A 56,397-nucleotide genomic window follows, 5' to 3' on the forward strand; every position below is an offset into this window, starting at 1 on the left:
ATTTTTTATTTGGTATGCAGCATCCTGCAATGCATAAAAGCTCGTTGTGACCGCTTCTGACGCTTCCTTAAAGCTTTCATCTAGGTTCACTATATCGTTTAGTGCATTCATTGAATTGCCAATAAAATCAAGGCCATGTGACTCTGCTGAAATTGCTTCATAGGCTACATTCGCTCGTTCAAAAATTTTATGGAAATTCAGTAAACGACGGCGTTCATCAAGTAAAGAATCTTCTTCCGCCACTTGCAAATTCGCTTGCTCAAGCTCCTGAATCTGAAACTGGTACAGGTCGATACGCTGTGCCGTACGCTGCTCATCAATATTTAAAGCAGCGACCTCACGCTTAAGCTCACGGTAGTCGTTGTATGCCTCTGTATACTGCTCTAATAGCGGTTGCAAGGCTTCTGCAGCGAAATGATCCAGTAAGTTGATATGTTGCTTCTCGTCCATAAGCTCTTGGTTTTCATGCTGTCCATGAATATCTATAAGGCTGCCACCAATTTCACGTAGTACAGATAAAGGGACAAGCTTGCCATTTACTCGACATACACTTTTCCCGTTGTCATTTAGGTCGCGACGTAGAATAATCGTGTCCTCTTCCGATTCAATCCCGGCTTCCTCAAGTTTCGCGTACACCGGATGTGAATCACTTGGCACCTGAAATAATCCACCTAGCTCGGCCTTTTTTGTGCCGTGACGAATAAACTCGGTTGACCCCCGTCCGCCAGCTAGAATATTTACTGCATCAATAATTATGGACTTCCCCGCGCCGGTTTCACCTGTTAACACGGTCAAACCTTCTGAAAAACTCACCGTTAAATCATCAATGATGGCAAAGTTTCGAATACTTAGTTCTCTTAACAAAAATATCCACCTCGAATTAAAGCATATCTAATAAGCGATTTTTAATACCTTCTCGATCTTCTTCGGTACGACAGATTATCATAATCGTATCATCACCACAAATTGTTCCTAAAATTTCAGACCAGTCTAAATGGTCGAGTAGTGAACCGATTGCATTTGCGTTACCAGGTAATGTTTTCATTACTAAGATATGAGATGCACCGTCAATACTTACAAACGCATCAGCTAGTGCTCGGTGTAGCTTTTGGATTGGATTAAAGCGTTGGTCAGCTGGTAAGCTATATTTATAGCGCCCATCTTGCATTGGTACCTTTACTAAATGTAATTCCTTAATATCACGTGAAACCGTTGCTTGCGTCACATTATAACCAGCATTTTTTAACTGCTCTACTAAATCATCTTGTGTTTCTATCTCGTTGTTTGTAATAATATCGCGAATACGAATATGGCGTTGGCCTTTGTTCATATCGTTCACCTCGTCGTTTTATGTATTGTATATTTACACTAACATTTGCATAAAAAAAAAACAAGAAAAACTGCAAAGAGAACTAAAAATCCGTATATAACCTATTGCCCTAAACTTTCAAACTATTCAAAAAGGGAGAATCTTACGTATAAGATTCTCCTTTTTTGTCACTATGAAGGGACATCATATCTTCCAATTCCAGGTCAATATGTGCCTTTGTAATCTATATTAATTCACTATGCGCTTGTTTAACGAGTGAGCCAAAATCAGTAAATGCCTCTACCTTTTCCCCGTCTTTCGGGTTATATAAATGGAATAAGAACTCGATATTGCCCTCTCCACCAGTAATTGGTGAATACGACGCATCTTTTACGATGAAGCCCACATTTGTTGCCATTTTCGCCGTTTCTTCTAATACAGCTAAGTGGACTTTCGGCTCACGTACAATGCCTTTTTTACCGACATTTTCACGGCCAGCTTCAAATTGAGGCTTTACAAGTGCCATCACATCTCCGCCAGGCATTAAGATTGTTTTTAATACTGGTAAAATAAGTGCTAATGAAATAAATGATACATCTATTGTTGCAAAATCCGGTAATCCTTCTACTAAATCTTCCGGTTTTGTGTAACGGAAATTTGTTTTTTCCATTACAGTTACACGCTCGTCTGAACGAATTTTCCATGCTAACTGATTGGAACCTACATCAAGCGCATAGCAATGACGGGCGCCGTTTTGCAAAGCACAATCTGTAAAGCCACCTGTTGATGAGCCAATGTCTAACATTAGTTTGCCATCAACAGACATATCAAAAATTTCTAGAGCCTTTTCAAGTTTTAAGCCACCACGACTTACATACTTCAGTTGTGATCCTTTCACTTGTAAAGGTAAGTCAATGGCAATTTTTTCGCCTGCTTTGTCAATACGAACTTCGTTTGAGAACACAAGTCCTGCCATTATGGTACGCTTTGCCTTCTCGCGTGTTTCGCATAAACCGCGTTCAACAAGTAGGATATCTACACGTTCTTTCGGTTGTTTCGTCATACTATATTAGAACCTACCTGTTTTTTGTCTTTAACGAACTTCTGAATACGTTTTACCGTTTCTTCTGTCGTTACATTAATTTCTTCTAGTAACTGGTCAACATTACCATGCTCAATAAACTCATCTGGAATACCGATGCGGTCAATGGCAACATTACGGTAGTGGTGATTTGCTGCAAATTCTAACACGGCGCTACCAAAACCACCTTGTAATACTGCCTCTTCAATTGTTAGGATTGGCATATTTGCTGACATCAGTTCGTGCAACATTGTCTCGTCTAACGGTTTAATAAAGCGTGCATTGATAACGCGAACACTTATACCTTGCTCCGCTAGCTGTTCTGCCGCTTCCATCGCCATCGGAATTGTCGTACCGAATGTTAAGATTGCTGAGTCCGTACCGTCGCGTAATACTTCCCATGAACCGATTGGAATAGCTCTCATTACTTCGTCCATTGCTACGCCTAACCCATTACCGCGTGGGTAACGTAGTGCGATTGGACCTCCATCATAATCGATTGCTGTTTTCACCATATGCTGGCCTTCATTTTCATCCTTTGGCATCATCAATACGATGTTTGGAATGTGACGAAGGAAGGCAATATCAAATACACCTTGATGCGTTTCACCGTCTGCTCCTACTAATCCTGCACGGTCAATGCCAATAAAGACATTTAAGTTTGGACGTGCGATATCATGAAGCACTTGATCGTATGCACGTTGTAGGAAAGTTGAGTAAATCGCAAGGAAAGGCTTCATTTGTTGAGTTGCAAGACCCGCCGCCATTGTTGCTGCGTGTTGCTCGGCAATTCCCACATCAAAGAATCGATTCGGGAAATTCTTTTGGATGCCTTCTAGCTTTGAACCTACTGGCATTGCTGGTGTAATCGTTACAATGCGCTCATCTTCTTCCATGCATTTACGAACAGAGTCTGCTACTAAGCTACTCCAGGCTGGGCCTTTGACTGCTGACTTTACAAATGCACCTGTCTCCATTTTATATGGACCTGTGCCATGCCATGTGCCGACTGTATCTTCCTCAGCTGGTTTGTAACCTTTCCCTTTTTTTGTTAAAACATGTACAAGCACCGGGCCTTTTACTTTTTTAGCATACTCGAGTGTTTTCTCAAGCGCTTCAAAGTCATGACCATCGATTGGACCTAAATATTTAAAGCCCATTTCCTCAAAAAATACGCCGGAAACGACTAAATATTTTAAGCTATCTTTAACACGTTCCGCCGTGGAAGCAAGCTTGCCGCCAACAACTGGTATTTTGTTCATTAATGATTCAAGCTCTTCTTTTGCCTTTGAATATTCTTTTGCTGTACGAAGACGCCCAAGAACATTGTGCAGTGCGCCTACATTCGGTGCGATGGACATTTCGTTATCGTTTAAAATAACGATCATATTTGTTTTTTCATGACCGATATGATTCAGTGCTTCAAGTGCCATTCCACCTGTTAATGCACCATCACCAATAATCGGTACGACGTAGTTTTTATCCTTTTTAATATCACGTGCTGCCGCCATCCCCATTGCAGCAGATAAAGACGTTGAACTATGCCCAGTCTCCCATTCATCATGTTCACTTTCAACAAGCTTTGGGAAGCCACATAAACCCTTAAACTGACGAAGCGTATCGAATTGATCAGCGCGTCCAGTTAAAATTTTGTGCACATAGGCTTGGTGTCCTACATCCCATAAAAATTTATCCTTTGGACTGTTAAAAGCTTTATGCAATGCGATCGTTAGCTCGACAACACCCAGGTTCGGCCCAATATGACCACCAGTAGCAGAGCATTTTTCTATTAAGAAAGCGCGAATATCTCCAGCTAGCGCCTCTAATTGCTTTTTATTCAAGTCTTTTAAAAAGGATGGACTAGAAATCTTCGTTAAATCCACCTCATCCACACACCTTTTCATCTAATTATTCACCGTATCGTGATTTACCTATTATAACAGTGTAAAACTGCAGAAAAAAGTTTTACACTTTACTAATGCTTGCGTTTTACAATATATGTTGCGAATTCATGTAATAAACTACTATTTGTTTGTACTTTTTCTAGTGCCGCAATTGCTTGTTCATAATGATCATCTAACTTTGCTTTCGCGCCTTCTAAAGAAAGCAGTGCTGGATATGTACTTTTATCACTTGCTATATCCTTACCTGCTGTTTTACCTAGTTGCTCTGACGTACCTTCAATATCTAAAATATCATCTTGGATTTGGAAGGCTAAGCCAATATGATGCGCATATTCAACAAGTGCTGCTCGCTCATCGGCTGCCACATCGGCTAAAACTGCGCCTGATTCAATACTGAAGCGTAGTAGTGCCCCTGTTTTATTAACATGGACATGCTCTAGCTCTGTTAGATTCAGTAAACGCTCCTCGCCGTCCATATCTAAAATTTGACCACCAACCATGCCCTCAGCACCTGCTGCTATACTTAGTAGATTCACTAACTCGATGCGTTTTTCAGCTGGGAGGTCCATTCGTGCAATTACGCCGAACGCTAATGTATTTAATGCATCCCCGGCAAGGGTTGCAAGTGCTTCACCGTAAACGACATGGTTTGTCGGCTTACCGCGGCGTAGCTCATCATCATCCATACATGGGAGATCATCGTGGATTAATGAATACGTATGAATCATTTCCACTGCAGCCCCTACTGTTAAACTAGGCGCTAGATCCTTCTTATACATTTCACATACTGCGGCAACGAATAATGGACGAATACGCTTACCACCAGCGTTAAGCGAATACAGCATCGACTCTTTTAAATGCGACGGGGCAACGATTTTTTCAACTAGTGCGGACATTTCCTGCTCAATTGCCGGAGTGTTTGACTCGATAAATTGCTTCAATGCTTCATTCATAAATTAACCTTCTCCATTTCCTGGATTGAACGGCTGTTTTTCACCGTTTTCTCCAACAATTGAAATTAACTGTTGCTCTGCACCTTGTAACGTCTCATGACAAAAGTGCGACAGTTCCATCCCTTTTTTATATAAATCAATCGCTTCCTCTAAAGGGACATCTCCTTGTTCTAGCTTGCGTACAACCTCTTCAAGCTCAGTCATTGCGACAGCAAACGTTTGTTTTGACATGTGTTATTCCCCCTTTTGATGTAGTTGCGTTGAGACTATTTTAGCCTGCGCAACACCGTCTTGAAATTGAATTGAAATCGCATCATTTACAGCAAGCTCAGCCGCAGTTTTGACAACTTTATCCCCTACATAGGTCACACTAAACCCTTTATTCATAAGGGCTAACGGATTAAGTGCTTCAAGCGTTCGAACAACTGAGCCAAATGCAGACTTTTTTTGCTCCATTACCGATTGCATAGAACGATGCAGCTGTTTTGTAGCGTGGTTTAGTTGCTGACTAGAAGCAGCTAGTAAATGCTGTGGTGAATGCATTTTCAACTTTGCTTCGCTCGCTTGCATTTCACTTTTCTTCTTTAAAAAATAGACACTCATTGATTTTTCAAGCGCCGTATCTACTTGTAAAAGCTTCTCTGTAAAAGGACGATAAAGACGCTCAGGTGTTGCAAGTGGATAGGAAGTTTGTAATTTCGTTAAGCGACTGCGTTCGAAATTTAGCCGTGACGTGATCATTTGATGAAGCTGTGACTGCTGTACGAGTACGCGCTGGTATAATTCCTGCTGATTCGGTACAGCCAGTTCTGCTGCGGCAGTTGGCGTCGGGGCACGGAGATCTGCCACAAAATCGGCAATCGTCGTATCGGTTTCATGACCGACCGCACTAATGACCGGAATTTGGCTTTCAAAAATAGCGCGCGCAACGATTTCTTCATTAAATGCCCATAAATCCTCAATCGACCCTCCACCGCGACCTACGATTAACACATCACAAAGCCCTTGCCGATTCGCAAGATAAATATTTTCTGCAATATTCGGTGCCGCACCTGCTCCCTGAACGAGCGTTGGGTAAATAAGTATTTCCGTTTTGGGGAAACGTCTATTAATTGTCGTATAAATATCCCGAATCGCTGCACCTGTTGTTGCCGTAAGTACACCAACTGTTTTCGGGAATGTTGGAATTGGCTGCTTAAAGTTCGGGTTAAAGAGCCCTTCTTTTTGCAGACGTTCTTTTAATTGATTAAAGGCAACGAATAGTCCACCAATGCCATCCGGTTCCATTGTTTGCGCATAAAGCTGGTATGCACCGCTCGACTCGTAAACATTAACATCGCCGCGTATAAATACCTTCATACCCTCTTCTGGCTTAAAGGCGAGTCGAGCCGCTTGACTACGAAACATCGTGGCATTAATGCGTGATGCGTCGTCCTTTAACGTGAAATAAATATGACCTGAGCTATGAATTTTGACATTCGAAAGCTCCCCCATTACGTAAACATCACGTAAATGTGGGTCTGCATCAAATTTGCGTTTAATGTATTTCGTTAACGCTTTAACCGTTAAATAAGAAGACGATGTCATGACCTTTTCGGCTCCTTTTCTCATAAAATGTGTATTTATGTATATCTACTTTTGTCGGTCTATTAATTTTTCGCAAAAGAAAAGCTGTTTCTCGTCAGAAAAACAGCTTCTGTCCTACTTATTTTACATGTTTCTAAATCATTTGTCGTGCAATAACTTTTTTTCAGCAGCCTGCACAGTGTTTGAAAGAAGCATTGTAATTGTCATCGGACCGACGCCACCTGGAACTGGGGTAATATGAGACGCAATTCCGTCCACATCCGCAAAGTCCACGTCGCCGCATAATTTATCATGTTCATCACGGTTAATCCCAACATCGATTACGACAGCACCATCTTTAATATGTTCTTTCGTAATGAAGTTTGGACGGCCTACCGCAGCGATTAAAATATCTGCTTGCTTTGTGTAGGCTGGTAGATTTGGTGTTTTAGAATGTGTATATGTAACTGTCGCATCTTTTTGAAGCAACAATTGACCCATTGGTTTACCTACAATATGGCTACGACCGACGATCACGGCATGTTTACCTGCAATCTCAATACCAGAATGCTCAAGTAATTTCATGACACCATAAGGAGTACATGGCAAGTACGTTTCTTGTCCTAACATCATTTTCCCAACACTTACTGGCGAGAAGCCGTCAACATCTTTCTCAGGAGAAATCGTTGCAATAACTGCATCTTCATTAATATGCTTTGGAAGAGGGAGTTGAACAAGAATTCCGTGAATGTCCACTCGATCGTTTAGTTCACGTATTTGTTCCAATAAAGCTTGTTCAGAAATATCTTCAGGTAATTTAATTAACTCTGAGAACATACCAATTGCCTCACAAGATTTTTGTTTGTTGGCTACGTATGTTTTTGAAGCTGGGTTGTCCCCCACTAAAATAACCGCTAAACCAGGTGTTAAACCTTTTTCTTTAAGCACCTCTACGCGTTCAGCTACAGACTTTCGTATTTCTTGACCGATTTCTTTACCATTTATGATTGCACTTGACATGTTGTTACTCCTTCCAATGATCACTACTACAAATTGTTATTGCTCAGTAAATTTCGAAAGTACTCCATTTACGAATTTGCTTGATTTTTCATCACCAAATAGTTTACAAAGCTCAATTGCTTCGTTCATTACAACTCTACTCGGTGCATCTTGCATGAATAATAATTCGTAAACTGCTAGGCGTAAAACAGTTCTTTCAATTTTTGGGAGACGACTTAGCGTCCAATTTTCAAGTTTATTTTCTAGCGTTGTGTCAATTTCTTCTTTATGTTCAGTTGTTCCACGAACTAATTGGTCTAAGAATGCATTCGTCTTTTCTTCTTCAAGAAGAACGTGACTAATTGCTTCTTCGACTGAAAGTTCCGTGCTGTCTAACTGAAACAATGCTTGCAACGCTTTTTTGCGTGCTTCAGTTCGTTTCATGTTTAAAGCTCTCCTTCTTAAGTAGCATTACGTCCTATAATAGCATATTTTTGTTGTCATAACACAGTTTGAATTAATTTTTCAAAATTAAGTCGACTCGCTTAGAATGCTAATTTCTATAGATTTATTCTATCCTTTATTAGTTAAATAATCAGAAAAAAACAAGAAATAAAACTAGAGCAAGGAGATTTCCCCTCGCTCTAGAATTTATTTGAACATCTGCGCAGCTTTTACCGCCTGATGCCATCCAAAAAATAATTCTTCACGACGCGTTTCTGCCATTTTGGGCTCGAATTTTTTATCTAAATTCCAATGTTTTTTTACTTCTTCTAGGTCTTCCCAAAACCCCACTGCAAGCCCAGCTAAATAGGCCGCACCGATAGCTGTTGTTTCATTTACTGCAGGACGCTCCACCGGTACATTTAATATATCCGACTGGAACTGCATTAAGAAATCATTCCTTACTGCACCCCCATCAACGCGCAAAGTTTTCAAAGTAATACTTGAATCAGATTGCATCGCGGCTAGCACGTCACGGGTTTGATAGGCAAGTGATTCTAGCGTTGCACGAATGAAGTGCTCTTTTGACGTTCCCCGTGTTAAGCCAAATACAGCACCTCGTACGTCACTATCCCAATATGGCGTTCCTAATCCAACGAAAGCTGGGACGACATATACGCCCTCCGTATCGTCCACTTTTTTTGCGTACAGTTCACTATCCGATGATTTACGTATCATCCGCATACCGTCACGTAGCCACTGAATTGCTGAGCCGGCAACGAATATGCTTCCCTCTAGCGCGTAAATTACTTTACCGTCATAACCCCACGCAATTGTCGTTAGTAAACCATGCTCTGAACGTACCGCTTCCTCGCCTGTATTCATAAGCATAAAGCAGCCTGTGCCGTACGTATTCTTTACCATTCCTTTGTCATAGCACCCTTGCCCAAATAGTGCTGCCTGCTGATCTCCAGCAATACCTGCGATTGGCACTGTGTGGCCGAAGAAATGTTTGCCCGAAAGCTTACCGTACACTTCGGATGATGGGCGGACTTCCGGTAGCATTGAGACCGGTACAGCTAAGATATCCAAAAGCTCCTCATCCCATTTCAAGTCAAAAATATTGTACATGAGCGTGCGAGACGCATTTGAATAGTCCGTTACATGTACTTCTCCCTCAGTAAGTTTCCATATAATCCACGTATCAATCGTGCCGAATAATAAGTCACCTGCCTCCGCTTTTTCACGTGCTCCGTCCACATTATCTAAAATCCATTTTACCTTTGTGCCCGAAAAATAAGCATCAATTAGTAGTCCTGTTTTATTGCGGAATAATTCCTCATGCCCAGCTTCTTTTAGCTCCTCACAAATCCCAGCTGTTTGTCTAGATTGCCAAACGATCGCATTATACACGGGTTCTCCTGTGTTCTTATCCCACACGACGGTTGTTTCTCTCTGATTCGTAATGCCGATACCTTGAATTTGCTCTGGGCTAATATTATTTTCAGATAAAACTGTTGCGATGACCGATAAAATAGAGCTCCATATTTCTTTAGGGTTATGCTCTACCCAGCCAGATTGCGGGAAATACTGCTTGAATTCACGCTGAGCGACATGGGCTATATTCCCTTTTTTATCAAATAATATCGCACGTGAGCTTGTCGTTCCTTGGTCTAACGCCATAATAAATTTTTCCATTCAATCCCCTCCTAGCTCAGGCTTTTTTCGCATTAGCCAATGCCTCTTGTAATTGTATTGTATGCAGTACTTTTTGCTCAACTGTCCATTCAAACAGCGTGCTCATTTCATCAATAACAGCTTCTTTATGCTCCTCTACAAAGGCAATGTTGAAAAATAACGCACCCGTTCGTCGAATAAAGAAGTCTACTGGCTTGGCAACTGCTTCATAAAAAATACTGTAATAAAGCAGTCCGTAAATAACTGGGGGAAGCGAGCCCTTTGCCTGCTTCATATAGGCATACACTTTGTTCACATTTGTTCCATAGTGACGAGCAAGCTGTTCAGTTTCTTCAACCGATAACCCAAGCTTTACGCCATTGCCAATTTGCGCCTGCACATAATGATCGAAAAACTTCGATCCACTAACATCCCCACCTGAAATCGATAAATGCTTTGTTATACAAGATGTAGACTTTTTCCCGAATTCATTTTGGAGCTGCTTGCATAGTAAGTCAACAATTTTTTCTGCCATTTTACGGTAACCAGTCAATTTCCCACCTGCAATTGTTATCAGGCCATTTTTCGATTGCCATATTTCATTTTTCCTCGAAATTTCAGACGGACTTTTGCCATCCACGTGAATAAGTGGACGCACTCCTGCCCAGCCAGATTCTATCTTCAGCCCTTTACTAGCAAGAGACGGGAACATAAAATAAATGGCATCAAGCAAATACACGCGCTCCTCTGCCGTAATGTGCATATCCTTTGGGTCCCCTTCATAAAATGTATCCGTCGTGCCTACATACGTTTTGCCGTCACGCGGGATCGCGAAAACCATACGTCCATCTTGTGTATTAAAGTAAATCGCCTGTTTTAACGGGAAAACCTCTTGGTCAAAAACAAGATGCACACCTTTTGATAAAATTAACTGTTTTTCAGTCAGCTCTCCAGCCAGTTTGCGCACTTCATCTACCCAGGGACCTGCTGCATTCACTACCTTTTTGGCCTTCACCTTATACGTTTCACCTGTCAGCTGATCTTCTAACGTTACAGTGAAGGTAAAATTATTGCTACGAATGCTAATTGCTTTTGTGTAATTAAGTGCTATCGCTCCTCGTTCAGCCGCCGCTTTTATCACCTCAATCGTTAATCGCGCGTCATCTGTTCGGTATTCGACGTACAAACCCCCACCGAGTAAATCTTCTTTTTTTACGAGTGGTTCACACTTCGCTGTGTCATCCGCTGACAGCATAAAACGACGCTCACTCTTTTTCACACCTGCTAGGATGTCATATATTATTAACCCTAGTGCCGTAAAAAACGGACCAAATGTACCTCCTTTATAAAACGGCAGTAGCATTCTTACTGGCGTTGTGACGTGCGGACCATTTTCATATACAATCGCTCGCTCACGTCCAAGCTCTACCACTTCTTTTATTTGTAGCTGTTTTAAATATCGTAGTCCGCCGTGCACAAGTTTAGTGGAACGACTAGATGTACCTTCTGCAAAATCCTGCATTTCTACGAGCCCAACTGTTAATCCGCGCGTTACCGCATCGAGTGCAATGCCGACTCCGGTAATACCACCGCCGATAATAAGTAAATCTAGTACACCCTCTTTTAGCGACTGAGTCATTGGCTCCCTGTCAAATGCTGAAAATGTTTTCACTTAAAGCACTTCCCTTCAATCAAAGTTGCCCACTTTCTTTCCCCAGAAAATATGCAAATAAGCATTAAATGAAAAAAAGCAGCACTACATGATGTAGTACTGCTCAAGCTGCCACTAAAAATTATTCGCCGTCCTTAGCGTTTTCAAATTGAATGCCTGTTATATGGACATTCACTTCACTCGTTTCAATAGCTGTCATATTTAAAATTGCTTGGCGGATCGTTGACTGAATATTTTTCGCCACTTTCGGAATCGCAAAACCGTATTTCACTGTGCAGAAAACATCAATTACGATATTTCCTTCTTCAGACATCGCAGATTTGATTCCTTTAGAGTGCACTTTTTTACCAAAGCGTTCTACAACACCTGATGCAAAATTACCACGAGTTGCTGCAACACCTTCTACTTCAGTTGTTGCGATACCTGCAATTACTTCAATCACTTCAGGTGCCACCTCGATTTGACCAAGCTCTTCTTTACCTGATGGTGTTGGTTGTACAAATGATAATGGTTGTTTTTCAGCCATTTTCGAACATCCTCTCTTTATGTAAACTTGCCTTAAATAGGCATTTCATTTTTCATTATGCTTCCATATAGTATACTACAATTTAAAAAAGTTTGTGCGTTGGGGAATAGCTTTTAGTGAAATAATTGTGTTTCTACACAGCAATTTATAAATCGCCAAAAAACCCCTTCCCATAGAATAAAGGAAGGGGTTACTAAATAGTAATTATGCTTTTACAGCTGTATTTAAAATGTCGTTCTCTTCCAGGAATTTCGTATTGAATTTCGCTGATTTAAAGACATCGTTGTTCATTAATGCTTGGTGGAATGGAATTGTTGTGTTAATACCAGGTCCAGCTACTTCAAACTCACTAAGCGCACGATTCATTTTTGCGATTGCTTCTTCACGTGTATCTGCATGCACGATCAGCTTCGCTACCATTGAATCGTAGTATGGTGGAATTGTGTAACCTGCATAAACCGCAGAGTCAATACGTACACCGTAACCACCAGGAACTACATACGTTTCTACCGTACCAGCTGAAGGCATGAAGTTTTTATAAGCGTTTTCAGCGTTAATACGGCACTCCATTGCCCAACCATTAATTTTAATATCTTCTTGAGCGAATGGTAATTTCTCACCAGACGCGATTTTTAATTGTTGTTGCACAAGGTCAACGCCTGTAATCATTTCTGTTACTGGGTGCTCTACTTGAATTCGTGTGTTCATTTCCATGAAGTAGAAACGATCTTCCTGGTAATCGTAAATGAACTCGATTGTACCAGCGCCTTCGTAGTTACAAGCTTGTGCTGCTTTCACTGCCGCCGCGCCCATTTCCGCACGACGCTCTGGGCTTAGTGCTGGAGATGGTGCTTCTTCAACAAGTTTTTGCATACGGCGTTGTACCGTACAGTCACGCTCACCTAAATGAACAACATTGCCATGACCATCAGCAAGAACTTGGATTTCACAGTGACGGAAGTACTCGATGAATTTTTCTAAATACACACCAGGGTTGCCAAATGCCGCAGCTGCCTCTTTTTGTGTAATATCGATGCCTTTTACAAGGTCTTCTTCAGTGCGCGCGACACGGATCCCTTTACCGCCACCACCAGCTGTTGCTTTAATGATAACTGGGTAACCGATTTTCGCTGCCCATTCTTTACCTGTTTCGATATTAGGAACAATGCCTGTACCTGGAACTAAAGGTACATTTGCTGCTTCCATTGTGTCACGAGCTACATCTTTAATCCCCATGATTTTGATCGCATCAGATGATGGACCGATAAATTTAATACCTGCATTTTCACAAGCCTCAGCAAATGCTGCGTTTTCAGCTAAGAAGCCGTAACCAGGGTGAATGCCGTCAACACCTGTTTTTTGTGCAACACCTAACACAGCCGGGAAACTCAAGTAAGAGTCTTTTGATAATTTAGGACCGATGCAATATGCTTCGTCCGCTAATTTCACGTGTAATCCTTCTGCGTCCGCTTCTGAATATACTGCTACAGTTTGGATACCTAGTTCTTTACAAGCACGAATAATACGTACTGCAATTTCACCACGGTTTGCAATTAATACTTTTTTCATTGTTGTAAGCACCCCTTACTCAGCTTTTACTAGGAATAATGGTTGACCATATTCTACTAGTTGGCCATCTTTCACAAGTACTTCAACGATTTCCCCTTTGATTTCAGCTTCAATCTCGTTGAATAATTTCATTGCTTCAACGATACATACGATCGATTCGTCGCCCACTTTATCGCCAACTTGAACGAATACTGGTGAATCTGGGTTTGGAGCTGCATAGAAAGTTCCTACCATTGGTGATGTGATTTTATGTAGTGATGCATCTTCAGCTACAGGTACTGCTGGTGCCACCTCTACTTTAACTGGTGCCGCAACTACTGGAGCTGTTGGAGCCGCTTGTTGTACTACAGGTGCAATAACTTCTTTTTTCGGTGCTACAACTTCAGTTGCTCCGCCGTTCTTTTTAAGTTTAACTTTAGCGCCGTCTGCTTCGTATACGAACTCGTCTATTGAAGAAGCATCTACTAATTTAATAATTTCACGAATTTCTTGGATTTTGAACATTATTATCTCTCCCTTATGCGTAATAATTCACTACAGATTCTATTTTATATTTTATTGGGGCATTTTGAAATAGATATTTTGAAAATCAAAAAAAATACACATAATTCAGAACATAATATCGATAAGTGAATGAAATTCGTGAAATACTGCTATACAACACAATTATTAACTATTTCCCTATTATGAAACACTTTCAAATTAATACATGGATTGAATATCCACCGATACTTGAATTTTTTCATCTAATTCCGATTTGACGAGATAAACAATTTCATTCGCCTGCTCTTTTGACATTTCATCTGACATAACCGTTACGGCTACCTTTTCTTCCTCGATACGGACCAATGCATCTGTATAGCCAACGGACTTGATGAGCATTTCTAACATAGCTTCCGAAGATTCTGTCTTAATGAGTGCGTCCATTTCATTAAATGCTTCACTTTTTTCTTCAGCTGTGTGTTGCTCTGACGCAATTTTTTGTGTTAGTTGTTCGCGTAATTGACTACGTTTGTTGCTTAACTCTAGGCGCATCTCTTGGAACAGATCGCTTTCAGAGTTAACCGTTGTTGTCTGTTCATCATCAACACCGAAAATTTGTGTTTCATTAAGTGTGTCATCTGTAAAGATCGTTAAAATGTTTGCTCCGCGATCCACTTCAAATACATAATACACAGAAATTACAGCTACTAAACTAAATAATGTTAGTAACCAAACTGTTTTTTTCTTCACCTTCATGATTTGTCCTCCTTTTTTTGCATCGGTACAATGACAATTCGGTGTTGCGGTAATTGCATTACACTACTCACACTGTCTTTCAGTAATTGTTTAATCGCTGGATTTGATGCGCCTTCCGCGACAATTAATACACCCGTAATCCCTGCTTCGCCTCCTGCAGAACGAAAATAGTTACTCAGCATAAACTGTTCCTCGCCCACTAACTCTCCGTAATGAAAATAGACCGTTACTTGTCCCACCTGATGAATTTCCTGTAACACCTGTGCCAATTGTTGCTCCGATGTTACGCTACCTGCTTGACTATCAGATGATGTTGATGTCCACATACTATAAGCTATGACCACAATCATTACAGCTAGAATTAAAAGAAGAGGACGACCTGCTCGCTTCTTTTCCACATATTCGCGTAATGCGCCCCCTTCCGAATTGATTTCAACATAGTGTATGAAGCACTTCTAAGCATTATGCGAAAGTATTTAGCACGAGCCCGTATAAGGTTAGAAACAACGCAAGCTTCACATACACAATGAACTCTTTTTCATCTGCTAACACTAGTAGACAGCTCCCAAGTAAAATTAGCATCATTATTAACTTCAATAGCTCTTGCCCACCCCCAGTTGAATAATAATCACACAAATCAAGACAATAAAGACTATTGCAAAGCCTAGTAAAAACCCAATCGCGCAAAGTACAAACAGCGTTTTCCCAACATCATCAAAAAGCCCGCTTATTCTTCCATTTGTAAATGGTTCTGTCAGTGCACCGAGTAGTTTAAATGTTAATGCATGAATTAACAGCGTACCTGCTGGATAAAAGGCCGCTGCCCAAACTGCAGACAAAAATGAAAGGCCAAAAATTGTCGTTGCCGTTGATTGGTATTTATTAAACAGTGAGAAGCCTTCTACAATAAGTCCACCAATCAGCGGAATATTTTGCTCAATTAATTTTTTTATAGGGGATTTAATGGCATCATTTAATTGAAAAAAAGCAATTCCTGAAAAGGACAAAATGGCAGTTAACGCAAGGACAGATGCGATTACCATACTCAATACAGACGCACGGAGTAGATCGCTGGCCTTCGAAAAAGAAATAGCTGGTAAAATACGCGTTGCACCATCTAAAAAAAGTGCAATAAGTAGCGCGGGTATCAATACTTTTGTACATATAAATAACAATAACTGCATCACCGATAGCACAATTGGATTCCATGCTAGTAAGGAAAAGACAGCTTGTACAGCAAGAAGCATCGTTGACAAAATGGGCATGAGCGCTGCAAAAAATCCTTGTAGCACTGTAATCAACTGCCCCATTACAACAAATGCCTCAACAATCCTTTCCGCAAATGTAGCAATGAAAATCAGGATAAACAGCTGTTCAAGCAACTTTTGCTCATCAGGTAAAAACGCTTGTAAGATGAGAAAGAGAAGCACATACAAAACTGCTAGAACAATGGCAAATAGCGCGGATGATAAAGGCGCTGCAAAAATGGTTGTTAGCTGCGTCATAGCATCACTGTAGCCTTTCAAACAATGACATTAACTGCCGGAATACCGGCGTAAGCTGTAGTAACCAAAACGACAACAACGTGATACGAACAGAAGTTTTCACGAGCTCAGCAATGGCATCGTAATCCTGCTCTTCAAATAGCATTGAAAAGTGTTGTCCAAGTAGAAGCAGGAGTGCGGTAAAAATTAATTCTGTCCCATATGGAAGATCGGTAATTAGCTGCTGTAGCCCTGTTAAAAATGGGATAAGCTGCTGTAACACAACAGCTTGAAATAAGATGAAAAAGAAAATTACCATTAGGAGCGGGTGAAGCTTGCCAACAGATTCTTTTAATAGCATTAGCAACAATAGAAAGATGACGGCAAAAAAAAGGAAAATCATTTAACTAGACGCGGTAAGCCATTGAAAAAACACTAGAATTTCCCCAAAAAACAAGCGTAAAAATCGAATCAGCTCTGCCGTCATATAGAGATACGCTATAAAAAAGAGAAAGAAGGAAAATTCTTTTTTTCCTGTTTGTTCAAAAAAAACATGTAGGAGTGCAATAACCAGTCCAACCCCCGCTACCCGTAGCACATCTTGCAGTTCCACAAGCAGTGCCCCCCTTTCCGTACGCTAATATATGCAGTAGTGGCTTTTTTCAGCACTTGAAACTTCATACGTTCACGTAAGAAAAGCGCATTCGCGCCCGTTTGCACGCGGGCAAGCTGCTTGCGAGCCCGAAGCGAAAGTAAACGCCCCACCACTTTCGCCGAGGGATCGAAGCGACCTCGAGCGTGCGGCGCTAATGCCTAGACATTATCAAAAAGTTATACTTTCTTATCGTGTTAGAAAGACACAACTCGCCCAAAATAGGGCGAGTTGATGTCCTTACTTATGTGGATGGGAAAGTTATACTTTCTTATCCACTAAAAAAGAGTAGGCAATTGCCTGCTCTTTGTATAAATCGAATACTCATTATTGGACAATTAACTCCCCTCACTCACTTTCCTATTTGCTATAATAACGATGAATGGAGTGATAAAACGATGAAGAAATTTTCAATAACGGTGATTTTACTCTTGGTACTAAGTGCATGTGGGCAGGAAACTGTAACTCACCAACATGAAGAGAAAGAAGCTGTACAAAGCCATGTTTCTGGCGATATTCAAGAAGTAACAACAGGCCCAGAAATTTTGCCTAGCTTTTTAGACGATAAGAATGAAACAATACGCCTGTCGTATCAAGTAGCAGCAAATTATTCAGATGTATTAGAATGGGTGCCTTGTTACTGTGGCTGTGGGGATTCTGTAGGACACCGCAATAATTTAAATTGCTTTATTCAGGAACGTCACGCGGACGGCACTATTACATGGGATGATCATGGAACACGTTGCAATGTATGCATAGAAATAGCCATACAAGCTGCTCAAATGTCAAAAGACGGCGTAGAGTTGAAAGACATTCGTGAAAAAATTGATTCAATGTACAAAGAGGGCTATGCAACGCCAACTAATACTGAAATGCCCGCATAAGAACAAAAGCGCTAAAGCGCCTGCTTAGCCCCGACAAGCGCTGGAGAGCCCGAAGTGAAGGCACTCTCTTCGCCTTCACCCGAGGGATCGAAGCGACCTCGAGGGGCTGGCGCTTTAGCCTAGACGTAGCATTTACTTTTTTGAAAGTTATCCACATGGCGAAAATATATAATTTCCTTAACAAAAATAAGGCATGTGAACGTTCGCTGCAACGTCGTTCACATGCTTTTTAAATCTTCTAATAGAAGAACATTACTATATAGCTCGTATACTCTTCTAAGATCAATTCGCCTCCTCCCTTACCTATAAACCATAGCTACCCTATATCTCGTTGTTAATAAACGAAAAAAACCGACAAACTTTGCCGGTTTCTTTTGGGACATGAAGTTATATCTTTGCTAGTAAAGTATCGACAATTTCTTGTACAGAAGCTTCTTTTGCCATAAAGCTGTTTTCACCCATCCATAATGATAAATATTCTGAACGATTTTGCTTTACACTTTCCTGGCGAATTTTTATCGTTAAGTAATGCTGGATGGGGTAAGGTGCGACGATGGCATCTTTCAAATCCTCAGTGAATTTATTTTTTAATCCACGTGCATATTTCCCAGAAAATGCTTTCGTTAAGGTCGTGTCCTTTTCATGTGACTGTAAAATCGCGTTTTTATGTAGTTCACTTGCTTTACATTCAGTCGCCGTAAGAAGCGCCGTCCCGATTTGAACCGTAGACGCACCATGTTGAAGCATCGTTTGCATATGCGCTGTCGTCATAATACCGCCAGCTGCAATAATAGGTAATGAAACTTTTGGTACTACTTGCCTTAATAGCTCTTCTATCGAGAAAAGCTCGATATCCTCTGTAAATGAACCGCGATGTCCACCCGCCTCACTACCTTGCAAAACAATGGCATCAAGCCCTGCAGTCTCAACGGCAATAGCCTCTTGCAAAGTGGTCGCCGTCCCAATTAAATATGTCCCATTTCCTTTTAATCGCTCAATAATATCCGCAGATGGCAAACCAAATGTAAACGAACAAATTGGTACTTGTTCATCAATTACTGCTTGAACTTGTCCATCAAAGACATTATTCGAAACAACGCGCTGTAAATTGCTAATACCAAGCTCCTCATAAATTGGCTGTAATGCCGTTCTCGCCTGCTGCAAAACAGAGATATCAATCTTTGGTTCATCTTGAATAAATAAATTGACACTAAACGGTTTATCGGTAAGTGCCTTTACTTGTTGGATAAAAGATTTTGTTTCCTCACCGTTTAAGTAGCCTGCACCAATTGAACCTAAAATACCTGCCTCACAACAAGCAGCCACAAAATTTGGTGACGTAATCCCTGCCATTGGTGCTTGAATGATTGGTTTTTTAATTGCAAATTGTTTTAACATCTCCATCACCCCTTACATAAATTGTAAGTTATTCCGCCGTATTTAGCCACTAAATGTTGTATTTTCAATATAAAACACTCATTTAAAATATGGCTCTACACCAAAATCTGTACTTGACAGCACATTGCACTCCAGGCGGACGCTTTCCGTTCCATGTGCTTATAAAGTTGTACACTTTCTTTTAAAGTAAAGCACATGTTTTGGTAAGACCCTAAAATATATTAGAGGAAATTCAACTAAATTAACGGTTTTGTAGTTGGCTTCCGCAAATTAGAAAGACACATCTAAATAAATTAGTGTGAGACGACATCCTTACTTACGTAGATAAAAAAGAGGGTGCGATATAACTCGCACCCTCTTTCACTTATTTATTGTGCACGTGATACGTACGAAGAGTCAGTTGTGTTGATGATTAATTTATCACCTTGGTTAATGAAGAATGGTACTTGTACAGACAGACCAGTTTCAAGGATTGCTGGTTTCGTACCACCTGAAGCTGTATCCCCTTTAATACCTGGTTCCGTTTCTGCAACTTCAAGCACTACAGTATTTGGTAATTCTACACCTAGCATTTCACCTTGGAAAGACTGGATGTGTATTTCCATGTTTTCTTGTAAGAATTTTAATTCGTATTCGATTTGAACTGCAGCAAGTTCAGTTTGCTCATAAGATTCTAAATCCATGAATACATGCTCGTCACCTTGTGCATATAGATATTGCATTTTACGGTTGTCGATTTGTGCTTTTTCTACTTTCTCACCAGCGCGGAAAGTTTTTTCTTGTACGTTACCATTACGTAGGTTACGTAATTTAGAACGTACGAATGCAGCGCCTTTACCTGGTTTTACGTGTTGGAAATCCATAACGCGGTATAATTGGCCATCAACAATAATTGTTAGACCAGTACGGAAATCGTTTACTGAGATCATGTGTTATTCCTCCAAAATTATAAGTTAAGTAGTTGTTTTGTCGAATGCGTTAATAGTTCATTCCCTGTTTCAGTGATTACAATATCGTCTTCGATTCGAACGCCACCTATACCAGGTAAGTATACACCTGGTTCAATCGTTACGACCATATTCGGCTCTAACACCGTGTCTGAGCGGAATGAAAGTCCTGGTCCTTCATGTACTTCTAAACCGATACCATGTCCTGTTGAGTGACCAAATGCCTCGCCGTAACCTTTTGATGTCAAATAATTACGCGCTACTGCATCCGCTTCAATCCCAGTCATGCCTGGACCGACTTTTTCTAAAGCAAGCAGTTGTGATTCAAGTACAACATTGTACATCTCAACTAATTTTTCAGAAGGTTGACCAATAGCAATTGTACGTGTGATGTCAGAAATGTATCCGTTATAGTATGCACCGAAATCAAGTGTTACAAAATCACCTTGTTCAATGACTTTATTTGTTGCTACGCCATGCGGCAACGCAGAACGAACGCCACTAGCCACAATAATATCAAAAGATGAGCTTGTAGCACCCTGTTTACGCATGAAAAATTCGAGTTCATTCGAAACTTCAAGCTCCGTTTTACCGGGCTCAATAAAGCTTAATATATGTGTGAATGCATTATCTGCAATTTCACATGCAACCTTAATAATATTAATCTCTTGTTCACTCTTAATCAAGCGAATTTTTTCAATTAAACCTGAAAGTGGAGCAAAATCAACATTTACTGCCGATTTATAAAGCTCATATAGCCCATAGCTCATCGCATCCTTTTCAAAGCCTAACGTTTTTACGCCCATTAAAGCGACTTGTTTTCCTACTTCTGCAGAGATTAGACCCGTGTGCGTCACGATGCGGAAATCTTGAATTTGCGCTGCAGCTTGCTCTGTATAGCGAAAGTCCGTAATGAATACAGCATCTTGTTGTGACACGATTGCCACACCAGCTGTACCAGTAAAGCCTGTCATGTAACGACGGTTATACTCATTTGTAATTAAAAGTGCATCAACATTATTGTCTAGTAAAGCTTGACGCAATTTTGCTAATTTAACCATTCATGTTACTCCCCTTTTTACTGTTGTAAAAACTTTCTAAGTGCTAGTTCATAGCCAAATGTTCCGAGTCCACAAATTTGACCTACACATTCTGCCGCAAGCCATGAATGATGTCTGAATGACTCGCGTTTATGTATATTTGAGATATGCACTTCAATAACCGGCACATTAACTGCTGCAATGGCGTCACGTAGTGCAATACTTGTATGAGTATACGCACCAGGATTAAACACAATGCCATCAACATGCGTATCTTCAGCTTCGTGCACCCAATCGATTAACTTACCCTCATGATTCGACTGACGAAAATCAACGCTAGCCCCGAATTCAGCTGCAATTGACGTACATTTACTTGCTACATCTGCTAACGTTTCAGAACCGTAAATTTCCGGCTCACGTTTACCTAAACGGTTTAAATTTGGACCATTTAATACAAAAAGCTTCATTGTCATTCCCCTTTATATGGCGTACTTTCCTTATTTTATCACAGTCAATTTATACGGCAACTTATTTAGACTGTCTAAATAGGCTTCCCCGCCGGCCGAATGAAGCCGTCTCAAAAATAAAGCGTAGCGTAATAATAACCATTACAATAAATGGAATTGACAGCTTTTTAAATGATGTTAGTTCTGCGGGATAATCAAAAATCACCCACTCTGCTACGATTGCAAGCGCCAGTCCAATTACAAATGATGTAAATATTGCAGGCACGCGCGTCACAAACTGCATAACAACATAAAACAGCATCGCTACAACAAAGAGCGCCACGATTAATAGCAGCCATTTCCCAAACGTCCCTACTCCTTCCATTTCCCATTTTTTCGCGTACCCAACCGGCTTCCACTTAATTAAATGGAATAAATGTAATAGCTTTAGAGTAATCGCAAAGAAAACTGCACTCACTAAAGATGTCATAAGACTTACTTGCATAAGAAACCCACTCCTTTTTACCTTTAGTTTCACCAATTTCTACGATTGCTATGCGTAAACGTAGAGCTTTTCGTAAAAATCTAGTACAATAATAAAGTTAATATTTAGATACTAATTATAGAGAGTGGTGTACATAAGTGAGTAATGGATCTCCTGTATACGGAGGACAAGCACTACTAGAAGGTGTTATGTTCGCTGGTAAAGATCATATGGTAACCGCGATTCGCCGTAATGACGATTCTATTGATTATTTCCATGTGGAAAAAAAGAAAAAACCAATTTTACAGAAATTAAAAAAGATTCCGTTCGTGCGTGGGGTTGTCGCATTAATTGAATCAGCGGGATTTGGTTCAAGACATCTGCAATTCGCCAGTGAGCGTTATGAAGTTACGCCTGGTGAAGAAGAAGATGCAGAGCCCGAGGAAACTTCGAAGCTTCAAATGATATTGGGAGTAGCCGTTGTTGGCGTACTATCATTCTTATTTGGAAAATTCGTATTTACGTTAGTCCCAGTATTCTTAGCAGAATTATTCTCTCCTTGGGTAACAGGTAAAATAGGACAAGTTTTCTTAGAAACGGGCTTTAAGCTCATCTTATTACTAAGCTATTTGCAAATTATCGCGATGACGCCACTGATTAAACGCGTGTTTCAGTATCACGGTGCTGAGCATAAGGTCATTAACTGTCACGAGGCCGGGATGGAACTTACTGTGGCAAACGTACAAAGCCAGTCACGCCTGCACTACCGCTGTGGCTCAAGCTTTATTTTATTTACAGTTATTGTCGGGATGTTTATTTACTTCTTCGTGCCTACCGATCCACTATGGTTACGTCTTGTAAACCGTATTTTATTAATACCAGTTGTACTTGGCGTATCGTTTGAAGTTCTACAAGCTACAAATGCTGTCCGCAACATTCCAGTACTACGTTTCCTTGGCTACCCTGGACTTTGGCTACAACTACTAACAACAAAAGAGCCAAAAGACGATATGGTTGAAGTAGCCATCGCTTCATTCAAAAAATTACATGAAGTCGAAAAAAATCCAGAAATCGCCGCTACAATGGCGCATGACTAAAAAGGAAGAGAGTGGCTCACGCGGGGTGGGTCACTCTCTTTTTGTTGGATTAATAGTAAAGATGGCTGATTCGGAGTATTGTTCGGAACTTTGACCGGTATACTCAAAAAATAGGCGCTTTATTCAGAACTTCACCTTTTTTGAATCCCACACCACTCTCTCGCTATCAAACTAACCAGACCACTAAATATAGAATCACAATTGCGTAACAGCCATCCGTGACAAAGCTAAATTTTCGCCAATTATTTTGACCATACTTTTCTTCAAGAACTAAACAGAACAAATTCCCACAAATAATTATTGCAACAGGCATAAAGAAATGTACATGTGGAATGAAAAATAACATACTAGCAACACTAATAATCATCACAATGACAACCAGCGACTGCATGTACGTTGAATGGCGAGGAAGCTTGCGACCTGGTTCCCCTATTACTCGCATATTTTTATTAATATAATGGTGTAAGCCGACCAGAACAAACAGCACAACCAACCAGAAAAGAGATGCATTGCTAACAAGAATCGTTTCTATAAACATTGGATTATACCGCTGTTTATCCGCCTGAGCTAGCTCGAAATAGCTATCGGTAGCTGGCTCATAATAATAATTTTGCACCTGTCCAATATACTGTTTTAATATGCGCTCTGTTCCATCCGAATACATAAACTTCACGGTATAATCAGGTACAGCTACCTGGTCAATTGGTTGTATAGGCTGTAGGACATCTAAAAACTTAGAGAAATGCGCAAGCCGCTCTTTATCCTTCTCTTCCTTTACTCCGCGCTGCCATTTTGTTGTTGGCACAAAATCATCTCTTGTAATGAGCGCTTTCGTCATAACATTTGCATCCGTTGTTGCAGTTTGCTGCGGAATCCATGTTTCCGTCATGACAAGGAAGAGAGTAATCGCAATCATCGCAATAATTAACGAAGGAATTTTACAATTAAACTTCGATGTTTTAACTAGCCGTTGCTCAATTTTTTCAAAATTACGTTGTCGCTCTATTTGTGATGGCTGAATTGCGCTTAACTCCTTCAATAGTTCTTCACGCATCGTCTTCCCCACCTTCCATCACTTGACGTAGTGCCTTTAAGCCCCGCGCAGTATTATTTTTCACCTGTGCTTCACTGCAACCAAGAGCTATAGCTACTTCTTTTACAGATAGTTCTTCTATATAACGTAGTACGACTGATTCTCTGTAGGATAATTTAATTTGTTGAAGGGCCCTGTACAATACAGCTACTTCCTCACCCCGTTCTACAATCTCATCTGGTAATGGCTGCTCATCTACACGTTTATCTTCCTTTAGTGAAATAAACGATAAAATCCGCTTTTTACGGAAATGATCATAAACGAGATTGCGCGCAGTTTTAATTAATAATGCACGTTCTTTTTTTACAAAATCCTGCTTGAAAAAACGATAAAAGGTTTCCTGCAATAAGTCATGTGTTAAATCGATATTGCCGGTTAAATAAAGTATGTATTTAAATACGGAATCGTAATGTTCATCATACGTCCGACGCCGCACAAAAGCACCTCCCTCAGTATTTAAAGACGAACGAGCAGCATAACGGAATCACCACAATATAAATAAATAATATTCAATCCCAAAAATTCCATAATTTATAATATCATTCATTTACAAGATCAGAAAACTCCGATACTATTTCCTTACAGAGAAAAGAGGTATCTTTTATGGAAATTGATATTATTACAGTTGCACTACTTATATTATTCGGCTTTTTAGGGGCTTTTCTGAACTCCATCGTTGGCGGTGGTGGACTAATTACACTGCCTGCCCTACTATTTGTCGGCTTGCCTCCAACTACTGCCATTGCAACAAATAAACTTGCAGCATCAATGGGAAATTTAACAAGCATGCTAACGTTTCTGCGCGCTGGGAAAATTGATATAAAACTGCTTGGACCTATTTTACCGCTCGTATTCGGTGGTTCAATGCTCGGTGCCTGGACAGTACATTTCATTTCACCTGATTTATTAAAGCCACTTGTGCTCGTTATGCTGGTCGTCGTGCTCATTTATACGCTATATAAAAAAGATTGGGGAAGCATTGAAAAGCGCAAAGAGATGACGAAAAAAAGTAGCATCCTTTTTTTCGGTGCACTCGTTGTCATCGGCTTCTACGACGGCTTTTTAGGACCGGGTACGGGGTCGTTTATTATTTTTCTCTTTCTTATGATGGGCTTTGACTTTCTGCAAGCTTCCGGTAATGCGAAGCTTCTGAATTTCATAAGTAATCTAGCTGCACTTATAATGTTTATCATACTTGGTGCAGTAAATTTTACATACGGTTTTATTATGGGCTTTGCGATGATTATTGGGGCATTTTGCGGGGCGAAATTTGCACTCGGGCGCGGTACAAAATATGTCCGTTTACTTTTTATCGTCGTGACAAGCTTGCTTATTGCAAAAAATGCATATGATTTTTTTGTAAAATAGAAAATGGTTCCTAGTAATTTTTTTAGTGGTTACGAAAATATTACGTTATAGAGGGCGTCATCTCTCCTTTTTGTGGCGATGTTTTTTCTAACGTAAAATGTTGAATTTGGCGAGATTGACATACAACTTATTTGAAATTAAGCGCCATTGACACTTATTTATTGTTAAGTCGTATGTTCAATTGGTCAATTTCCACTTTTCAATAAAAAAAACAGCTCATTAATAATTAAAAAGCATGTTACGAAGCGACTAACGCCTCGTAACATGCTCATTTTTTTATGTTATAGTCCACATTTTAGCTGTGCACCACAGTTTGTACATGTGTTGCAGCCGCCCATTTCTTCTACCGTTCCTTGACGGCATACCGGGCATGTGTTGCCGACTTCAGAACCAATTGTTACGTTTGTTTGTGCAAGTGGTGCAATCGTATCTACTAACACGACTGGACGTTGTTTTGCGTCGTCTCGGCCAAGATCTTCTTCAAATGTTAATTGCTCATCTGAATTCGCTTCTTCTGCTTTTAGCGTTAGTACTTGTGAATCACGTGATCCGTCTACGTAAACTGTACCACCTTTAGCGCCGCCTTTATATAGACGTTCGTACACTTGTTGTACTTGCTCAACGCCGTAGCCTTTTGGTGCGTTTACTGTTTTTGAAATCGATGAATCGATCCAATTTTGGATGATGCACTGTACGTCCGCATGCGCTTCAGCAGATAATTGCATTGATGATTTGAACCAGTGCGGTAAGTTTTGCTCATCTGTACCTGGGTTCGCGTCTAAATATTCTTTCACGATTTCAGCTTTTACCTCAATAAATTTACCTAAGCGACCTGAACGGTAATATGTGAATGAGAAGTACGGCTCCAGACCTGTTGCCACACCAACCATTGTACCAGTTGAACCTGTTGGCGCTACTGTTAGTAAGTGTGAGTTACGGATACCGTTTTCAAGAACACCTTCACGAATATGTGCAGGCATTTTCTTCATAAAGCCTGTATTAATAAATGCTTGACGTAAACGAGCGGTCTCAGCCTCTGTTTCACCTTGTAAGAATGGGAAGCTCCCGCGCTCTTTACCAAGCTCAATAGACTGCTCATAAGCTGCTGTGCCAATCGTTTCAAAAATTTCGTTCACGAGCTTGTTGCCCTCTTCAGAACCATATTCTTTTTCACAGTAGATTAGTAAATCAGCAAGTCCCATAACCCCTAAGCCAACACGACGCTCGCCTAGTGCTTGCGTTTTATTGTCTTCAAGGAAATATGGCGTTGCGTCAATTACGTTATCTTGCATGCGCACGCCGACTTTTACCGTCTCACGTAGCGCGTCGAAGTCTACTGTTTTCAACTCTTTATTTGCAAACTGCGCTAAATTCACCGCAGCCAAGTTACACACTGAATAAGGTGCAAGTGGTTGCTCTCCGCAAGGGTTCGTCGCAACTACTTGTTGCCCGTATGCCTTTGCATTTGTCATGTCGTTTGCGTTGTCGATGAAGAAAATGCCTGGCTCTGCTGCATACGTTGCACATACATTAACTAAGTTCCAAAGTTCTTTTGCCTTAATTGTACGGTATGTGCGGACCGCGTAACCTAGTTTTTCCCACTCACGAACATCGCCGACTTCATGCCATTTTTCGTTGTAGATTTTCATTTCTTCTGGACTATAGTTGGCAACGTCTGGGAAACGAAGCTCGAAGTCTTCATCGTTTTCAACAGCTTCCATAAACTCTTTTGTTAATGTTACAGAAATGTTCGCACCCGTTAAGAATTCTGAGTTATGCACTGAGTAGTTCCCACCGTCGCGTAGTTTTGTTTCAGCTTCACGAATAATTCCTTCGTCAAAACCGCCATAACCTGGAATATTTTTGTAATTTACAATACTTTGATACATTGCCTCTTCTTGCGCTGTTAAAGGTTTAAATTTCAACTTTTCTTTTGCAATACGCATGATTGACTCATCTGATGTATTTTCAATCAGATAACGCAAAATACGAGGGTTTTGCATTTTCGAAATAATAAATTCCACGATATCAGGATGCCAGTCCGCTAACATTATCATTTGAGCGCCCCTGCGCGATCCACCTTGTTCAACAAGGTGCGTCAGTTTGGCGATATCATCTAACCATGATACCGAGCCAGATGATTTACCATTTACACCACGTGCTAATGTGTTGCGCGGACGAAGCGTACTACCATTCGTACCGACCCCACCACCACGGCTCATAATTTCCATTACTTGCTTACGGTGATCACTAATTCCTTCGCGTGAGTCAGCTACAAATGGCATGACATAACAGTTAAAGAATGTTACATCGGTTTCTGAGCCTGCTCCATAAATCACACGTCCAGCAGGAATGAATTTCAAGCTTACAAGCTGCTCGTAAAATTTCTCGAACCACTCTTGTTGTTTTTCAGGCGTTTTTTCAACAGTTGCTAAGCCTGTTGCATTACGTTTTGCAATTTGCTCATAATAAATTTCAAGAGGTTTCTCGATAATATCAAGTGCGCGTTCGATGACACCCGTTTCTTGCTCGACGCCTTCTAACACATGACGATAATCTTCCTCGATTAAAATTTTCGCTTTTTTAGTTTGTTGGTTAATAGACTGAATATACCCTAAGCCGCGTGCAGGGAATTTTGGATCTTCCTTCACTGTCAGTACGACAAAGTCGCCTGGCTTTAATGTTTTCTTTTCCGTGTCCTTAAACGAGTAGCGATCGATCATGACAAGACGTGATACCCCTTTATGCGTAAGATGCATATCCGGTGTAATCGGATGTACTTGTTTGAATTGCTCGATGTCCTTGTTTAATTGGTCCACGAGGATGGTTGTTTGATTATTTAACACTACCATCTGCCAGCCTCCCTTTGAAAAATTAATTGATGCTTACTATATGGTTTGCCTAACAGTTCTTTTTATCATAACACAATATATAGTGTATCATACAGGAATTAGGGTACTAGATATAGATCCTTTTTATTCACTTAAAAAAGATTACATCAAAACTTTTTTCTGCGCAAGGGGTTGATTTTTTTTAAACAGTGATTAAAGCCCAATTATCAAGGCTTTGCAGATTTATAAATTTTTTGCGACAAATAAAACAGACGTTCGTAAATTATTTTTTGAAATTCCATTCGTCTGTCAAGTATTTTGTTTGCTCAAGTTGTTCTACATATTGATGCTGCTCCGCCGTTAATTCATAAGGAATGAGCTTAATTTGTAGTGCTTCTTCAAAGCCTGAATGGAAGGCTTTAACACATTGCTCCACAGAAAGCGGCTGTTCGACTAAACGATTCATCGCGACCGCTTTTTCAGGCAGTTTTGCACGCATTCTTTCTTTCGCTTCTGGTGAAGAGAAATTAAATACAGACAATAACTTATCTTCATCTAAATCAAGTAAAATTGCACCATGTTGTAATATCACGCCTTTTTGACGAGTTTGTGCACTTCCTGCTACTTTTTTGCCTTCAACTACAAGCTCATACCAACTCGGTGCATCAAAGCATACGGCACTTTTTGGCTTTTTTAAATCATCTCGCTGTTCTTTTGTTTCCGGTACACTAAAATAAGCATCAAGTCCTAAATTTTGAAAGCCAACTAATAATCCTTCACTTAGCACACGATACGCCTCTGTTACTGTTTGCGGCATATTAGGATAGTTTTCTGACACAATAATGGAATATGTAAGTTCCTGATCGTGTAGCACCGCACGACCACCTGTAGGGCGACGTACAAATCCTAAACCTTGCGCTCGTACTGCTTCTAAATTTATATCTTTTTCCGCTCGTTGAAAATAGCCAATTGATATTGTGGCTGGGTTCCATTCATAGAATCGAATGACTGGTGGAATCGCTCCTGTACTATGCCAATCGAGTAATGCTTCGTCTAGTGCCATATTATATGACGCACGACATGGACCTGAATTAATAAAATACCACGTTGAATCCATATTATCATCTCCTTAAAGTATACATTTTATCAAACTCACTCGACTATCTCCAGTTAATCTCTTATAATAGAGGGTAGAGAAAGAAAGGGGCAATATCGCAGTGACAATACTTTACACAATTGCAGTCATCCTAGCTGCTGTCATCGTTTACGTTTTAGTGAACTCATTCCGCTTGAAAAAAGCTGTAACAAACTTAACTCAAGAAGAATTTATTCAAGGGTATCGTAAGGCACAACTAATCGACTTACGTGAACAAAAAGAGTTCGAGGCAGGACATATTTTAGGTGCTCGTAACATTCCAACAACGCAGTTCGGTCAACGTTACAAAGAAGTTCGCCCTGACCTACCTGTTTACCTGTATTGTCAAAATACAGGCCGTAGTGCACGTGCTGCGCTTTTACTAAAGAAAAAAGGCTATAACCAAATTTATCAGCTACAAGGTGGATTTAAAACCTGGACTGGTAAAGTAAAATCAAAAGCATAACGCAATAGTTCCTCAACTCGTTCTACGAATTGAGGAACTTTTCTTTTGTCCAGCGCCTCATAACTGTCTATTTCTCCCAAAGAAAACGAGTTTCTTCCTATTATAATAAAAATTAACAAAAAAAACGAACAACTACCCTTTAACAGCACTTTACTAACATAATTTAACGGAAAATAAGCCGAAGTACAAGACCTCGGCTTATCTTTCATTATTACTATGCTTCTTGCTTTGTATAACGAAGAATCGGTGTACGAGCAGCTCGTGTTTCGTCTAAACGATTCACAACCGTTGTATGGGGTGCTTCTTGTACAATTGCAGGATTCTCAATCGTTTCTTTTGCGATTTGAATCATTGCGTCACAGAATGCATCTAGTGTTTCTTTTGATTCTGTTTCAGTCGGCTCGATCATAATACCTTCTTCCACGTTTAACGGGAAGTACACTGTTGGTGGATGGTAGCCAAAGTCTAACAAGCGTTTTGCAATATCAAGAGTACGCACGCCAAGTTTTTTCTGACGACGACCTGATAATACAAATTCATGCTTACAGTGACGGTTGTATGGAAGATCGAAATGCTCTTCTAAACGACGCATCATGTAGTTGGCATTTAATACTGCATATTCCGTTACCGCTTTAAGACCATCTGGACCCATTGAGCGGATGTACGTGTATGCACGAACATTAATACCAAAGTTGCCGTAATATGGCTTTACGCGTCCGATAGATTGCGGACGATTGTAATCGAAGTGGAACGTGCCATCTTCTAACTTAACAAGTACTGGTTTTGGTAGGTACGGAATTAAGTCTGCCTTTACGCCAACTGGACCAGAACCCGGACCACCACCGCCATGAGGACCTGTAAATGTTTTGTGTAAGTTTAAGTGTACGCAGTCAAAGCCCATATCACCAGGACGTGCTTTACTCATTACAGCGTTTAAGTTCGCGCCGTCATAGTAAACTTTACCACCTACATCGTGAATCATTGCAGCCATATCTAGAATGTTTTCCTCAAATAAACCAAGTGTGTTCGGGTTTGTTAGCATAAGCGCTGCTGTATCTTCACCGATTACGCGGCGTAAGTCTTCAAGATCAACTAAGCCATCTTCGTTTGATTTTACTGTAATTGTTTCAAAGCCTGCTACAGATGCAGATGCTGGATTTGTACCGTGTGCTGAGTCTGGAACAATCACTTTGTTACGGTGACCTTCTCCGTTTGCTTCATGGAACGCACGAATCATCATTAACGCTGTCCACTCACCATGTGCCCCTGCAGCTGGTTGTAATGTTACTTCATCCATACCCGTAATTTCTACTAGAGATGTTTGTAGCTCATAAAGAAGCTCCATTGCCCCTTGAACTGTTGACTCATCTTGTAATGGGTGAACATTTGCAAAGCCTGAGTAGCGTGCAACCGATTCATTAATTTTTGGATTGTATTTCATCGTACAAGAACCAAGTGGATAGAAGCCTGAGTCTACACCGTGGTTACGACGTGATAATGCTGTGTAATGACGCATAATATCAAGCTCTGAAACTTCTGGAAGTTCAGCAGCTTCTGCGCGTACTAAACCTTCTGGTAAAAGGTCTGCTAGATCGAAATCTGGCACATCAAGCGGCTCTAGGTTATAACCTACACGGCCTTCTTTTGTGATTTCAAAAATGAGTGATTGGTTTTCGTTAAGCATTATAAGCCCCCATTTCTGCAACTAGTGCATCGATTTCTTCTTTTGTACGTAATTCTGTAACTGCGATTAACGCATGATTTTCAAGCTCTGGATAAACGCGACCTAAGTCAAATCCACCAATAATGCCTTTTTCGATTAATGTTTTATTAATAGCAGTTACAGAAGCGTTTGTTTTAACAACGATTTCGTTGAAGTGAGCGCCTTGGTAAGCTACTGTAAAGCCCGCCGCTTCAAATGCATTTTTTGCATAGCGCGTTTTTACGATATTTTGCTTCGCCATTTCTTGCATGCCTTGTTTACCAAGAGCTGTCATCGCAACTGATGCAGCAAGTGCAAGTAATGCTTGGTTCGAACAAATATTAGAAGTTGCTTTATCACGACGGATATGCTGCTCACGTGCTTGTAATGTTAATACATACCCACGACGGCCATCTTGGTCAACTGTTTCACCAACAAGACGTCCTGGAACTTTACGCATTAATTTATTCGTAACAGCGAAGAATCCACAGTGCGGACCACCGAACGCTTCTGCGATACCGAAGACCTGTGCATCCCCAACTGTAATATCAGCTCCTACTTTCCCAGGAGGTGTTAATACGCCAAGTGCTAAAGGATTAGAAGAAACGATAAATAATCCTTTTACTTCGTGTGTAATGTCAGCAAGCGTTTGTAATTGTTCTACTTGACCGAAGAAGTTCGGATACTGCACGATTACACCAGCAGTTTGATCATCTACTAAGCCTTTAAGTGCTTCAACGTCCGTAACGCCATCTTTTGTCGGGATTGTTACGATTTCAATTGATTGGCCGTATGCATATGTAGCAACAACGTCTTTATATTCTGGATGAACAGCCCCAGATACTAAAAGCTTCTTGCGGCGTGTATGACCAGCAGCAAGCATTCCTGCTTCAGCAAGTGCTGTACCTCCATCGTACATTGATGAGTTTGCAAGGTCCATACCAGTAAGTTCTGCAATCATCGTTTGGAATTCAAAAATTGCTTGTAATTCCCCTTGAGAAATTTCTGGTTGGTAGGGTGTATACGCAGTGTAAAACTCAGAACGTGAAATGACATGGTCCACAATAACTGGTTTATAGTGGTTATAAACACCTGCACCTAAAAATGATACGTTTGTATCAGTATCTTTATTTTTAGCAGCCAGGCTTGATAATTCCTTCGCTAACGCTGATTCTGATTTTGCAGCCTTAATATTGTAAAGTCCTTCGAAGCGAACTTGCTCCGGAATGTCTGCGAATAACTCATCTACTGAAGAAACGCCGATAAGCTCTAACATTTCTTTTTTATCTTGTTCCGTCATAGGTAAATAACGATGATTCATGCTTAGCCCTCTTTTCGAAATTTTATTTGGTACGCTTATAAAATGGAGTTTCCACTGTTACTACTTTCGCGAATTTGTTACGTATTTCAACTTCTAACTCAATTCCTACTTCCGCAAATTTTGCATCAATTAATGCTAGACCGATGTTACGTTTCGTCATAGGAGATTGTGTACCTGTAGTTACTTCTCCGATTTCTACGCCGTCTTTAAATACTTTGTAGCCGTGACGTGGTATACCTTTGTCAATCATCTCAATACCAACCGATTTGCGCGGAAGGCCTGCTTCTTTTTGTGCAATTAGTGCGTCTTGACCGATGAACTTTGTTTCTTTTTGAAGCTTTACTGCAAACCCGATACCAGCTTCAAGCGGTGAAATATCTTTTGATAATTCTTGTCCATAAAGCGGTAAACATGCTTCAAAACGTAATGTATCACGTGCTCCAAGACCTGTAGCAACAACACCTTTATCTTTACCTGCATCTAGAATTTTGTTCCATAGATCCACGATTGCAACTGGTGCTCCGTAAATTTCAAAACCATCTTCACCTGTATAGCCGCTGCGAGAAACTAATACTTTATGACCTGCAACGTCAACGCCATCTTGGAATTTAAAGTAGCGAATTGCGGATAAATCTGTGTCCGTTAATGTTTGAAGGACTTCCTCTGCAAGTGGTCCTTGCAGCGCAATTTGTGCAAATTCATCAGATTTATTCGTGATAACAACATCACCCTCTGCATGCTCTTGCATCCACGCAAAATCTTTCTCAATATTTGCTGCATTGACACATAATAAGTAGCGCGTTTCATCTAAACGATATGTTAAAAGATCGTCGACAACCCCACCATTTTCATAGCACATTGCACTATATTGTGCACCGCCAATTGCAATTTTTGAAATGTCATTTGATAATAGCTTTTGTAAGTAATCTAGTGCTCCAGGACCTTCAACGAAAACTTCACCCATATGTGATACATCGAAAAGACCCGCGCGGTTTCTTACAGCATCATGCTCTTCTTTAATCGAAGAAAATTGTACTGGTAATTCCCAGCCGCCAAAATCAATCGTTTTGCCACCGTATTTTGCATATTCGTCAAAAAGTGGTGTGCGTTTTAATTCATTTCCCATTTCATTGTCCTCCTTCAATAATTAAATCAAATTCGCCTTAGCGTATTTGCACTTGCCGCTATGCTTTTAAGTGCAGATAAATAATGCATACAGATTTTGAATTGTGCTTGAGCCTGCAGGAGGGACGACACGATATCAGTCATTTCCACGGTCCTACAAGAAGCGACAAATTTAGCGATCATCCTATACTCACTTCAAAATCTGTGACATCCGCCGGACGCTTTATCTTCATTCAGTGGGCGTTTGTACGCCCGCTGAATGAAGATAAAGAAGTGTTGTCAATAGTAGCGTACAAAAAAATGCATTATAAAAACACATCTCGCCACAAGATAGGGCGAGATGATGTCCTTTATTATGTGGTGAAGAAAGATATTCTTTCTTAGCCACTAAAAAAAGACAGAGGAACCCCTTTTACGAGATTCTCTGTCCTTGCACCTGAAAGTTACACCCATAATTGATAGAGAACTATCACATTTTAGGCTTTCCCCTTTGGTGGCTGTATGTTGTATTAATACAGCGCTCTCCAGAGTTGCGTCCTGTACGAGTCTTTTTGCCTGAGAGATTCATAGCGTCTGCTATTTGCTCCTTCGGCGACGTGACTTCACGTTCTCTCCCCGCACAATCATCCGCGATTTCTATTCATAATTTAATGTACAAATATGACGACTCTTAGGCATATCCTAACATTGAATGTAATGAAAAGGCAATCTTTTTTTGATACTACCTCAAAAACGAATGATTTTATACTTTGAAACAGAAATCATTCGCCTTTCAAACGATTCACTTGAAAACCTATATATTCCACAATTTGTCTTAATGAGCGATTTTCCGTTAAAACTTGAATATGCCCAGCATCACGATAAAATTTCTTTCTGTGCTGATACAGCTGTTCTAATTCACCCTTTGTTGAGCTTTGAACGATTGGACGATTTTTATCATTTTTAATACGCATATAAATATCGTCAAATTTCGCATCCAAAAAGAACACTAGTCCCGAACGACGCATAATTCTTCGATTTTCTTCTCGCATAGCTACGCCGCCGCCTGTTGAAATTATGCACGATTCGTTCCGGAAAGAGCGTAAAAATTCAGTTTCAATGTTTCGAAAGTGAGTCTCCCCATATTTTTCAAAAATCTCCGGTATCGTCATTCCTTGCTGTCTAACTATTTCGTGATCCATGTCGTAGTACGGCATTTTTAAAAAGTAGCTTAACCTTCTCCCAATCGCACTTTTTCCACAACCCATAAATCCAACTAAATATATTTTCCGCATGCCAGTCACCTTCTTTATTACTTCAACCTACTACCATTATCTATCAATTTTTTCTAGTACGTTTATCGTAGCACGAACATTGACAGATTCCAATGAATTATAAGTTTTTATTTGTGCATTAAAGGTATTTATATACAGTAGGCATGCACCAGTGACGACAAAAAGTAACACGATTGCAATAGGAAATAATAATCCTCGTTCATTTGCTAGTAGTTGGGACAATAAAGATCCTCTCCCTTTTCACACCATTTTTCATCGTAACTTGCAGCAGTAGCTCATTTCCATTAACTGAAAACGTCGCAGAATCAACAAAGCCAAGCATAATTTCATTGCCCCCTAAAGTCGATGCTTTGCGAATATGCTTTTCTGATTTTTCGATAATATATATTTTTTGCTCACCAAACATATGTGCATTCACTTTAATCCCAGCGCCTCTACTCAGTAGCTCGAATTCTTTTGAGTGGAGTAAATACTGATTCACGTCAAATACAAAGAGCTCCCAGTTAATTTGATCCTTCATCTTGTCGATTGTTTGAAATTGAGTAAACCACATAATAATTAAAATAACAATTTGTGCGAATAACATAAATACAATTAGCTGAAAAACTGCTTCAATGAATGTATATCCCGCATCGCCTAAGTAGGATCGCCGTTTTGGTATACGCATTTTTGTCGTTCCTCATGTATATTTTCAAATCGTATACAGATTACACCACGATCATACGACCACGTATAGACAACATCATCTATAAACTGCGCGCCTGCTTGTTCACCGTATTGCTGTGCAACTAATGCACCGTTTAGAGCAACCTCACTCGCATGCACTTCTAGTTTTTTATTATGCAGTGTAGTGCGCAACTGGTGCGTCATCGGGATTAGAGCACTTGTCAGCAGAAATAAAATTACAACAGCCAAAATTGTTTCCATGAAGGAAATTCCATGCTCATTCAAGTAATAAAAACCTCCCTTTCCCCATGTTAATGGAGTAACTTATTGACTCATCCCCCATTTCAAATATAATTCGTCCTGTATTATAAATATTTCCGAAGCTATTAAAGTCAATTCTTCTCGAAGCTGTTACTACGTATACACTCATCCCCTCTGGAAAATCTTGCACATATATGGGCGCATCGTAATAACCGCGATGAATAAGAAGACGTTTCCCAAATTCAACATAACAGAAAATTGCGTTTTCTTCTTCAATTGCTTGCATTTGAGCTGCACGGATTGTTAATTCAAACTGATCAACCGTTTTCATAAAGGTGTAATGCACAAGTTTCTTATGGGAAAATTGAAAAACGACGAGGCAGATAATACTTACGACAAATAATACGGCGAGCATTTCAATTAATGTATGACCATACTCATTTGAAACGAATCTACTACGGCGATTCATTACTATTGCTTGGTGCTTTACTCGATGCGGTTTTAACATGTCCACCTTCCTCAATGATGATTGTCTCACCGTTTGGGCACGTTGTATTTTCTGTTTGCAAATATTGATTATCAACTAAATCTTGCATCGTTGGATACTTCATCGTTTCTACTCGATATGCCTCGACTTGTCCTTGTACCATATTGACATACGCATCGCAGCCCTTTGCATCTATGGAAGCAAAATGCTTTGTCACGTTTGGAATCGTGACTAAAATCAGCACTGAAATAATTAATAAAACAATTAACATCTCAATAAGTGTAAAGCCTCGTTCATTTTTCAAACATTCGTTCTCCTCTCAAATAAAATCGAGTAAGTTGTACATCGGAATCAAAATACTTAAATATGCGGCAATGACACAAGCAGCAATCATTATAAACATTACAGGCTGAATAATCGCCATCGTCGTTCGAATAATCGTTTGTAGTCGGGCCTCTAATAGCTCACAATAAATGATTAATTCTCGGCCAAGTAAACCACTTGCTTCTCCATGTGCAATAAACTGTTCAAACTTCGGGAAGAAATATCCGAGCTGCTTTACAGTTAGCGCAAGACTGTCCCCAAAAATAATTCGCTTCTGCATCACCCCAGCAACATATGCAAGTTGTGCCTGATGTTCCTGCTGCTTCAGATGCTCAAGTGCTTGTTGTAGAGAAAAGCCAGTTAACAGTAAATTGCCAAGAGAGCGCCCAAATTGCCGCGTTAAAATAAGCTTCCAAAAATAACCGATGACCGGTAATTTAAATAATATATTCAGTTGAATATCTACACGTTTTCGTTGAATATAAAAAAACATTCCGAATATGCCAAGTGCCAATAAACATCCAACTGCAATAAAATAATCTGGCATGTGCAAAAAAAATTTTGACCACTGAATGCTTGACGTTTCTTGTCCTTGTGCTCTCGAAGTAACCATCAAAGATATATTCGGTAAGAAATATGTGCGAAATGCAATAAATAAACTAATTAAAAATATGAAGAGAATTGTCGGATACGTCAGAAGTTTTATTAGTTGGGCCTTCATTTTAGTAAAAAACTCCAGTTGTTGGGCTACAATCTCTAATGTTTCTGCGAGCTGACCTGTTGCTTCGGCAAGCTCAATTGCAACTAAGTATTGTTTATTAATGCCAAAAAGTTGCAACACCTGAGTCGGGCTACCCCCATTATGCAATGTATCTTTAACAGTTTGCCGCCAGTACTCATAATTTTTCACATGATACGGCAACAACATATCTACACAATCCGCAAAAGTATAGCCTTCCTTCAGCAATGTTCCCATGCGTTGTAAAAATTCCGGAACTTGTGCCACTTTAAGCCGATTTCTTTCGGCAATCGTCTGACTATAAAGCTTACGAAGTGGAAGGTACATAACTGTCTACCTCAAATCGCTTTAATTGACCTGTAAGTGTCGTTGCGAATGGTAAGTCATAGGATTCACCATGCATTAATGCCATCATTGCCTCACCCAAATTTGCTTCAGCAAGTACTTCTATCAATGCCTTTCGCTCTTCTGTGGGTGTAGTAATTAATGTTTGCGCAACAATGCCGACTAGTGTTTGACGCAGTTCCTCAATCGACAATCCAAGATCAAGTAAACGGTATAAACAATTCACCGTATCTTTCGCATGAATTGTCGATAACACAAGATGGCCAGTTAATGCTGCCTCCATTGCAATTTTTGCAGTTTCTTTATCACGGATTTCTCCAATCATAATGACATCGGGCGAATGCCTTAAAATCGCCTTTAATCCCGAGGCATAAGACACACCTGCCCGTTCATTTACTTGAATTTGAAGTAACTGCTCCTGACTACTTTCAACTGGATCTTCTAGTGAAATGACATGGCGCCCTAAGTTTCTACTACAATATTGAACTAATGAATAAAGGGAAGTGGTTTTTCCAGAGCCGGTTGCCCCGCTAAATAGTAGGAGTCCTTGAGGCTGCTCTACAAGCGAGTATAGTTGCAGAGCAGCGCTACTCTTGTAGCATAGTGAAGTAAGTGGAAGTGCATAGTTCTGACGTAGTAATCGAATTGCTAAACTTTCCTTTGCAAAAGCAGAAGGTAGTGTGGAAACACGAAACGCAAATAAGTTATCCTGCACTTCTTTTTGAAAGGAGCCGCTTTGAGGTTTACGCTTTTCACTTATATCAAGTGATGATAAAAACTTAAAGTAGGAGATGACGCGCCCCGCAATATCGTTCGGTAGCTCTCCTGCTTGAATAAATCTGCCGTATTTCCGAAACATAATGGCGTAATTATGTTCAGCTGGTACAAGATGTAAATCGGAAGCACCAAAATGACAAGCTTTTAGCAATAGTTGTTCGCTCTTTGTTTCAATGACGGATTCCATTTCCATTTATGAACACCTCTTTTCTTCGTCGTTTAGAAAAATAACTTTCTTAACGACATAAGTAGAGACATCATCTCGCTCAATTTTGAGCAAGATTTGTCTTTCTAATGTTATAAATGACCGCAATGCTATCTTAGCGCCATTATATAACTAGAACGAAAAGAGATGAAGTCATTTTCAGAAAATTTCTATTTAGCTCCTTTTTTTACACCAAAAAATGATATTCTTCTAGAATATTGGGGATAGATACTTAATATTTGAATAAATCGAATACTACTATCATTTTTCGTATAGTTTTTTTAAAATACACTGCTTTTCATGCGTACATGCAATATAATAACTACTATAAGAAGTAATTTGTGTGGAAACATTTATATATCAAATAGATCGAGGTGAAGAAATGGTGTTACATCCATTGAAGATAACTAGCACATTAGCAGATGAAACACGCTATAATATTTATGAACATATGCTCCAGCAAAAAACATACTTCACCGTTCAAGAAATCGCTGACCAGTTTAGCATTCATCCAAATGTAGCGCGCCTACATTTAACAAAGCTTTCTGAGATTGGCATCATCAGCGCAGACTACTTGAAAACTGGAAAAGGTGGCCGTCCTGGTCGTGTTTATAAAACAACAGATGAAGGTGTCACATTAACTTTCCCAAAGCGGCAGGAGCCACTGTTACTTAATTGGACTTTGCAATTAATAGCGCAAATAGGCGATACAGCAATCGAACATGGACAACATATAAGTTATGAGGACGGACTGACGATGATGAAATCGTTTTTATTATCAAAATCAAAAGGCAAAGTTCTTACTTTAGAAGAAAAAGTTGAAGTTTTAACCGAAAGTTCCACACTAATTGGTTATGTGCCTCAAATTATTGATGAGGGGGAAAATAAAAAAATACTATTTACCATTTATAATTGCCCATTCAGTTCTCAGATAACTCAGTATGGAGAAATCGCTTGTGCCTTACACGAATCTTACTTAAAAGGTCAAATGGACGCACTTTTCCAAACAAATGAATTCGTTCAGGTAGAGAGCATGGTGCATCATTGTGACTTCTGCAAGTATGAAATTGACATAGATAATTCAAATTCATAAAAATTTCTACTTGTTTGTCACAACTATTCTATAAGTTCAGGTTTACATTATACAGTTAAATCATTTATAATAGACGAGAGTTATTGTATCCGTTGGCAAAAGGAGGGGAATTCTTCATGGGTAATATGTATAAAGTTTTGGCTTTCTGGACAGGTATCTTCGCCGTTATGTTCTACCTTGGTGGTATGAACGAGGTTTCGCTATTATTCGTAGGTAATACAGGTTTATTTCTATTATTAGGTTTCTTAAACCTTTCAGAACGCATGTACATGTACATTTTTGGCGCGTATTTAACTGTATTTTTCGCAGGATTTACGTATTTTACAACATTCGTGCACACACCTGGTGCAGGACATTAATTTATGCCAACACCGACTAACTAAGGTTAGTCGGTGTTTTTTTGTAGATAAACATTAGAAAGACACATCTCGCTAAAATTAGGGCGAGATGCTGTCCTTACTTATGTAGATAAGAAAGTTATACTTTCTTATCTACAAATAAAGCGAATGGGGATGCCCATTCGCTTTATTTTAAAATCCATTTAAAAACGGATTCGTGTCCATTTCAGTTGCTGGTGTTGTATAACTACCATGACCTGGATAAATAATTGTGTCCTCTGGCAAACTAAGAAGTTTGTCATGAATCGATTGTAGCAATAGCTTTTCAGAACCACCCGGTAAATCTGTACGTCCAATGCTACGCTCAAATAATGTATCCCCGACAATCGCAAAGCCGTCCTCTTCAAAAATAAATGAAATACTACCCGGTGAATGACCCGGTGTAAATACTGCACTAAATTTGAAATCACCTAGTTCAATTACTTGCTCTTTGCGAATAATATGTGCTTCTTCAGGCTCCTTCACCGCGTAATTTGGTAACTCTGCATATTTTCCAGAACCATTTTTATACGGATCCGATAGCCAAGATACTTCCTTCTCGTGAATATAAAGTGGTAATTCAAACGTTTCTCTTACCGCATCTACCGCACCGATGTGATCAAAATGTGCATGCGTTAAGAAAATTGCAAGCGGCTTAAGCCCTTTACTACGAATTTCTTTAATAATACGTCCTGCTTCCTCACCTGGATCAAAAATTAAACAGTCTTTATTTTTATTGCTGACAATATAGCAATTTGTTTGTATTGGTCCTAAACTATATGCTCGTACATTTAACAACTTCCATCACCTCACTTCCATTATACATTTTTCCGTAAAAGCTGACGATAGAATTCGACTAAACATCATTTTTCTTCTCGACAAAAGAGAGGTAAAGCTTTACAATAGAGAAGGAATATTGTTTGCGACATTCATTTTCTGATGTCGAAAGGAGTGTCTTTTAATGAACTTATTAATGGTTATTTTCGGTTTAATAGCTATTTTTGCAGTAGTTGGTACTTTCCAAGCAATCAAAGAAAAAAACATTCTTAGTATTGTTTTTAACTTTGGCGCAGCAGCTATCTTCGGATGGTTCGTTGTTATGACAGTATTAAACGCTGGTTACCCACCGACTCACCACTAATAGCAAGAAAAAGAAGCATTGCCAACATGGCAGTGCTTCTTTTTTATTTACCCATTTAGAAAGGCGCCTCCTTTATAGGAGACGCCTTTTATTTATTCTACAGAGCCTTCAATCAAATTCCCTGTTTCAGAATCATAGAAACGAAGTAAATCGCCATTGATAATTGCATCGGAATTATCTAGCTCAACTGTGGATCGGTCAATATATGGCTGACAGCTTGCCACGTCAATTTCTTCACCTGTTTCACGGTCATAACATACTTCATTTGCATACACATATTTATCTGTTACGAATCTGCCGTCACGGAAGATGACGAAATCCTCATGCTCTTCAGAGAATAAATCAGCACCTAGCTGCATGTCTTTTGATGTATCAATACCTAGTAAGTGAAGAATTGTCGGACGTAAATCCATTTGTCCTGAAACTTCTTCCATTACTTGACCATCATTTGACCCAGGAATATGAACGAATAATGGCACTGATTGCAGTAATGCACTGTCATACGGCGTAATTTCTTCCTTACCTAAATACATAGCCATCGCTTTATTATGGTTTTCAGAAATACCGTAGTGATCTCCGTACATCACGATAATTGAATTGTCATATAACCCTTTTTCTTTTAAATCATCAAAGAATTCTTTAATTGACTCGTCCATATAGCGTACTGTTTGGAAATAACGGTTTAATGTTCCAGAACTTGATGTATACTCATCAATCATAATATCCTCGTCTTCTAAGTAGAAAGGATAATGGTTCGTTAACGTAATCATACGGCTATAGAACGGCTGTGGCATCTCTTTCATTAGGTCTGTTGATTGCTCGAAGAACGGAATATCTTTCAAGCCCCAGTTTACTGAATTTTCATCTGTAACTTCATATGAATCAATATCATAAAATTTATCAATATCAAATGATTGATAAATCATATCTCGATTCCAGAACGATTTATTATTTGAGTGCATTACGTTTGTGAAATAATCATTTTCGCCTAAGCGTTCCGCAAGTGTATTATACGTATTTCCACCATGCGTAAAGAATACAGCACCTCGACCTAAACCAAATAATGAGTTTTCAAAAATAAACTCAGAATCCGACGTTTTCCCTAACCCTGTTTGGTGATAGAAATTATTGAAATAATACGTATCTTTATCTTTTGTTAACGAATTTAAAAATGGCGATACTTCTTGACCGTTCATTTCATTGTTAATGACAAAGTTTTGTAATGATTCAAGTGAAACAACAATTAAGTTACGGCCAGCATATTTACCAAACATTTCAACGTTCGGTTCCGCTTGGTTGGCACGTACATAGTTATTTACCTCGACAAGCTCACTGCCATCAGCAAGTGCGCGTTGTGCAGAGGATTTTGATTGGATATAAATATCATATAAATGATAGTTGTAAGTTCCAATATTTTTCACGAGTAATTCTCGGTCAAAGCTTCGTGTTAATAACTGTGGACGCTCTGTTTCTGCTAATCCTAAATTTAAAAACAATACAGCGGCTGCTAATACGAAATACGCTTTTCGTGCATCTTTACGGACAACTAATTCTTGTTTAGTTTTCGGTACTAATTTGATTACTACTAATAAGGCAATCACATCAACAAAGTATAAAATGTCCCATATACTAATGATCGCTGCTGCTGATGTTCCTAGCTCACCAAAATTGCTCGTTTGAAACAATACTGGTAGCGTAATAAAATCATTATAGAAACGATAAAATGCAACGTTTCCATAGAGCACAACTGCTAAAATTATACTAATAGTAACAATATAGCGATTTCTCGCCTTTGCTGATTTGAAAAATAAAGATAATCCGTAAATAAATAATATAAAGCTCAATGGATTAATAATCAAAATAAATATTTGCATCGCGTTTTCAAGCTTCATATCAAAGCTTGTTTCATATACAATGACAGTTTTAATCCATGTCGCAAGTATGGCAACCGCTAATATCGAATGTTTAGGCCATTTTAATGACTTCATTCCTAACATCCTCTCCTACTTCTCTATAAGTTTAAAATTTTATTCAACAATAATAATTGCAATGAAACAAAGTATATAGTAATCCTTTTTGTTTGTTAAAGCAATAGTAATTAGTTGGCAAATAAAAATTCGCAAATTTCATGAAATCCGTTTCCCCTTAATAGTACGTTTGACGAACAAAAAAGTTTCACTAAACGCGAAAACAGTGAATATATCCACTGTTCACAAAGGGTATTTTAATTCATTGCAACCCAGTTTCCTCTTTAAAACCAAGAAAGTTCCCACGTTAAATTTCCCATATAATTACTTTGTTGCACAAAAATGATAAGACAGATTATACTACAATCTTTTAATTTATTCCTGCTTGAAGCTTTGTCGCTTCTTGACGTAGTAATAATAATGCCATTTGGTAGTCACGAATATCTAACACATTCGCTTTGTATAATTCTTTAATTTCATCTTCCATTAACGCTAAATCACCTAAACGATCTAATGTATAAATGTACGTTCCATATTTTTTTAATAAGTTAATAATATCTAACATTGATTTCACGATGATAGCTCCTTTCGATTCGACTTACAATCGATGCGAATTTCTTCCGTTAATATCGTATGTACCGGTAAATCGTAGCATTCATTCGGTACACATTCTGTTATTTGCTCGTTGAAGGCTAGTGAGATGAGTGTTCCTGAAAACCCCTGCAAATAGCGGTCATAATAGCCCCCACCATAACCAATTCGATATCCACGATGATCAAAAACGATTCCTGGCACGATGATGACATCAAGATCCTCTTTTGGTACTAATGCCGCGATATCGGTTCTTGGCTCAAGTATGTCCATATAGGCACGTTCTGTTTGAAAGAACCCGTCAATTTCATAAAATGCCATTTCTTTCGTCGCTGGCTTACATTTCGGCACAGCTACTCGTTTTCCAAGTCTCCATAATTCCTCGATAATCGCAATTGTATCCACTTCCGGACGATTTGACATCGTAACAGCAATCGTTTTTCCTTCAATAATTGAAGGTTCTTGAAAAAGTTGCTTCGCAATTGCTAATGAGCGTGCTTTATATTGTTCATACGTTAAACTTAGCAAAAATTGGCGCATATTTTGGCGCATCTCTTTTTTTTCCACAATTATCCCCTACCTTCATTAGAAAGACACATCTCACCCGAAGGTAAAGCGAGTTGATGTCCTTTATTATGCGGATAAGAAAGGACTACTTCCCTTTCCACTAAAAGTAAAAAGCCAAAACCACAAGTGGCTTTGGCAATGAGCAATTACTTTGTTTCACGGTGAGTAGTGTATTTCTTCTCACGAGAGCAATATTTTTTAAGTTCAAGACGCTCTGGATTGTTACGCTTGTTCTTTTTTGAAATATAGTTACGTTCGCCGCAATCTGTGCAAGCTAAAGTAATATTTACGCGCATCATTAACCCTCCCACTCTAATTCAAGAATTCTAATTTAAAATTGAGCATGATTTATACGACTAACCCATTATAACACAATCTGAAAAAAAATCTAGCGTCATTTAATATTAAGTTGTCCTATGTTAAAATAAATATGAAATTACATAAATTCAGGGGGCAAAACGATGGATTTAGAATCTATTTTAATGATTGTCGGTATTTTCTTTATCGCGGTGTCATTGTTCTTCAAAGATAAAGCAAAGAAAGTCGAAAATGATCTTGAGGATCTTTCCATTAATATTTACCAAGAAGCGAATTCATTAAAGCGCCGATTAAAGATAGTGGAAGAAGAGTTAATGCTTGAACCAAACTTTCAAGTTTCCTCACCAAAATCCGTACAGATAAAACAGCAGCAATCAATGGATGCTTTTCAGCAAGTAGCAGCTCAAGTTCGTGCAGGACAAGCACCACAAGCTGTCCCGCTACAACCGTCAGCTACCAAACCAATTAATAGCATTTTAGTAAGCCAAGTAATTGCACTCAATAAACAAGGCTTATCAATTGAAGAGATTAGTAAGCGTTCAACATTATCAGCAGGACAAATTCAATCCATCCTTGCTTCTGGAGGCCGCTAATGAGAACATCACTTCGTTCATTCGGCATCGGACTATTTTTAGCAGGCGCAGTTTTGACAGTAGGGGAAAAATTTGACGTACCTTTTCTAACAAATAATGATGAGCAATCTGTTTCTTCCTATAAAAAGCAAATTCGCGAACTAGAAGATCAGCTAAACTCTCTTGAAAAAGGAAATCCTATTGAACAATCATTTGAAGAAGAAAATACTACAACAGAAGCTGAGCCCCAGGTTTCAGATGCACAGCCCACCAAAACCGTTTCTTCCGATGATACTACTGACGTTAGAGAAGCAACAATCTATGTATACGATGGCATGTCCCTTTATGATATTGGGGAGCAGGTTGAAGATTTAGGCATTGTCGAAAATGGTCGTCAAGTGGAATTATATTTGTCGAAGCCTGAATACTCCCGCTCAGTACAAAAGGGCGCGTTCGATTTGCGTTCCGATATGACATTAGAGGAAATTGCTAAAACGATTACCGGAAAAAAATTAAATTAATTGAAAGTGAGTCAGCTTATAATAGCCGGCTCACTTTTAGTTTTCCTTAAAATATTGCTTTACATAGGTGCTAAACTGTTCGGTGACGGCACTTATAAAACGATTTTCCATATAGGCAATTCCAATCTCCCGCTTGCAATTTTCCGCAGCGACTGGAATTACATGTAGTCGGTACTGTTCAAGTCCCTTTATATGAGGAATTAGTGACACGCCAAGCCCACTTTCTACAAGCCCGGCAACCGTATGAATCTCCTCCCCCTCAAACGCTACATTTAGTACAAAACCCTCCTGACGGTAAAGCTCATCCACCGATTTGCGCAAGGAGTTGCCCTTTTTAATCGAAATAAATGGCTCGGCGGCAAATTGCTCAAGCTTCACGCTTTGCTCACCGACTAATGGATGTTCATATGGCACGATTAAAAATAATTCCTCATCCCAAAGCTTTTCCCAATGTACATGATGACCCAACTCCACTGAAGAAATTAAACATAAATCAAGATCCCCAGCTTCAAGTTTATGAAGCAACACGCCCGAATTACTTTGCGTTAGCTGAAACTTCATTTGCGGATACACATTGCGCACATCCGTCAACAGTGCCGGTATAACCTGCAAGCCTAGTGTATGCATAAAACCAATCGACACCTCTCCTTGACCAGGTGCTATTAAATTCGTTAAATCCTCTCGGGCACGATCATATTCTCGTAAAATTAGCTCAGTTCGCTCTAAAAAAAATTTACCGTATCGATTGAGCCGAATCGAACGCCCATTACGATCAAAAAGCGGTACACCAAGACTTGCCTCGAGCTGAGAGATGGATTTACTTAGTGCAGGCTGCGTAATATGTAGTTGTTCAGCTGCGCGTGACATATTTTCTAGTTTGGCAACTAATTTAAAATATATTAATGGCATTAGTTCCATACTCAACGTCCTTTCTTATAACTTTTTTTTATAAGTGACATAAAAACAATGAATTATCATTATAGTTCTTTTCTTATTATAATGAAGGAAACATAAAAGTTCAAAAAAATGTCAAAATTCGAACGATAAAGAGGTAGACAATATGACCTATATTCAAAAAGGAACAAAGCCATTTAAGCTCGCCAATTTAGCTTTATTTGCAGCTGGTTTCATTACATTTGCAAACCTATATATAACGCAGCCACTACTACCACAATTTTCACAGGAATTTAATGTCTCACCAGCAATGGCGAGTTTATCACTTTCCCTAACGACAATTATGTTATCAGTCAGCTTAATTTTATTTGGCTCTTTGTCGGAGGCTTGGGGGCGTAAACGGTTAATGACGGCATCTATTTTTGCAGCATCCGTGCTAACGATTGCACTCGCTTTTTCGCCAACCTTTGAAGTGTTACTATTACTTCGAATTGTGCAAGGCTTTGTATTCGCTGGTGTACCTGCCATAGCAATGGCCTATTTAGGAGAAGAAATGGAGCCTACTAGTCTTGGAGTAGCAATGGGGCTCTATATTAGTGGCAACTCTGTCGGAGGTTTAGCTGGGCGTGTCATTATGGGGACGATGACAGATTTATTTAACTGGCAAATTGGTATGATTTTTATTGGGTTACTCAGTTTAGCCGTGAGCGCGTATTTTGTATGGGCATTACCTGATTCAAGGCATTTCAAGCCGCGTCCGCTACAATTTAAAGCCTTAACTACGTCACTGTTCCAACATCTTAAGGACCCCGGTTTACTATGCTTATTTGGCATTGGCTTTACGTTAATGGGTGGGTTTGTCACACTGTATAACTATATTAGCTTCAAACTTATTGCCCCGCCGTATAATTTAAGCACGACGATTGTTGGATGGATTTTCATCGTCTATTTAGTAGGAACATTTAGCTCGGCGTGGTTCGGTAGTTTGTCTGATCGCTTTGGTCGTCAACAGGTACTCTATGCGGGGATTGCGATTATGCTGTTAGGGGCACTAAGTACGTTACCGGTTAGCCTTTGGATGAAGCTCTTCGGTATTACAGTCTTTACATTTGGGTTCTTCGGTGCGCATTCCATCGCGAGTGGTTGGGTGAGTAAGCGCGCCATACAAGATAAAGCACAAGCTTCTTCTCTTTATTTATTTTCTTATTATTTTGGTTCAAGCATTGGAGGAACATCTGGCGGCTTCTTCTGGATTCACTGGGGCTGGAACGGAATTATCGCGTTCATTAGCTGCTCACTTCTATTATCGTTCGCATTAGCCATGACACTTAGCTGGTTGAATCGTACAGTGACCAGTCAAACGGAAGCGCATATTTAAGAAATTTAAACTTTATAAACCACTAAAAAAGCTTCCGGGTTCGTCCCGAAAGCTACTCGTTTATTGTCGTACCCAGCTAAGGCCTACTGTTCCTTCGCCTGCGTGTACACCTACGCATGCTGATAATGGCAGTACGATAAATTTTGTATCTATGTACTGCTTTTCCAAGTCGTTCTTCCATGCAATTGCGCCCTCTTCATTATTACAGTGAATAACAGCTACTTCTGAAACATTTGATGCTTCACGTGCCTTATTTAATAAATTTACCACGTAATTGCGGGCACGCTTATCCGCTCGTACCTTTTCAATCATTTTACAAAAGCCGTTATCAAATGCAATAACAAGTTTAATATTTAATAAGTTACTTAAAAAAGCTGCGGTTCCGGAAACACGTCCACTTTTATGCAGCTGCGTTAAATTCGACGGAATAAATGATAATTCTGAACGCGTCGTCATATCCTCAAGTTCAGCAACAATTTCCTCTGGCTCACTTCCGCCTGCTACCATTTCTATTCCTTTTTCAAGCATTTTACCCATTGGAAACGACCCGATTTTCGAATCAATTGGATAACATTTGAAACCCGCTTGCTCTGACGCCATAAATGCACTATTGAATGTACCAGACAGTTGAACAGATGTATGCACAGCTATCGCACAATCATATCCTTCCGACTTTAGCTTTTCATATAATGCTACGTGCTCACCGAAGTTCGGTTGTGATGTTTTCGGATGCACTTTTGCTACGCGCAATTTATCGTAAAACTCATTTTGTGTCATATCCACCGTTTCACGAAAAGCGCCTTCTTCAAATACAATATTTAATGCTAATACATGTATATTATGGTCATTAATAAACTCTTCTTTTAATAATGCAGCTGTATCTGTCACCCATGCAATTTTCTTTCCCATTTTGACTCCCCTTGATGTGATTTTTCTATTTTAAGAACACTGTATAGATAATAGCACTACTAACACAGTGACAACTGTCATATACGAGAACATCAGCGACAATATTCGACATAATATCGACATTTTTTCAACGGACTAGATTCCCCAAAATATTGGAACCTTATTGTTTTACTTCTGATTTTATATCGTGTACGATGTTTTTAAGGGGTGATTCATTGGATAAGGCAAAATTAGATAACCAGTTATGCTTCGAGGTGTACCGAGCAGCGAACCAATTTACAAAGCTTTACACAAAAGTGTTGCAACCATTTCAGCTGACCTATCCCCAGTACTTAGTGCTCCTTGTATTATGGGATCAGGACGAGCAAACAAGCTCATCCATAGGTGAAAAGCTAGGGCTTGGTATTGGAACATTGAACCCTATTTTACAAAAGCTCCTTGAAAAAGGCTGGCTTACAAAAAAGCCCTCGCCCACTGATCGACGCGCAGCCATTTTATCTTTAACAGAAAAAGCAAAACAGGAAGAGCGTACTATTGAAGAGAAAATTATTAACACAATGTTTTGTTTTGATTATTTAGCACAGCATGGTCCAGAGTTAAAACAAAAAGTACATGAATTAAACGAATTTTTAGGAATCATGAATAAGGGGGAGCAATTATGAATATTTATGAGATTGAAGTAACTGCGGCGAACGGGGAAAGTTATAAGCTTGAACGTTATAAGGGACACCCGATGCTTATTGTTAACACAGCGACAAAATGTGGATTAGTGGGACAATTTGATGCTTTAGAAACGCTGAATAAAAAATACGTAGAGCAAGGTCTTGTCGTACTCGGTTTCCCTTCCAACCAGTTCAAACAGGAATTAAGTACGGGCGCTGAAGCAGCTGAGGCTTGCCGGCTTAGCTACGGCGTAACTTTCCCGATGCATGATGTAGTGAAGGTAAATGGGTCTGAAGCCCATCCGCTATTCCAACTGCTATCTGAAGAAACGAAGGGCATTCTAGGTAAAAGCGTGAAATGGAATTTTACGAAGTTTTTAGTGGACCGCGAAGGAAACGTAATTAAACGCTACGCACCAACAGATAATCCGATGAAATTCGAAAAGGATATTGAAAATTATTTATAATTAATTTCCCCTCCTAACAATTACGTAAACATTAATTATTAGGAGGCTATTTTATTTGAGCATTATTAATTACTAAGGCACTTGTATCGGCGGTGATTTACAACTGTACGCTCATTTAAAAGCTCACCCTTGTACATTTCGTAAAATATAGGCTTAATTTCAACAAGTACAGAGTTTTGATAAATCTTTAACACGGTACCTTCAACTAATTGTTCCATAAATGTAAAAGCAATCGTATCATTAATTTGTGCGATTTTTAAAGTCATTTTAGCCTCTCCTTTCAAGTGTGGGTTTTATTTAATATGCCAACAAATGATAACTTAGCAATATTAAGCCTATATAAAATTTTTGTTTTTTTAGGTATATTTATTGTATCCAAGCATATATAGGAGAGTTAATCAGTATATTTAAAAAAACTGGATTACCTTTGTGGCAACCCAGTTCTTTCATTATATTTATTAGAAGTTTATTTAACGTTTGCCTTCTGATTCCTACGTTACTTTTTATTGAATACGCTTATACCTCACAGCTAGCGCATATGCCCTGCAAGCTACTATTTTCTTCACACTGTTAGTTCACGTTCCTGGAACACTTGCTGTGCGATGACTAATGCATTTTGGACACGTGGAAAACCAATATACGGTACAAGTTGTAATAATGCCTCAACAATTTCTTTCGGCGTCAAACCCGCATGAAGTCCCCGTGTAATATGCGTTTTTGTTTGTGGTGCAGCACCTTGTGTCACGACTGTTGTAATGACGACAAGCGCACGACTTTTTGCATCCAATCCTTCACGTGAATACACTTCACCGTACGCAAACTCAATAATCATTTTGCGTAAATCCGGTGCGATATCTGCAAGCGCATCATGCTCGACCATCTTTGTAACCTCTTCATCAGTTACATAGTTTTTAATCGTTTCGAGCCCCTTGTTAAAGCGTTCATTCATGTTCATCCCTCCCACTAAATTTTACCACAAGTAATGTTCATCCTCTGTAAATTTTGCATAAATAAGAACCGACACAATAAATATGCCGGCTCCTCTTCAAACATTATTTAGCTTTCACGACTCAAAGCTTAGTAGTACGCTCTTAGCAAGCTTAACTAAATCCGCATCACGTGGATTGACGCTTTGTGCGATTTGCTCGACCGCATTTGCGAGTACCATTTTCGAGTAAAACGGCAAGTTCGGCACAATTCGTTGTAAGCACCAGTATTTCCACATGTCATCATCTCCTAGTAGCACATCTTCTACAAGGGGAGTAATTTCGGTTGGATACGTCATTAATAGTTCAATTGTAGGCTCTGCTACAGGCCAATTCATATCCTGAATCCACGTTAACAGCTCTGGCAACAAAGGAACTACTTGTGAAGGAGGTGCTGTTTTAAAATGCTCAATCGCTTGTATGTCAAATTTATCTTTTGGTAGCATTTGTTCCTCCGTTATATATGATTCAAAAAAGCTTCGACCATTTTGGAGCCCGTTTCTGTGCCGATTGATTCAGGGTGGAATTGCAAACCAAATATCGGGTACTTTTTGTGTTGGATCGCCATAATTTCACCGTCATCACTTGATGTTGCAACAACTTCAAAATCAGAGTGCAGCGTTGCTGGGTCAATAATTAGTGAGTGATAACGCATCACTTCTACTTCGCCTTGTAGTTGCTCAAAAAGGCCCGTTGCCGAATACTCCAGCACGCTCGTTTTGCCATGCATAATATTATTCGCGCGGACGACCTCTCCACCAAACGCCTCACCAATCGACTGATGACCAAGGCAAATACCTAAAATCGGATATTCTGTATGAAGCGCACGAATCGCTTCTACTGTAATGCCCGCTTCTGAAGGATTACCTGGACCTGGTGAAATAACGATGGCTTCAGGGTTGAGCTCACGAATGTCTTGAATTGTCACAGCATCATTGCGGACAACTTGCACTTCTTTTCCTAACATCGCGATTTGATGATACAAATTGTATGTGAATGAATCATAATTATCGATTAGTAAAATCATCGTTTTACCTCCAGCAATGCGCGCGCTTTATTTAAAGTTTCCTCATACTCGGATTCCGGTACTGAATCATAAACAATTCCGGCACCTGCTTGCACGTATGCCTTCTCATCTTTCACAATCATCGTACGAATGGCAAGTGCTAAATCCATATTGCCAGTAGTTGAAATATAACCGATCGCCCCTGCATAGACTCCGCGCTTCTTCTGTTCTAGGCGATTAATAATTTGCATCGCCCGAATTTTTGGTGCACCTGATACCGTTCCTGCTGGTAAGCTTGATGCTAATACGTCCACAACATGGGCATCAGCGCGCAGTTCACCAATGACTTCCGATACGATGTGCATTACGTATTTATAACGTTCGATTTCCATGTATTTACTGACCTGAACCGAGCCAATTTTTGCGATGCGGCCAACATCATTGCGTCCTAAATCTACTAACATTTTATGTTCGGCAATTTCTTTTTGGTCATTTAGTAAGCCTTCAGCAAGCGCACTATCTTCCGCTTCTGTTTTCCCGCGTGGCTTTGTGCCGGCAATTGGATTCGTTGTTACAACACCGTTTTGTACTTTTACTAAGCTTTCAGGTGATGTTCCTAAAATTTTATAGTCACCGAAATCGACATAAAACATATATGGTGATGGATTCGTTGTGCGTAATTTTCTGTATAGTGCAAACGGATTACCAGTGAATTTTGATTCAAATGTTTGGGATAATACTACTTGGAAAATATCCCCGTTACGAATATGCTCCTGCGCCGTCTCAACCATATTAATAAAATGTTCCTTCGCAATTGTTGGTTGGAATGCAATATCGGTCGCCTCAAGCTCTTCATGAACAACTCCCCGCGTAATTTCTTGTTCAAACTTCACAATCGCTTGTTCCATCTGCTTCTGTGTGCGGCCTGATTGGAATAAATCAATCGCCGCAATCGTTACTTTCTGAAGTAAATGATCAATGATGACAAATGTATCATAGAAAAATACATGTACATCTGGCATATTGTAGGCATCATTGACAATTTCTCCAATTGTTTCGAAATGGTAAGCAGTTTCATACCCAAAATAACCAATTGCACCGCCGAAGAAGGCAAATGGATACTCGCTGTTGCGCATTGGCAGTACCTCTTTTAATTTTTCTAGCACAGGTACTTTTAGCTCATGCTCTTCCCCGTTTTCATCGCTGTAATACGTGTCAAATTGATTGCCCTTTAATTCAGCAATCGGACTGGCTGCGATAAATGAATAGCGCCCACTTTCGTTGTACTTGGCGTTTGATTCAAACAACACTTTTTTATCACCTTGAAGTGATGAATAAATCGAAATCGGCGTCAGCATATCGCCCTGCAATTCTTTTACTAAAAAATCTCTCGTCTCAACTGTCATACTCTAACCCTCTCTCATCTCTGCTATTATGCACATTTAAAAGACATCTTTCGTCCAACAATACAACGTCATCATGTCCTGTATGATGCGGATTGGAAAGTTATACTTTCTTATCCACAAAAAAAAGGCCCTCCGCTATTAAAGGACGGAGAGCCGTGGTGCCACCTTCATTGACTAATAAATATTAGTATTAGTCCACTCAAATTCTCGTAACGTGAGACAGACGGCGAAGCATTTCCTCCTCGCAGCTAGAAAGTCCATTCACAAAGCACATTCGCACTAGCTTCCACCAACCGCTAGTTCTCTATAGCGCTATACTTTGCTACTCTTTTTCATCATTGCTTTTCTTTTGTACCACTATTTTATTACATATTTTCTTATTATTCAAACTATTTTAGAGAGGTTTTTCATTTGATGGTATTTATGGGTGTGAATTGCCACCTTTATATCACATTATTGTATTAAATGGATTTCTCGTCTACCTAACAAACAGACGGATTCCTACTCAAGGAATTCAGTCTGTTTTATTTATTCATTTGCAAAAAAACTTTATCCGCAAATGGAATTGGTTGAACTTCGAAATCAATTTCTTTCATGGCAATAACGGACACTTCGGCATCCATTTCAGCAAACTGCTCCGCAAACTCACCTTCTAGCATGTCATTAAAATCCGTAAATTTATTATCTGTTATAATAAATAATTCCGGATTTAGCTTCACTTCAACTTCTACCAATAACGAAACCGCTTTTTGTAGGGCTGGCACAAGCGTAGCATCGCCTTCTTCTGCCTCATGTATAATTTTTTTAAAAGTTTAGTATCCATAACACCCCGTTCAAATACGATTGGTTCTCCTACTTTATCTCCAAAAGGGATAATGACTAAATCCCGCTTTTGACGTGTGCAATCATTAAATAACGGTATGATTAACCCTTTGCAAAACGATTCAAACTCCGCCATTGTGTCGGATTGTTGCATACAAATAATGAACGGTGAATAATGCTTTACATGATCTACAAACGGCACAAAATATACATTATCCTCTACTTTTGTTCTTTCCTTCACAATTTTTTTATGCTCATTTATCGGCAATGAAAAGTCCTTATTTTGAAATTTTGGCATTGTCGCCTCCACCTCTAAAATTATATCCTGTAGCGATATCGCAACTTCTATTACTTCTTCAAATCGCTCGTCACACTGAAACTCTTGTAAAAAAATCTAGTTGTTGTTTTTCATTTAGTTGTTGAAATGCAGAACTACTATATAAAAACCGAAGAATTTCATCACTTAAAATACCCTTCGAATCATTTGCCAATGAAAATCCCCTCACCTTATGTCAAAATAATATACGTTAGTATAACGAAATTTTTCACAAAAAAGCAGTAATAATATTTGAATGGCCGAGAATTTTTCTACTTTTTAATATATTTGTGAAAGGATGTGTACTTACTCTTTCTTTAATAACTCATAGTTTCTAAAGCTCCGCCAAAACTGACCTTACCATTTTTTTAATTTCTGACTATTTTAATCATGCCAAATATCATCGTATACTAATCCTCAAAGACAAAGAGGAGGAATAGTATGAACATTCAAACAGGTACAAATTTAGTAAAACGTGGCATGGCTCAAATGCAAAAAGGTGGCGTCATTATGGACGTGGTAAATGTAGAGCAAGCAAAAATTGCTGAGGCAGCTGGTGCAGTGGCAGTTATGGCGCTTGAACGTGTGCCATCTGACATACGTGCAGCGGGCGGTGTTGCACGTATGGCTGATCTTCGCATAGTCGAGGATGTTATGAATGCTGTGTCAATTCCAGTTATGGCAAAAGCGCGTATCGGACATATCGTAGAAGCACGAGTATTAGAATCAATGGGTGTGGATTATATTGATGAAAGTGAAGTATTAACACCAGCGGACGAAGAATTCCACTTACTAAAAAGCGCTTATAAAGTGCCATTCGTTTGCGGTTGCCGAAATTTAGGGGAAGCTACGCGTCGTATCGGAGAAGGGGCAGCAATGCTTCGTACAAAAGGTGAACCAGGTACAGGTAATAT

67 protein-coding genes, 1 riboswitch and 1 other annotated feature (2 of these 69 only partly in view) are annotated in these 56,397 nt (G+C 39.5%); of the genes, 14 read left to right on the forward strand and 53 right to left on the reverse strand.

Annotated features, from left to right (window positions below; all coding sequences use genetic code 11):
• The 20 genes from recN to MHH87_RS10715 all read right to left on the reverse strand — a co-directional run.
• Positions 1-864 carry the 5' portion of a DNA repair protein RecN gene (gene recN, locus MHH87_RS10620; protein WP_340749279.1) on the reverse strand. Its footprint begins 828 nt before the window's first position, so only the first 864 of its 1,692 coding nucleotides appear in the window; the start codon lies at positions 862-864; the stop codon falls past the left edge of the window.
• A gap of 16 nt (positions 865-880) precedes the next feature.
• Positions 881-1,330, reverse strand: coding sequence for a transcriptional regulator AhrC/ArgR (gene ahrC / locus MHH87_RS10625; RefSeq protein ID WP_340749280.1), 450 nt, complete (start codon positions 1,328-1,330; stop codon positions 881-883).
• A gap of 223 nt (positions 1,331-1,553) precedes the next feature.
• Entirely contained in the window at positions 1,554-2,372 is an 819-nt protein-coding gene (locus tag MHH87_RS10630) for a TlyA family RNA methyltransferase (RefSeq protein WP_340749281.1), read from the reverse strand.
• A complete protein-coding gene (gene dxs, locus MHH87_RS10635) occupies positions 2,369-4,273 on the reverse strand; it encodes a 1-deoxy-D-xylulose-5-phosphate synthase (protein ID WP_340749282.1) in 1,905 nt (634 codons plus the stop codon). Before dxs ends, MHH87_RS10630 begins: the two co-directional genes overlap by 4 nt.
• Positions 4,274-4,365: 92 nt before the next feature.
• Positions 4,366-5,247: a polyprenyl synthetase family protein gene (locus MHH87_RS10640; protein WP_340749283.1), complete on the reverse strand. Its 882-nt coding sequence runs from the start codon at positions 5,245-5,247 to the stop codon at positions 4,366-4,368.
• Positions 5,248-5,250: 3 nt separating this feature from the next.
• Entirely contained in the window at positions 5,251-5,478 is a 228-nt protein-coding gene (gene xseB / locus MHH87_RS10645) for an exodeoxyribonuclease VII small subunit (RefSeq protein WP_340749284.1), read from the reverse strand.
• Between the two features lie 3 nt (positions 5,479-5,481).
• A complete protein-coding gene (gene xseA / locus MHH87_RS10650) occupies positions 5,482-6,834 on the reverse strand; it encodes an exodeoxyribonuclease VII large subunit (RefSeq protein ID WP_340749285.1) in 1,353 nt (450 codons plus the stop codon).
• Positions 6,835-6,972: 138 nt separating this feature from the next.
• Positions 6,973-7,833, reverse strand: a complete 861-nt coding sequence (folD, locus tag MHH87_RS10655; protein WP_340749286.1) for a bifunctional methylenetetrahydrofolate dehydrogenase/methenyltetrahydrofolate cyclohydrolase FolD — start codon at positions 7,831-7,833, stop codon at positions 6,973-6,975.
• A 36-nt stretch (positions 7,834-7,869) separates the two neighbouring features.
• Complete coding sequence (nusB, locus tag MHH87_RS10660) at positions 7,870-8,256, reverse strand: transcription antitermination factor NusB (protein WP_340749287.1); 387 nt, start codon at positions 8,254-8,256, stop codon at positions 7,870-7,872.
• Positions 8,257-8,463: 207 nt separating this feature from the next.
• The gene (glpK, locus tag MHH87_RS10665) at positions 8,464-9,954 is read right to left on the reverse strand and encodes a glycerol kinase GlpK (RefSeq protein WP_340749288.1); all 1,491 of its coding nucleotides are present in this window, start codon (positions 9,952-9,954) and stop codon (positions 8,464-8,466) included.
• Positions 9,955-9,970: 16 nt separating this feature from the next.
• A complete protein-coding gene (locus MHH87_RS10670; protein ID WP_445683090.1) occupies positions 9,971-11,605 on the reverse strand; it encodes a glycerol-3-phosphate dehydrogenase/oxidase in 1,635 nt (544 codons plus the stop codon).
• A 121-nt stretch (positions 11,606-11,726) separates the two neighbouring features.
• On the reverse strand, positions 11,727-12,131 hold the full coding sequence (locus tag MHH87_RS10675) for an Asp23/Gls24 family envelope stress response protein (RefSeq protein WP_340749289.1): 405 nt from the start codon (positions 12,129-12,131) through the stop codon (positions 11,727-11,729).
• Between the two features lie 204 nt (positions 12,132-12,335).
• Positions 12,336-13,700 (reverse strand): acetyl-CoA carboxylase biotin carboxylase subunit, encoded by a 1,365-nt coding sequence (gene accC / locus MHH87_RS10680; protein ID WP_340749290.1) that lies wholly within the window; start codon positions 13,698-13,700, stop codon positions 12,336-12,338.
• A 15-nt stretch (positions 13,701-13,715) separates the two neighbouring features.
• Positions 13,716-14,204: an acetyl-CoA carboxylase biotin carboxyl carrier protein gene (gene accB / locus MHH87_RS10685; protein ID WP_340749291.1), complete on the reverse strand. Its 489-nt coding sequence runs from the start codon at positions 14,202-14,204 to the stop codon at positions 13,716-13,718.
• 198 nt (positions 14,205-14,402) lie between these two features.
• A complete protein-coding gene (locus MHH87_RS10690) occupies positions 14,403-14,939 on the reverse strand; it encodes a SpoIIIAH-like family protein (RefSeq protein WP_340749292.1) in 537 nt (178 codons plus the stop codon).
• Positions 14,936-15,337: a hypothetical protein gene (locus MHH87_RS10695; protein ID WP_340749293.1), complete on the reverse strand. Its 402-nt coding sequence runs from the start codon at positions 15,335-15,337 to the stop codon at positions 14,936-14,938. Before MHH87_RS10695 ends, MHH87_RS10690 begins: the two co-directional genes overlap by 4 nt.
• A gap of 64 nt (positions 15,338-15,401) precedes the next feature.
• A complete protein-coding gene (locus MHH87_RS10700) occupies positions 15,402-15,536 on the reverse strand; it encodes a hypothetical protein (RefSeq protein WP_340749294.1) in 135 nt (44 codons plus the stop codon).
• Positions 15,533-16,444, reverse strand: coding sequence for a stage III sporulation protein AE (locus MHH87_RS10705; RefSeq protein ID WP_340749295.1), 912 nt, complete (start codon positions 16,442-16,444; stop codon positions 15,533-15,535). Before MHH87_RS10705 ends, MHH87_RS10700 begins: the two co-directional genes overlap by 4 nt.
• 4 nt (positions 16,445-16,448) lie before the next feature.
• Positions 16,449-16,826 carry a pyruvate formate-lyase gene (locus MHH87_RS10710; RefSeq protein WP_340749296.1) on the reverse strand — a complete coding sequence of 126 codons (378 nt, stop codon included), beginning with the start codon at positions 16,824-16,826 and terminating at the stop codon, positions 16,449-16,451.
• On the reverse strand, positions 16,827-17,036 hold the full coding sequence (locus MHH87_RS10715) for a stage III sporulation protein AC (RefSeq protein WP_340749297.1): 210 nt from the start codon (positions 17,034-17,036) through the stop codon (positions 16,827-16,829). It lies immediately after the preceding gene.
• Positions 17,037-17,473: 437 nt separating this feature from the next.
• On the opposite strand from MHH87_RS10715, the gene MHH87_RS10720 reads away from it, so the two are divergent.
• Positions 17,474-17,959 carry a PCYCGC motif-containing (lipo)protein gene (locus tag MHH87_RS10720; protein WP_340749298.1) on the forward strand — a complete coding sequence of 162 codons (486 nt, stop codon included), beginning with the start codon at positions 17,474-17,476 and terminating at the stop codon, positions 17,957-17,959.
• A 387-nt stretch (positions 17,960-18,346) separates the two neighbouring features.
• Here the strand turns inward: MHH87_RS10720 and MHH87_RS10725 are convergent, their stop codons facing one another.
• The 5 genes from MHH87_RS10725 to MHH87_RS10745 all read right to left on the reverse strand — a co-directional run bounded on the left by MHH87_RS10725 (position 18,347) and on the right by MHH87_RS10745 (position 22,295).
• The gene (locus MHH87_RS10725; protein ID WP_340749299.1) at positions 18,347-19,357 is read right to left on the reverse strand and encodes an NAD(P)H-dependent flavin oxidoreductase; all 1,011 of its coding nucleotides are present in this window, start codon (positions 19,355-19,357) and stop codon (positions 18,347-18,349) included.
• Between the two features lie 368 nt (positions 19,358-19,725).
• Positions 19,726-20,286, reverse strand: coding sequence for an elongation factor P (gene efp / locus MHH87_RS10730; protein WP_340749300.1), 561 nt, complete (start codon positions 20,284-20,286; stop codon positions 19,726-19,728).
• A 17-nt stretch (positions 20,287-20,303) separates the two neighbouring features.
• The gene (locus MHH87_RS10735; RefSeq protein ID WP_340749301.1) at positions 20,304-21,365 is read right to left on the reverse strand and encodes a M24 family metallopeptidase; all 1,062 of its coding nucleotides are present in this window, start codon (positions 21,363-21,365) and stop codon (positions 20,304-20,306) included.
• Between the two features lie 17 nt (positions 21,366-21,382).
• Positions 21,383-21,811 carry a type II 3-dehydroquinate dehydratase gene (gene aroQ, locus MHH87_RS10740; protein ID WP_340749302.1) on the reverse strand — a complete coding sequence of 143 codons (429 nt, stop codon included), beginning with the start codon at positions 21,809-21,811 and terminating at the stop codon, positions 21,383-21,385.
• Between the two features lie 61 nt (positions 21,812-21,872).
• Positions 21,873-22,295 carry a hypothetical protein gene (locus MHH87_RS10745; protein ID WP_340749303.1) on the reverse strand — a complete coding sequence of 141 codons (423 nt, stop codon included), beginning with the start codon at positions 22,293-22,295 and terminating at the stop codon, positions 21,873-21,875.
• A gap of 188 nt (positions 22,296-22,483) precedes the next feature.
• Between MHH87_RS10745 and MHH87_RS10750 the strand changes: the two genes are divergently transcribed.
• Positions 22,484-23,371 carry a DUF1385 domain-containing protein gene (locus MHH87_RS10750; RefSeq protein WP_445683125.1) on the forward strand — a complete coding sequence of 296 codons (888 nt, stop codon included), beginning with the start codon at positions 22,484-22,486 and terminating at the stop codon, positions 23,369-23,371.
• 166 nt (positions 23,372-23,537) lie between these two features.
• Here MHH87_RS10750 and MHH87_RS10755 read toward each other — a convergent pair whose 3' ends face one another.
• Both MHH87_RS10755 and MHH87_RS10760 read right to left on the reverse strand, forming a co-directional pair.
• A complete protein-coding gene (locus MHH87_RS10755) occupies positions 23,538-24,425 on the reverse strand; it encodes a hypothetical protein (protein ID WP_340749305.1) in 888 nt (295 codons plus the stop codon).
• The gene (locus MHH87_RS10760; protein WP_340749306.1) at positions 24,418-24,900 is read right to left on the reverse strand and encodes an RNA polymerase sigma factor; all 483 of its coding nucleotides are present in this window, start codon (positions 24,898-24,900) and stop codon (positions 24,418-24,420) included. The genes MHH87_RS10755 and MHH87_RS10760 overlap by 8 nt, the downstream gene beginning before the upstream one ends.
• 167 nt (positions 24,901-25,067) lie before the next feature.
• Here MHH87_RS10760 and MHH87_RS10765 point away from each other — a divergent pair, with 167 nt between their 5' ends.
• The gene (locus MHH87_RS10765; RefSeq protein ID WP_340749307.1) at positions 25,068-25,832 is read left to right on the forward strand and encodes a TSUP family transporter; all 765 of its coding nucleotides are present in this window, start codon (positions 25,068-25,070) and stop codon (positions 25,830-25,832) included.
• A 281-nt stretch (positions 25,833-26,113) separates the two neighbouring features.
• On the opposite strand, the gene MHH87_RS10770 is transcribed toward MHH87_RS10765, so the two are convergent.
• Together MHH87_RS10770 and MHH87_RS10775 are read right to left on the reverse strand one after the other, a co-directional pair.
• Complete coding sequence (locus tag MHH87_RS10770) at positions 26,114-28,684, reverse strand: vitamin B12-dependent ribonucleotide reductase (RefSeq protein ID WP_340749308.1); 2,571 nt, start codon at positions 28,682-28,684, stop codon at positions 26,114-26,116.
• 262 nt (positions 28,685-28,946) lie between these two features.
• Entirely contained in the window at positions 28,947-29,780 is an 834-nt protein-coding gene (locus tag MHH87_RS10775; RefSeq protein WP_340749309.1) for a lipoate--protein ligase family protein, read from the reverse strand.
• A gap of 100 nt (positions 29,781-29,880) precedes the next feature.
• Here MHH87_RS10775 and MHH87_RS10780 point away from each other — a divergent pair, with 100 nt between their 5' ends.
• A complete protein-coding gene (locus tag MHH87_RS10780; protein WP_340749310.1) occupies positions 29,881-30,264 on the forward strand; it encodes a rhodanese-like domain-containing protein in 384 nt (127 codons plus the stop codon).
• A gap of 214 nt (positions 30,265-30,478) precedes the next feature.
• Here MHH87_RS10780 and gcvPB read toward each other — a convergent pair whose 3' ends face one another.
• Genes gcvPB through gcvT form a run of 3 tightly spaced genes read right to left on the reverse strand, consistent with a single transcriptional unit; the run spans position 30,479 to position 34,413 of the window.
• On the reverse strand, positions 30,479-31,948 hold the full coding sequence (gene gcvPB, locus MHH87_RS10785) for an aminomethyl-transferring glycine dehydrogenase subunit GcvPB (protein WP_340749311.1): 1,470 nt from the start codon (positions 31,946-31,948) through the stop codon (positions 30,479-30,481).
• Positions 31,941-33,287, reverse strand: a complete 1,347-nt coding sequence (gcvPA, locus tag MHH87_RS10790) for an aminomethyl-transferring glycine dehydrogenase subunit GcvPA (protein WP_340749312.1) — start codon at positions 33,285-33,287, stop codon at positions 31,941-31,943. The genes gcvPB and gcvPA overlap by 8 nt, the downstream gene beginning before the upstream one ends.
• Before the next feature lie 22 nt (positions 33,288-33,309).
• Positions 33,310-34,413 (reverse strand): glycine cleavage system aminomethyltransferase GcvT, encoded by a 1,104-nt coding sequence (gcvT, locus tag MHH87_RS10795; RefSeq protein WP_340749313.1) that lies wholly within the window; start codon positions 34,411-34,413, stop codon positions 33,310-33,312.
• Positions 34,414-34,496: 83 nt separating this feature from the next.
• Between gcvT and MHH87_RS10800 the strand changes: the two genes are divergently transcribed.
• Positions 34,497-34,796 (forward strand): hypothetical protein, encoded by a 300-nt coding sequence (locus tag MHH87_RS10800; protein WP_340749314.1) that lies wholly within the window; start codon positions 34,497-34,499, stop codon positions 34,794-34,796.
• Between the two features lie 149 nt (positions 34,797-34,945).
• Positions 34,946-35,039: riboswitch (glycine riboswitch) on the reverse strand.
• 134 nt (positions 35,040-35,173) lie between these two features.
• Here MHH87_RS10800 and MHH87_RS10805 read toward each other — a convergent pair.
• The 7 genes from MHH87_RS10805 to comGA form a co-directional block, all read right to left on the reverse strand.
• Positions 35,174-35,686, reverse strand: coding sequence for a shikimate kinase (locus MHH87_RS10805; RefSeq protein WP_340749315.1), 513 nt, complete (start codon positions 35,684-35,686; stop codon positions 35,174-35,176).
• A 199-nt stretch (positions 35,687-35,885) separates the two neighbouring features.
• Complete coding sequence (gene comGF / locus MHH87_RS10810) at positions 35,886-36,353, reverse strand: competence type IV pilus minor pilin ComGF (RefSeq protein WP_340749316.1); 468 nt, start codon at positions 36,351-36,353, stop codon at positions 35,886-35,888.
• A complete protein-coding gene (locus MHH87_RS10815; protein ID WP_340749317.1) occupies positions 36,323-36,637 on the reverse strand; it encodes a type II secretion system protein in 315 nt (104 codons plus the stop codon). Before MHH87_RS10815 ends, comGF begins: the two co-directional genes overlap by 31 nt.
• Positions 36,630-37,121, reverse strand: coding sequence for a prepilin-type N-terminal cleavage/methylation domain-containing protein (locus MHH87_RS10820; RefSeq protein WP_340749318.1), 492 nt, complete (start codon positions 37,119-37,121; stop codon positions 36,630-36,632). The genes MHH87_RS10815 and MHH87_RS10820 overlap by 8 nt, the downstream gene beginning before the upstream one ends.
• The gene (gene comGC / locus MHH87_RS10825; RefSeq protein ID WP_340749319.1) at positions 37,069-37,404 is read right to left on the reverse strand and encodes a competence type IV pilus major pilin ComGC; all 336 of its coding nucleotides are present in this window, start codon (positions 37,402-37,404) and stop codon (positions 37,069-37,071) included. Before comGC ends, MHH87_RS10820 begins: the two co-directional genes overlap by 53 nt.
• A gap of 15 nt (positions 37,405-37,419) precedes the next feature.
• Positions 37,420-38,490 (reverse strand): competence type IV pilus assembly protein ComGB, encoded by a 1,071-nt coding sequence (comGB, locus tag MHH87_RS10830; RefSeq protein WP_340749320.1) that lies wholly within the window; start codon positions 38,488-38,490, stop codon positions 37,420-37,422.
• The gene (comGA, locus tag MHH87_RS10835) at positions 38,471-39,478 is read right to left on the reverse strand and encodes a competence type IV pilus ATPase ComGA (protein ID WP_340749321.1); all 1,008 of its coding nucleotides are present in this window, start codon (positions 39,476-39,478) and stop codon (positions 38,471-38,473) included. The genes comGB and comGA overlap by 20 nt, the downstream gene beginning before the upstream one ends.
• 355 nt (positions 39,479-39,833) lie before the next feature.
• Here comGA and MHH87_RS10840 point away from each other — a divergent pair, with 355 nt between their 5' ends.
• Entirely contained in the window at positions 39,834-40,583 is a 750-nt protein-coding gene (locus MHH87_RS10840; RefSeq protein WP_340749322.1) for a helix-turn-helix transcriptional regulator, read from the forward strand.
• Positions 40,584-40,699: 116 nt separating this feature from the next.
• On the forward strand, positions 40,700-40,942 hold the full coding sequence (locus tag MHH87_RS10845; protein WP_340749323.1) for a DUF2626 family protein: 243 nt from the start codon (positions 40,700-40,702) through the stop codon (positions 40,940-40,942).
• A 171-nt stretch (positions 40,943-41,113) separates the two neighbouring features.
• Here the strand turns inward: MHH87_RS10845 and MHH87_RS10850 are convergent, their stop codons facing one another.
• Positions 41,114-41,758 carry an MBL fold metallo-hydrolase gene (locus MHH87_RS10850; protein WP_340749324.1) on the reverse strand — a complete coding sequence of 215 codons (645 nt, stop codon included), beginning with the start codon at positions 41,756-41,758 and terminating at the stop codon, positions 41,114-41,116.
• A gap of 163 nt (positions 41,759-41,921) precedes the next feature.
• Between MHH87_RS10850 and MHH87_RS10855 the strand changes: the two genes are divergently transcribed.
• Entirely contained in the window at positions 41,922-42,101 is a 180-nt protein-coding gene (locus MHH87_RS10855; protein WP_340749325.1) for a DUF2759 domain-containing protein, read from the forward strand.
• Between the two features lie 92 nt (positions 42,102-42,193).
• Here the strand turns inward: MHH87_RS10855 and MHH87_RS10860 are convergent, their stop codons facing one another.
• The 4 genes from MHH87_RS10860 to rpmG form a co-directional block, all read right to left on the reverse strand.
• Positions 42,194-44,089, reverse strand: coding sequence for an LTA synthase family protein (locus tag MHH87_RS10860; RefSeq protein WP_340749326.1), 1,896 nt, complete (start codon positions 44,087-44,089; stop codon positions 42,194-42,196).
• A 349-nt stretch (positions 44,090-44,438) separates the two neighbouring features.
• Positions 44,439-44,642 carry a YqgQ family protein gene (locus MHH87_RS10865; RefSeq protein WP_340749327.1) on the reverse strand — a complete coding sequence of 68 codons (204 nt, stop codon included), beginning with the start codon at positions 44,640-44,642 and terminating at the stop codon, positions 44,439-44,441.
• On the reverse strand, positions 44,639-45,226 hold the full coding sequence (locus MHH87_RS10870) for a 5-formyltetrahydrofolate cyclo-ligase (RefSeq protein WP_340749328.1): 588 nt from the start codon (positions 45,224-45,226) through the stop codon (positions 44,639-44,641). The genes MHH87_RS10865 and MHH87_RS10870 overlap by 4 nt, the downstream gene beginning before the upstream one ends.
• 146 nt (positions 45,227-45,372) lie before the next feature.
• Entirely contained in the window at positions 45,373-45,522 is a 150-nt protein-coding gene (rpmG, locus tag MHH87_RS10875) for a 50S ribosomal protein L33 (RefSeq protein ID WP_053582877.1), read from the reverse strand.
• Positions 45,523-45,687: 165 nt separating this feature from the next.
• On the opposite strand from rpmG, the gene MHH87_RS10880 reads away from it, so the two are divergent.
• Positions 45,688-46,137, forward strand: coding sequence for a hypothetical protein (locus MHH87_RS10880; protein WP_340749329.1), 450 nt, complete (start codon positions 45,688-45,690; stop codon positions 46,135-46,137).
• Positions 46,137-46,637, forward strand: a complete 501-nt coding sequence (locus MHH87_RS10885) for a hypothetical protein (protein ID WP_340749330.1) — start codon at positions 46,137-46,139, stop codon at positions 46,635-46,637. Before MHH87_RS10880 ends, MHH87_RS10885 begins: the two co-directional genes overlap by 1 nt.
• A gap of 36 nt (positions 46,638-46,673) precedes the next feature.
• Here the strand turns inward: MHH87_RS10885 and MHH87_RS10890 are convergent, their stop codons facing one another.
• Complete coding sequence (locus MHH87_RS10890) at positions 46,674-47,555, reverse strand: LysR family transcriptional regulator (protein ID WP_340749331.1); 882 nt, start codon at positions 47,553-47,555, stop codon at positions 46,674-46,676.
• Between the two features lie 142 nt (positions 47,556-47,697).
• Here MHH87_RS10890 and MHH87_RS10895 point away from each other — a divergent pair, with 142 nt between their 5' ends.
• Positions 47,698-48,909 (forward strand): MFS transporter, encoded by a 1,212-nt coding sequence (locus MHH87_RS10895; RefSeq protein ID WP_340749332.1) that lies wholly within the window; start codon positions 47,698-47,700, stop codon positions 48,907-48,909.
• A gap of 60 nt (positions 48,910-48,969) precedes the next feature.
• Here the strand turns inward: MHH87_RS10895 and MHH87_RS10900 are convergent, their stop codons facing one another.
• Positions 48,970-49,818, reverse strand: a complete 849-nt coding sequence (locus MHH87_RS10900) for a DegV family protein (protein WP_340749333.1) — start codon at positions 49,816-49,818, stop codon at positions 48,970-48,972.
• 215 nt (positions 49,819-50,033) lie between these two features.
• Here MHH87_RS10900 and MHH87_RS10905 point away from each other — a divergent pair, with 215 nt between their 5' ends.
• The gene (locus tag MHH87_RS10905; protein ID WP_340749334.1) at positions 50,034-50,480 is read left to right on the forward strand and encodes a MarR family winged helix-turn-helix transcriptional regulator; all 447 of its coding nucleotides are present in this window, start codon (positions 50,034-50,036) and stop codon (positions 50,478-50,480) included.
• Positions 50,477-50,947: a glutathione peroxidase gene (locus MHH87_RS10910; RefSeq protein WP_340749335.1), complete on the forward strand. Its 471-nt coding sequence runs from the start codon at positions 50,477-50,479 to the stop codon at positions 50,945-50,947. Before MHH87_RS10905 ends, MHH87_RS10910 begins: the two co-directional genes overlap by 4 nt.
• Before the next feature lie 65 nt (positions 50,948-51,012).
• Here MHH87_RS10910 and MHH87_RS10915 read toward each other — a convergent pair whose 3' ends face one another.
• From MHH87_RS10915 to MHH87_RS10945, 7 genes are all read right to left on the reverse strand, one after another.
• Complete coding sequence (locus tag MHH87_RS10915) at positions 51,013-51,213, reverse strand: DUF2187 family protein (RefSeq protein WP_340749336.1); 201 nt, start codon at positions 51,211-51,213, stop codon at positions 51,013-51,015.
• A 296-nt stretch (positions 51,214-51,509) separates the two neighbouring features.
• A complete protein-coding gene (locus tag MHH87_RS10920; RefSeq protein WP_340749337.1) occupies positions 51,510-51,896 on the reverse strand; it encodes a carboxymuconolactone decarboxylase family protein in 387 nt (128 codons plus the stop codon).
• Between the two features lie 114 nt (positions 51,897-52,010).
• Positions 52,011-52,379 carry a DUF5071 domain-containing protein gene (locus MHH87_RS10925; RefSeq protein ID WP_340749338.1) on the reverse strand — a complete coding sequence of 123 codons (369 nt, stop codon included), beginning with the start codon at positions 52,377-52,379 and terminating at the stop codon, positions 52,011-52,013.
• Positions 52,380-52,390: 11 nt separating this feature from the next.
• Positions 52,391-52,960 carry an anthranilate synthase component II gene (locus MHH87_RS10930; protein WP_340749339.1) on the reverse strand — a complete coding sequence of 190 codons (570 nt, stop codon included), beginning with the start codon at positions 52,958-52,960 and terminating at the stop codon, positions 52,391-52,393.
• Entirely contained in the window at positions 52,957-54,345 is a 1,389-nt protein-coding gene (gene trpE, locus MHH87_RS10935; RefSeq protein WP_340749340.1) for an anthranilate synthase component I, read from the reverse strand. Before trpE ends, MHH87_RS10930 begins: the two co-directional genes overlap by 4 nt.
• A 138-nt stretch (positions 54,346-54,483) precedes the next feature.
• Positions 54,484-54,693, reverse strand: a binding site (T-box leader).
• A 176-nt stretch (positions 54,694-54,869) separates the two neighbouring features.
• Positions 54,870-55,079 carry a hypothetical protein gene (locus MHH87_RS10940; protein WP_340749341.1) on the reverse strand — a complete coding sequence of 70 codons (210 nt, stop codon included), beginning with the start codon at positions 55,077-55,079 and terminating at the stop codon, positions 54,870-54,872.
• Positions 55,073-55,465 carry a hypothetical protein gene (locus MHH87_RS10945; protein ID WP_340749342.1) on the reverse strand — a complete coding sequence of 131 codons (393 nt, stop codon included), beginning with the start codon at positions 55,463-55,465 and terminating at the stop codon, positions 55,073-55,075. The genes MHH87_RS10940 and MHH87_RS10945 overlap by 7 nt, the downstream gene beginning before the upstream one ends.
• A gap of 459 nt (positions 55,466-55,924) precedes the next feature.
• Between MHH87_RS10945 and pdxS the strand changes: the two genes are divergently transcribed.
• Positions 55,925-56,397: the 5' portion of a pyridoxal 5'-phosphate synthase lyase subunit PdxS gene (gene pdxS, locus MHH87_RS10950; protein ID WP_340749343.1), read on the forward strand. The gene runs 415 nt beyond the window's last position; 473 of the gene's 888 nt are visible here — the first part of the coding sequence; it begins with the start codon at positions 55,925-55,927; its stop codon lies off the right edge, out of view.

The sequence above is a fragment of the Solibacillus sp. FSL H8-0538 genome, assembly GCF_038003525.1.
Classification (GTDB): domain Bacteria; phylum Bacillota; class Bacilli; order Bacillales_A; family Planococcaceae; genus JBBOPI01.

What these genes read in the sequence shown, in the direction of transcription:
- MHH87_RS10880 (WP_340749329.1), top strand. Translation starts at nt 45,688, where the DNA reads ATGGATTTAGAATCTATTTTAATGATTGTCGGTATTTTCTTTATCGCG.
- MHH87_RS10945 (WP_340749342.1), bottom strand. Translation starts at nt 55,465, where the DNA reads ATGCCAAAATTTCAAAATAAGGACTTTTCATTGCCGATAAATGAGCAT.
- xseB (WP_340749284.1), bottom strand. Translation starts at nt 5,478, where the DNA reads ATGTCAAAACAAACGTTTGCTGTCGCAATGACTGAGCTTGAAGAGGTT.
- MHH87_RS10710 (WP_340749296.1), bottom strand. Translation starts at nt 16,826, where the DNA reads ATGATTTTCCTTTTTTTTGCCGTCATCTTTCTATTGTTGCTAATGCTA.
- MHH87_RS10765 (WP_340749307.1), top strand. Translation starts at nt 25,068, where the DNA reads ATGGAAATTGATATTATTACAGTTGCACTACTTATATTATTCGGCTTT.
- ahrC (WP_340749280.1), bottom strand. Translation starts at nt 1,330, where the DNA reads ATGAACAAAGGCCAACGCCATATTCGTATTCGCGATATTATTACAAAC.
- MHH87_RS10750 (WP_445683125.1), top strand. Translation starts at nt 22,484, where the DNA reads ATGTTCGCTGGTAAAGATCATATGGTAACCGCGATTCGCCGTAATGAC.
- MHH87_RS10745 (WP_340749303.1), bottom strand. Translation starts at nt 22,295, where the DNA reads ATGCAAGTAAGTCTTATGACATCTTTAGTGAGTGCAGTTTTCTTTGCG.
- nusB (WP_340749287.1), bottom strand. Translation starts at nt 8,256, where the DNA reads ATGAAACGAACTGAAGCACGCAAAAAAGCGTTGCAAGCATTGTTTCAG.
- MHH87_RS10770 (WP_340749308.1), bottom strand. Translation starts at nt 28,684, where the DNA reads ATGGTAGTGTTAAATAATCAAACAACCATCCTCGTGGACCAATTAAAC.
- MHH87_RS10775 (WP_340749309.1), bottom strand. Translation starts at nt 29,780, where the DNA reads ATGGATTCAACGTGGTATTTTATTAATTCAGGTCCATGTCGTGCGTCA.
- accB (WP_340749291.1), bottom strand. Translation starts at nt 14,204, where the DNA reads ATGTTCAAAATCCAAGAAATTCGTGAAATTATTAAATTAGTAGATGCT.
- MHH87_RS10630 (WP_340749281.1), bottom strand. Translation starts at nt 2,372, where the DNA reads ATGACGAAACAACCGAAAGAACGTGTAGATATCCTACTTGTTGAACGC.
- MHH87_RS10910 (WP_340749335.1), top strand. Translation starts at nt 50,477, where the DNA reads ATGAATATTTATGAGATTGAAGTAACTGCGGCGAACGGGGAAAGTTAT.
- efp (WP_340749300.1), bottom strand. Translation starts at nt 20,286, where the DNA reads ATGATCTCAGTAAACGATTTCCGTACTGGTCTAACAATTATTGTTGAT.
- comGB (WP_340749320.1), bottom strand. Translation starts at nt 38,490, where the DNA reads ATGTACCTTCCACTTCGTAAGCTTTATAGTCAGACGATTGCCGAAAGA.
- MHH87_RS10895 (WP_340749332.1), top strand. Translation starts at nt 47,698, where the DNA reads ATGACCTATATTCAAAAAGGAACAAAGCCATTTAAGCTCGCCAATTTA.
- MHH87_RS10855 (WP_340749325.1), top strand. Translation starts at nt 41,922, where the DNA reads ATGAACTTATTAATGGTTATTTTCGGTTTAATAGCTATTTTTGCAGTA.
- xseA (WP_340749285.1), bottom strand. Translation starts at nt 6,834, where the DNA reads ATGACATCGTCTTCTTATTTAACGGTTAAAGCGTTAACGAAATACATT.
- comGA (WP_340749321.1), bottom strand. Translation starts at nt 39,478, where the DNA reads ATGGAAATGGAATCCGTCATTGAAACAAAGAGCGAACAACTATTGCTA.
- MHH87_RS10735 (WP_340749301.1), bottom strand. Translation starts at nt 21,365, where the DNA reads ATGGTTAAATTAGCAAAATTGCGTCAAGCTTTACTAGACAATAATGTT.
- aroQ (WP_340749302.1), bottom strand. Translation starts at nt 21,811, where the DNA reads ATGAAGCTTTTTGTATTAAATGGTCCAAATTTAAACCGTTTAGGTAAA.
- folD (WP_340749286.1), bottom strand. Translation starts at nt 7,833, where the DNA reads ATGTCAAGTGCAATCATAAATGGTAAAGAAATCGGTCAAGAAATACGA.
- MHH87_RS10755 (WP_340749305.1), bottom strand. Translation starts at nt 24,425, where the DNA reads ATGCGTGAAGAACTATTGAAGGAGTTAAGCGCAATTCAGCCATCACAA.
- MHH87_RS10925 (WP_340749338.1), bottom strand. Translation starts at nt 52,379, where the DNA reads ATGCTACCAAAAGATAAATTTGACATACAAGCGATTGAGCATTTTAAA.
- MHH87_RS10820 (WP_340749318.1), bottom strand. Translation starts at nt 37,121, where the DNA reads ATGTTAAAACCGCATCGAGTAAAGCACCAAGCAATAGTAATGAATCGC.
- MHH87_RS10725 (WP_340749299.1), bottom strand. Translation starts at nt 19,357, where the DNA reads ATGTTAAAACAATTTGCAATTAAAAAACCAATCATTCAAGCACCAATG.
- glpK (WP_340749288.1), bottom strand. Translation starts at nt 9,954, where the DNA reads ATGGAAAAATTTATTATGGCGTTAGACCAAGGAACGACAAGCTCACGT.
- MHH87_RS10805 (WP_340749315.1), bottom strand. Translation starts at nt 35,686, where the DNA reads ATGCGGAAAATATATTTAGTTGGATTTATGGGTTGTGGAAAAAGTGCG.
- MHH87_RS10900 (WP_340749333.1), bottom strand. Translation starts at nt 49,818, where the DNA reads ATGGGAAAGAAAATTGCATGGGTGACAGATACAGCTGCATTATTAAAA.
- MHH87_RS10690 (WP_340749292.1), bottom strand. Translation starts at nt 14,939, where the DNA reads ATGAAGGTGAAGAAAAAAACAGTTTGGTTACTAACATTATTTAGTTTA.
- MHH87_RS10845 (WP_340749323.1), top strand. Translation starts at nt 40,700, where the DNA reads ATGGGTAATATGTATAAAGTTTTGGCTTTCTGGACAGGTATCTTCGCC.
- MHH87_RS10640 (WP_340749283.1), bottom strand. Translation starts at nt 5,247, where the DNA reads ATGAATGAAGCATTGAAGCAATTTATCGAGTCAAACACTCCGGCAATT.
- MHH87_RS10675 (WP_340749289.1), bottom strand. Translation starts at nt 12,131, where the DNA reads ATGGCTGAAAAACAACCATTATCATTTGTACAACCAACACCATCAGGT.
- rpmG (WP_053582877.1), bottom strand. Translation starts at nt 45,522, where the DNA reads ATGCGCGTAAATATTACTTTAGCTTGCACAGATTGCGGCGAACGTAAC.
- trpE (WP_340749340.1), bottom strand. Translation starts at nt 54,345, where the DNA reads ATGACAGTTGAGACGAGAGATTTTTTAGTAAAAGAATTGCAGGGCGAT.
- MHH87_RS10885 (WP_340749330.1), top strand. Translation starts at nt 46,137, where the DNA reads ATGAGAACATCACTTCGTTCATTCGGCATCGGACTATTTTTAGCAGGC.
- MHH87_RS10705 (WP_340749295.1), bottom strand. Translation starts at nt 16,444, where the DNA reads ATGACGCAGCTAACAACCATTTTTGCAGCGCCTTTATCATCCGCGCTA.
- gcvPB (WP_340749311.1), bottom strand. Translation starts at nt 31,948, where the DNA reads ATGCTTAACGAAAACCAATCACTCATTTTTGAAATCACAAAAGAAGGC.
- gcvT (WP_340749313.1), bottom strand. Translation starts at nt 34,413, where the DNA reads ATGGGAAATGAATTAAAACGCACACCACTTTTTGACGAATATGCAAAA.
- accC (WP_340749290.1), bottom strand. Translation starts at nt 13,700, where the DNA reads ATGAAAAAAGTATTAATTGCAAACCGTGGTGAAATTGCAGTACGTATT.
- MHH87_RS10915 (WP_340749336.1), bottom strand. Translation starts at nt 51,213, where the DNA reads ATGACTTTAAAAATCGCACAAATTAATGATACGATTGCTTTTACATTT.
- gcvPA (WP_340749312.1), bottom strand. Translation starts at nt 33,287, where the DNA reads ATGAATCATCGTTATTTACCTATGACGGAACAAGATAAAAAAGAAATG.
- MHH87_RS10720 (WP_340749298.1), top strand. Translation starts at nt 17,474, where the DNA reads ATGAAGAAATTTTCAATAACGGTGATTTTACTCTTGGTACTAAGTGCA.
- comGF (WP_340749316.1), bottom strand. Translation starts at nt 36,353, where the DNA reads ATGCGTATACCAAAACGGCGATCCTACTTAGGCGATGCGGGATATACA.
- MHH87_RS10930 (WP_340749339.1), bottom strand. Translation starts at nt 52,960, where the DNA reads ATGATTTTACTAATCGATAATTATGATTCATTCACATACAATTTGTAT.
- MHH87_RS10920 (WP_340749337.1), bottom strand. Translation starts at nt 51,896, where the DNA reads ATGAATGAACGCTTTAACAAGGGGCTCGAAACGATTAAAAACTATGTA.
- MHH87_RS10860 (WP_340749326.1), bottom strand. Translation starts at nt 44,089, where the DNA reads ATGAAGTCATTAAAATGGCCTAAACATTCGATATTAGCGGTTGCCATA.
- MHH87_RS10800 (WP_340749314.1), top strand. Translation starts at nt 34,497, where the DNA reads ATGCATACAGATTTTGAATTGTGCTTGAGCCTGCAGGAGGGACGACAC.
- MHH87_RS10890 (WP_340749331.1), bottom strand. Translation starts at nt 47,555, where the DNA reads ATGGAACTAATGCCATTAATATATTTTAAATTAGTTGCCAAACTAGAA.